General features: G+C 58.5%; 53 protein-coding genes (1 of these 53 only partly in view). 34 read left to right on the forward strand and 19 right to left on the reverse strand.

Annotation, left to right across the window (positions count from 1 at the left end; all coding sequences use genetic code 11):
- Window positions 1-479: 479 nt before the first annotated feature.
- The 4 genes from ACSQ9D_RS10305 (at window position 480) to ACSQ9D_RS10320 (ending at window position 5,159) form a co-directional block, all read left to right on the forward strand.
- Complete coding sequence (locus tag ACSQ9D_RS10305; RefSeq protein ID WP_436283811.1) at window positions 480-1,502, forward strand: sugar ABC transporter substrate-binding protein; 1,023 nt, start codon at window positions 480-482, stop codon at window positions 1,500-1,502.
- A gap of 31 nt (window positions 1,503-1,533) precedes the next feature.
- Window positions 1,534-3,057: a sugar ABC transporter ATP-binding protein gene (locus ACSQ9D_RS10310; protein WP_436282151.1), complete on the forward strand. Its 1,524-nt coding sequence runs from the start codon at window positions 1,534-1,536 to the stop codon at window positions 3,055-3,057.
- Between the two features lie 30 nt (window positions 3,058-3,087).
- Window positions 3,088-4,305, forward strand: coding sequence for an ABC transporter permease (locus ACSQ9D_RS10315; protein WP_436282152.1), 1,218 nt, complete (start codon window positions 3,088-3,090; stop codon window positions 4,303-4,305).
- A 68-nt stretch (window positions 4,306-4,373) separates the two neighbouring features.
- Window positions 4,374-5,159 (forward strand): glucose 1-dehydrogenase, encoded by a 786-nt coding sequence (locus tag ACSQ9D_RS10320; RefSeq protein ID WP_436282153.1) that lies wholly within the window; start codon window positions 4,374-4,376, stop codon window positions 5,157-5,159.
- Between the two features lie 13 nt (window positions 5,160-5,172).
- On the opposite strand, the gene ACSQ9D_RS10325 is transcribed toward ACSQ9D_RS10320, so the two are convergent.
- Complete coding sequence (locus ACSQ9D_RS10325) at window positions 5,173-6,558, reverse strand: MmgE/PrpD family protein (RefSeq protein ID WP_436282154.1); 1,386 nt, start codon at window positions 6,556-6,558, stop codon at window positions 5,173-5,175.
- A 199-nt stretch (window positions 6,559-6,757) separates the two neighbouring features.
- On the opposite strand from ACSQ9D_RS10325, the gene ACSQ9D_RS10330 reads away from it, so the two are divergent.
- The 5 genes from ACSQ9D_RS10330 to ACSQ9D_RS10350 all read left to right on the forward strand — a co-directional run bounded on the left by ACSQ9D_RS10330 (window position 6,758) and on the right by ACSQ9D_RS10350 (window position 11,913).
- Window positions 6,758-7,501, forward strand: coding sequence for an SDR family oxidoreductase (locus ACSQ9D_RS10330; RefSeq protein ID WP_436282155.1), 744 nt, complete (start codon window positions 6,758-6,760; stop codon window positions 7,499-7,501).
- 24 nt (window positions 7,502-7,525) lie between these two features.
- Window positions 7,526-8,350: an SMP-30/gluconolactonase/LRE family protein gene (locus tag ACSQ9D_RS10335; protein ID WP_436282156.1), complete on the forward strand. Its 825-nt coding sequence runs from the start codon at window positions 7,526-7,528 to the stop codon at window positions 8,348-8,350.
- A gap of 120 nt (window positions 8,351-8,470) precedes the next feature.
- Window positions 8,471-9,394, forward strand: coding sequence for an NAD(P)-dependent oxidoreductase (locus ACSQ9D_RS10340; RefSeq protein WP_436282157.1), 924 nt, complete (start codon window positions 8,471-8,473; stop codon window positions 9,392-9,394).
- A 69-nt stretch (window positions 9,395-9,463) separates the two neighbouring features.
- Complete coding sequence (locus tag ACSQ9D_RS10345; protein WP_436282158.1) at window positions 9,464-10,918, forward strand: NAD-dependent succinate-semialdehyde dehydrogenase; 1,455 nt, start codon at window positions 9,464-9,466, stop codon at window positions 10,916-10,918.
- 56 nt (window positions 10,919-10,974) lie between these two features.
- Window positions 10,975-11,913 carry a LysR family transcriptional regulator gene (locus tag ACSQ9D_RS10350; protein ID WP_436282159.1) on the forward strand — a complete coding sequence of 313 codons (939 nt, stop codon included), beginning with the start codon at window positions 10,975-10,977 and terminating at the stop codon, window positions 11,911-11,913.
- Between the two features lie 62 nt (window positions 11,914-11,975).
- Here ACSQ9D_RS10350 and ACSQ9D_RS10355 read toward each other — a convergent pair whose 3' ends face one another.
- Together ACSQ9D_RS10355 and ACSQ9D_RS10360 are read right to left on the reverse strand one after the other, a co-directional pair.
- Window positions 11,976-12,659, reverse strand: a complete 684-nt coding sequence (locus ACSQ9D_RS10355) for a hypothetical protein (RefSeq protein ID WP_436282160.1) — start codon at window positions 12,657-12,659, stop codon at window positions 11,976-11,978.
- A gap of 52 nt (window positions 12,660-12,711) precedes the next feature.
- Window positions 12,712-13,095, reverse strand: coding sequence for a winged helix-turn-helix transcriptional regulator (locus ACSQ9D_RS10360; protein WP_436282161.1), 384 nt, complete (start codon window positions 13,093-13,095; stop codon window positions 12,712-12,714).
- Window positions 13,096-13,245: 150 nt separating this feature from the next.
- Between ACSQ9D_RS10360 and ACSQ9D_RS10365 the strand changes: the two genes are divergently transcribed.
- Window positions 13,246-13,635 carry a DoxX family protein gene (locus tag ACSQ9D_RS10365; protein ID WP_436282162.1) on the forward strand — a complete coding sequence of 130 codons (390 nt, stop codon included), beginning with the start codon at window positions 13,246-13,248 and terminating at the stop codon, window positions 13,633-13,635.
- 22 nt (window positions 13,636-13,657) lie between these two features.
- Entirely contained in the window at window positions 13,658-14,401 is a 744-nt protein-coding gene (locus tag ACSQ9D_RS10370) for an SDR family NAD(P)-dependent oxidoreductase (RefSeq protein WP_436282163.1), read from the forward strand.
- Window positions 14,402-14,436: 35 nt separating this feature from the next.
- Here the strand turns inward: ACSQ9D_RS10370 and ACSQ9D_RS10375 are convergent, their stop codons facing one another.
- From ACSQ9D_RS10375 to ACSQ9D_RS10385, 3 genes are all read right to left on the reverse strand, one after another.
- The gene (locus ACSQ9D_RS10375) at window positions 14,437-14,889 is read right to left on the reverse strand and encodes a cyclophilin-like fold protein (RefSeq protein ID WP_436282164.1); all 453 of its coding nucleotides are present in this window, start codon (window positions 14,887-14,889) and stop codon (window positions 14,437-14,439) included.
- A 5-nt stretch (window positions 14,890-14,894) separates the two neighbouring features.
- A complete protein-coding gene (locus ACSQ9D_RS10380) occupies window positions 14,895-16,106 on the reverse strand; it encodes an MFS transporter (RefSeq protein WP_436282165.1) in 1,212 nt (403 codons plus the stop codon).
- Window positions 16,107-16,543: 437 nt separating this feature from the next.
- Window positions 16,544-17,611, reverse strand: a complete 1,068-nt coding sequence (locus tag ACSQ9D_RS10385) for an alpha/beta hydrolase (protein ID WP_436282166.1) — start codon at window positions 17,609-17,611, stop codon at window positions 16,544-16,546.
- Between the two features lie 174 nt (window positions 17,612-17,785).
- Between ACSQ9D_RS10385 and ACSQ9D_RS10390 the strand changes: the two genes are divergently transcribed.
- On the forward strand, window positions 17,786-18,673 hold the full coding sequence (locus ACSQ9D_RS10390; protein ID WP_436282167.1) for a LysR family transcriptional regulator: 888 nt from the start codon (window positions 17,786-17,788) through the stop codon (window positions 18,671-18,673).
- Window positions 18,674-18,748: 75 nt separating this feature from the next.
- Here the strand turns inward: ACSQ9D_RS10390 and ACSQ9D_RS10395 are convergent, their stop codons facing one another.
- Window positions 18,749-19,588 carry a hypothetical protein gene (locus ACSQ9D_RS10395; RefSeq protein ID WP_436282168.1) on the reverse strand — a complete coding sequence of 280 codons (840 nt, stop codon included), beginning with the start codon at window positions 19,586-19,588 and terminating at the stop codon, window positions 18,749-18,751.
- 235 nt (window positions 19,589-19,823) lie between these two features.
- On the opposite strand from ACSQ9D_RS10395, the gene ACSQ9D_RS10400 reads away from it, so the two are divergent.
- The 9 genes from ACSQ9D_RS10400 to ACSQ9D_RS10440 all read left to right on the forward strand — a co-directional run bounded on the left by ACSQ9D_RS10400 (window position 19,824) and on the right by ACSQ9D_RS10440 (window position 28,664).
- A complete protein-coding gene (locus ACSQ9D_RS10400; RefSeq protein WP_436282169.1) occupies window positions 19,824-20,612 on the forward strand; it encodes an HpcH/HpaI aldolase family protein in 789 nt (262 codons plus the stop codon).
- A 109-nt stretch (window positions 20,613-20,721) separates the two neighbouring features.
- Window positions 20,722-21,534, forward strand: coding sequence for an SDR family NAD(P)-dependent oxidoreductase (locus ACSQ9D_RS10405; protein ID WP_436283812.1), 813 nt, complete (start codon window positions 20,722-20,724; stop codon window positions 21,532-21,534).
- A 25-nt stretch (window positions 21,535-21,559) separates the two neighbouring features.
- A complete protein-coding gene (locus ACSQ9D_RS10410; protein ID WP_436282170.1) occupies window positions 21,560-23,011 on the forward strand; it encodes an aldehyde dehydrogenase family protein in 1,452 nt (483 codons plus the stop codon).
- Window positions 23,008-24,099: a tartrate dehydrogenase gene (locus ACSQ9D_RS10415; protein ID WP_436282171.1), complete on the forward strand. Its 1,092-nt coding sequence runs from the start codon at window positions 23,008-23,010 to the stop codon at window positions 24,097-24,099. The genes ACSQ9D_RS10410 and ACSQ9D_RS10415 overlap by 4 nt, the downstream gene beginning before the upstream one ends.
- Window positions 24,100-24,123: 24 nt before the next feature.
- Window positions 24,124-25,023: an L-threonate dehydrogenase gene (gene ltnD, locus ACSQ9D_RS10420; RefSeq protein WP_436282172.1), complete on the forward strand. Its 900-nt coding sequence runs from the start codon at window positions 24,124-24,126 to the stop codon at window positions 25,021-25,023.
- 24 nt (window positions 25,024-25,047) lie between these two features.
- Window positions 25,048-26,316 (forward strand): 3-oxo-tetronate kinase, encoded by a 1,269-nt coding sequence (gene otnK, locus ACSQ9D_RS10425; protein WP_436282173.1) that lies wholly within the window; start codon window positions 25,048-25,050, stop codon window positions 26,314-26,316.
- Entirely contained in the window at window positions 26,313-26,963 is a 651-nt protein-coding gene (gene otnC / locus ACSQ9D_RS10430) for a 3-oxo-tetronate 4-phosphate decarboxylase (RefSeq protein ID WP_436282174.1), read from the forward strand. Before otnK ends, otnC begins: the two co-directional genes overlap by 4 nt.
- Window positions 26,951-27,721: a hydroxypyruvate isomerase family protein gene (locus tag ACSQ9D_RS10435; protein ID WP_436282175.1), complete on the forward strand. Its 771-nt coding sequence runs from the start codon at window positions 26,951-26,953 to the stop codon at window positions 27,719-27,721. The genes otnC and ACSQ9D_RS10435 overlap by 13 nt, the downstream gene beginning before the upstream one ends.
- Before the next feature lie 28 nt (window positions 27,722-27,749).
- A complete protein-coding gene (locus ACSQ9D_RS10440; RefSeq protein ID WP_436282176.1) occupies window positions 27,750-28,664 on the forward strand; it encodes an NAD(P)-dependent oxidoreductase in 915 nt (304 codons plus the stop codon).
- 452 nt (window positions 28,665-29,116) lie between these two features.
- Here ACSQ9D_RS10440 and ACSQ9D_RS10445 read toward each other — a convergent pair whose 3' ends face one another.
- A complete protein-coding gene (locus tag ACSQ9D_RS10445; protein ID WP_436282177.1) occupies window positions 29,117-29,803 on the reverse strand; it encodes a VOC family protein in 687 nt (228 codons plus the stop codon).
- A 122-nt stretch (window positions 29,804-29,925) separates the two neighbouring features.
- Window positions 29,926-30,906: an AraC family transcriptional regulator gene (locus ACSQ9D_RS10450; RefSeq protein ID WP_436282178.1), complete on the reverse strand. Its 981-nt coding sequence runs from the start codon at window positions 30,904-30,906 to the stop codon at window positions 29,926-29,928.
- A 226-nt stretch (window positions 30,907-31,132) separates the two neighbouring features.
- Between ACSQ9D_RS10450 and ACSQ9D_RS10455 the strand changes: the two genes are divergently transcribed.
- A complete protein-coding gene (locus ACSQ9D_RS10455) occupies window positions 31,133-32,422 on the forward strand; it encodes an epoxide hydrolase family protein (protein WP_436282179.1) in 1,290 nt (429 codons plus the stop codon).
- A 50-nt stretch (window positions 32,423-32,472) separates the two neighbouring features.
- On the opposite strand, the gene ACSQ9D_RS10460 is transcribed toward ACSQ9D_RS10455, so the two are convergent.
- From ACSQ9D_RS10460 to ACSQ9D_RS10470, 3 genes are all read right to left on the reverse strand, one after another.
- Window positions 32,473-33,363, reverse strand: a complete 891-nt coding sequence (locus tag ACSQ9D_RS10460; protein WP_436282180.1) for a DMT family transporter — start codon at window positions 33,361-33,363, stop codon at window positions 32,473-32,475.
- A gap of 83 nt (window positions 33,364-33,446) precedes the next feature.
- On the reverse strand, window positions 33,447-34,478 hold the full coding sequence (locus tag ACSQ9D_RS10465) for a DUF3095 family protein (RefSeq protein ID WP_436282181.1): 1,032 nt from the start codon (window positions 34,476-34,478) through the stop codon (window positions 33,447-33,449).
- Window positions 34,479-34,549: 71 nt separating this feature from the next.
- On the reverse strand, window positions 34,550-34,945 hold the full coding sequence (locus ACSQ9D_RS10470; RefSeq protein WP_436282182.1) for an Ohr family peroxiredoxin: 396 nt from the start codon (window positions 34,943-34,945) through the stop codon (window positions 34,550-34,552).
- Between the two features lie 227 nt (window positions 34,946-35,172).
- Between ACSQ9D_RS10470 and ACSQ9D_RS10475 the strand changes: the two genes are divergently transcribed.
- From ACSQ9D_RS10475 to ACSQ9D_RS10485, 3 genes are all read left to right on the forward strand, one after another.
- A complete protein-coding gene (locus tag ACSQ9D_RS10475) occupies window positions 35,173-36,480 on the forward strand; it encodes an epoxide hydrolase family protein (RefSeq protein ID WP_436282183.1) in 1,308 nt (435 codons plus the stop codon).
- A 56-nt stretch (window positions 36,481-36,536) separates the two neighbouring features.
- Complete coding sequence (locus ACSQ9D_RS10480) at window positions 36,537-36,944, forward strand: Ohr family peroxiredoxin (protein ID WP_436282184.1); 408 nt, start codon at window positions 36,537-36,539, stop codon at window positions 36,942-36,944.
- 95 nt (window positions 36,945-37,039) lie between these two features.
- Window positions 37,040-39,916: an ATP-binding protein gene (locus tag ACSQ9D_RS10485; RefSeq protein ID WP_436282185.1), complete on the forward strand. Its 2,877-nt coding sequence runs from the start codon at window positions 37,040-37,042 to the stop codon at window positions 39,914-39,916.
- Between the two features lie 50 nt (window positions 39,917-39,966).
- Here ACSQ9D_RS10485 and ACSQ9D_RS10490 read toward each other — a convergent pair whose 3' ends face one another.
- Window positions 39,967-41,127, reverse strand: a complete 1,161-nt coding sequence (locus ACSQ9D_RS10490) for an arabinose transporter (protein ID WP_436282186.1) — start codon at window positions 41,125-41,127, stop codon at window positions 39,967-39,969.
- A gap of 59 nt (window positions 41,128-41,186) precedes the next feature.
- The gene (gene irrA / locus ACSQ9D_RS10495) at window positions 41,187-41,600 is read right to left on the reverse strand and encodes an iron response transcriptional regulator IrrA (protein WP_436282187.1); all 414 of its coding nucleotides are present in this window, start codon (window positions 41,598-41,600) and stop codon (window positions 41,187-41,189) included.
- A gap of 397 nt (window positions 41,601-41,997) precedes the next feature.
- On the opposite strand from irrA, the gene ACSQ9D_RS10500 reads away from it, so the two are divergent.
- The 3 genes from ACSQ9D_RS10500 to ACSQ9D_RS10510 all read left to right on the forward strand — a co-directional run bounded on the left by ACSQ9D_RS10500 (window position 41,998) and on the right by ACSQ9D_RS10510 (window position 45,019).
- A complete protein-coding gene (locus ACSQ9D_RS10500; protein ID WP_436282188.1) occupies window positions 41,998-43,083 on the forward strand; it encodes an alpha/beta hydrolase in 1,086 nt (361 codons plus the stop codon).
- A 392-nt stretch (window positions 43,084-43,475) separates the two neighbouring features.
- The gene (gene panD, locus ACSQ9D_RS10505) at window positions 43,476-43,931 is read left to right on the forward strand and encodes an aspartate 1-decarboxylase (RefSeq protein WP_436282189.1); all 456 of its coding nucleotides are present in this window, start codon (window positions 43,476-43,478) and stop codon (window positions 43,929-43,931) included.
- 434 nt (window positions 43,932-44,365) lie between these two features.
- On the forward strand, window positions 44,366-45,019 hold the full coding sequence (locus tag ACSQ9D_RS10510) for an adenylate/guanylate cyclase domain-containing protein (protein ID WP_436283813.1): 654 nt from the start codon (window positions 44,366-44,368) through the stop codon (window positions 45,017-45,019).
- On the opposite strand, the gene ACSQ9D_RS10515 is transcribed toward ACSQ9D_RS10510, so the two are convergent.
- From ACSQ9D_RS10515 to ACSQ9D_RS10530, 4 genes are all read right to left on the reverse strand, one after another.
- Window positions 44,952-49,463: a hypothetical protein gene (locus tag ACSQ9D_RS10515; RefSeq protein ID WP_436282190.1), complete on the reverse strand. Its 4,512-nt coding sequence runs from the start codon at window positions 49,461-49,463 to the stop codon at window positions 44,952-44,954. The genes ACSQ9D_RS10510 and ACSQ9D_RS10515 overlap by 68 nt on opposite strands.
- Before the next feature lie 374 nt (window positions 49,464-49,837).
- Window positions 49,838-50,176, reverse strand: a complete 339-nt coding sequence (locus tag ACSQ9D_RS10520) for a DUF2442 domain-containing protein (RefSeq protein WP_436282191.1) — start codon at window positions 50,174-50,176, stop codon at window positions 49,838-49,840.
- A 27-nt stretch (window positions 50,177-50,203) separates the two neighbouring features.
- A complete protein-coding gene (locus ACSQ9D_RS10525) occupies window positions 50,204-50,866 on the reverse strand; it encodes a DUF6602 domain-containing protein (RefSeq protein ID WP_436282192.1) in 663 nt (220 codons plus the stop codon).
- Window positions 50,867-50,919: 53 nt separating this feature from the next.
- Entirely contained in the window at window positions 50,920-51,669 is a 750-nt protein-coding gene (locus ACSQ9D_RS10530) for a nucleotidyltransferase domain-containing protein (RefSeq protein ID WP_436282193.1), read from the reverse strand.
- Window positions 51,670-52,164: 495 nt separating this feature from the next.
- Between ACSQ9D_RS10530 and ACSQ9D_RS10535 the strand changes: the two genes are divergently transcribed.
- The 5 genes from ACSQ9D_RS10535 (at window position 52,165) to tnpC (ending at window position 56,622) form a co-directional block, all read left to right on the forward strand.
- A complete protein-coding gene (locus ACSQ9D_RS10535; RefSeq protein WP_436282194.1) occupies window positions 52,165-53,148 on the forward strand; it encodes a helix-turn-helix transcriptional regulator in 984 nt (327 codons plus the stop codon).
- A gap of 318 nt (window positions 53,149-53,466) precedes the next feature.
- Window positions 53,467-54,240: an SIR2 family protein gene (locus tag ACSQ9D_RS10540; protein ID WP_436282195.1), complete on the forward strand. Its 774-nt coding sequence runs from the start codon at window positions 53,467-53,469 to the stop codon at window positions 54,238-54,240.
- Window positions 54,241-54,275: 35 nt separating this feature from the next.
- Window positions 54,276-54,662 (forward strand): transposase, encoded by a 387-nt coding sequence (locus ACSQ9D_RS10545; protein WP_436282196.1) that lies wholly within the window; start codon window positions 54,276-54,278, stop codon window positions 54,660-54,662.
- A complete protein-coding gene (gene tnpB, locus ACSQ9D_RS10550; protein WP_436282197.1) occupies window positions 54,659-55,012 on the forward strand; it encodes an IS66 family insertion sequence element accessory protein TnpB in 354 nt (117 codons plus the stop codon). Before ACSQ9D_RS10545 ends, tnpB begins: the two co-directional genes overlap by 4 nt.
- A 68-nt stretch (window positions 55,013-55,080) precedes the next feature.
- Complete coding sequence (tnpC, locus tag ACSQ9D_RS10555; RefSeq protein ID WP_436282198.1) at window positions 55,081-56,622, forward strand: IS66 family transposase; 1,542 nt, start codon at window positions 55,081-55,083, stop codon at window positions 56,620-56,622.
- A 2-nt stretch (window positions 56,623-56,624) separates the two neighbouring features.
- Here the strand turns inward: tnpC and ACSQ9D_RS10560 are convergent, their stop codons facing one another.
- Window positions 56,625-57,068 carry a hypothetical protein gene (locus ACSQ9D_RS10560; protein ID WP_436282199.1) on the reverse strand — a complete coding sequence of 148 codons (444 nt, stop codon included), beginning with the start codon at window positions 57,066-57,068 and terminating at the stop codon, window positions 56,625-56,627.
- A gap of 170 nt (window positions 57,069-57,238) precedes the next feature.
- Between ACSQ9D_RS10560 and ACSQ9D_RS10565 the strand changes: the two genes are divergently transcribed.
- On the forward strand, window positions 57,239-57,268 hold the start of the coding sequence (locus ACSQ9D_RS10565) for a hypothetical protein (RefSeq protein ID WP_436282200.1). 243 nt of this gene lie beyond the right edge of the window; 30 of the gene's 273 nt are visible here — the first part of the coding sequence; the start codon lies at window positions 57,239-57,241; the stop codon falls past the right edge of the window.

The raw sequence follows: 57,268 nt of genomic DNA on the forward strand, positions 1-57,268 counted from the left end.
CGGGGATCCTCCACATGCCGTTTTGAGCTGATCGGGCACGCTCAAGCGAAAGCCCTCTCTGAACTATCCACGCTGGTTACAAATCTGGATGTCCAGCACAATAGGAGGAGGGTCACAAACCGGCTGGGCACTCAGCTGGCTATAGTGTTTTGTTATATCGCGATAGCGACCGTTTCGGCACTTCAGAAGCGCATCCCTTTGGGATCATTACGCCTGCGGCTGGGGCACCCAGAACGCATATAATTCCGCATTATACCCCTTCTGCCGCGCCACTGTTTTGAGCGGTTCTAGCATGTTACCGAATTGATAACGGGACAGCTGTGCAAGGTGGCACACCGGGGGAAAACGCCGCTCTTTCAAGGCTACGGATCATTTGGTCCCTAGCGACTTTGGTTTCAAGCGACCAGGCACAGAATACCGGAATTACAGGTACCGGAAGCTCAGTCTCAACGCACTCGGCGACCGAACGGCAACACTGCATTTGGGAGGATTCCATGCACGCTACACAGAACAGATATCGCACGCACTCCAAGTCCGTATCGGGATCGATCTTTCGGTCGTCGGCTATCGCACTGACAGCTCTTCTCTTTGCCGGCTCTGCCATGGCAAAGGACCTGACGTTCGGGTACGTCCCGGCCAGTCTTGAGTATCCCTACAACGTCATGACGGCAAAAGGCTTCGAAGAAGCCGCTAAAGAAAAGGGCGTAAAGACGGTCGTTCTCGATCCCCGCGGAAGCGTCGAAAAGCAGGGTAACTCCCTCGACGATCTGCTGTCTCAAAAGGTCGACGCCATCGGCTTTCTCCCGCTCGACTCCGTCGTGGCGGAAGGGTTCGTAGACAAGGTCAACGATGCAAAGGTGCCGATTGTCGCCATTGCACTCCAAGTCGGCGACTCCGCAAAACGCAAGCTTCAGGACCCCTATCCGGGTCTTTCGGCCCTTGTTGCCACGGACAATTATCAATCCGGTGTTGTTGCCGGCGAGATGGCGGCTGGCCTGTTGCCTAAGGACAAGACGGCTAAAATCGGCATCGTTATGGGCGATCCTGCCTATACGATCGTCAAGCTCGACACGGATGGCTTCAAAGCTGCCCTGGATAAGGCTGGTGCAAAATACCAAATCGTCGCCGAGCAGCCTACCAACTGGACACCGGACGAGGGTGAGGCGGTTTGCCAAAACTTCCTGACAGCTCACCCCGACATCGACTTGATCTTCAGCCACGCCGACGACATGGCGATCGGGTGCGCCCGCGCAATCGACGCATCCAACTCCAAGCCTAAGCTCATCGCCACGGGCGGTGGGTCGAAGCTCGGCCATGACGCGATCCTCGCAGGCGAAATGTATGGTTCGGTCTGCACGCGGCCCAAACTCCTCGGCAAGCTGATGTTCGATGCCATGTACGAGGCGGCGACAAAGCCCGAAACCGCCAAAGGTCGCTTCGTGTCTTACGACATGCCGCCGATCACGAAGGAAACCATCGACTCCTGCCCTGAGCAGTGGTGAGATCTTTCGATTGATGAATGGGAGGTGTCCTATGCAACACGATAACCCTATCATGCAATTACGTGGTGTTGTTAAGGGATTTCCCAATGGCACTCTTGCCCTGCGCGGTGTCGATCTCGACATCGAGCAGGGTAAGGTCCACGGCCTGCTCGGCGCAAACGGAGCTGGCAAATCCACGCTGATCAAAATCCTGTCGGGCGCTTATTGGGCCACCCTGGGAGAGATCATCTGGCGCGGCAAGCCCATCAAGTGGGATAGCCCCAAGGCTGCCAACGACATGGGCGTTGCGACTGTCCACCAGCACATTCCGTTGGTCCCCACTCTTTCGGTTCTCGAGAACATTTATCTCGGGAACCGGGGGCTATGGCGGCTCGCGTCGAGTAGCCGCCGCGACTACGAAGAACTGTGCCAGCGTATCGGTTATCGGCTCGATCCCGATGCCCTGGTCGGAAACCTATCCATCGGCGAGCGCCAGATGGTCTCGATCATGACTGCCGTTGGCACGGGTGCCGATCTGATTGTCATGGACGAGCCAACAGCCTCGCTTGCAGCCGAAGAACGCGAACTCGTTTACGCGACCGTGCGTCGGCTGTCGAAAGGCGAGAACAAGGCGATCCTGTTCGTCAGCCACTTCCTTGATGAAGTAATGGCCCTCACCGACCAAGTGACGGTTTTGCGCGACGGGACCGCTGTGCTCCGTGCCAATACAGCCGATCTGGACGAAGACCGCATCGCCGAAGCGATCGTTGGCAAACAGATCGTAGCACTCGAGCGCCAAGCCCAGGGGCGGGAGCCAACAACAGGCAAGGCTCGCCTGCAACTGCAGAACCTTGCCTCCAAGGGGCGGTTTGGCCCGATTTCGCTCGACGTCGCCCGTGGCGAGGTCATCGGCGTTGCCGGCCTTCTCGGTTCGGGTCGAAGTGAGCTTCTGCACGCAATCTACGGGTCCGATCACGAAGCGACGGGAACTGTGCTCTTGGACGGGGAGACTGTCCCGAGAAACACTGGTGCGGCCGTGAAAGCCGGTATGGGCATGGTCCCTGAAGACCGCATGGCCCAAGGCCTCGTGCCGGATTTCGAGATTTGGCGCAACACCACCCTGCCCGCGCTCGGCGGCGTCTCCGTGATGAACTCAATGCCGATCGAGGATCGTGAGCGCGAGCGCGGTTGGGAAGCTATCCGCATGCTTTCGATCAAAGCAAGTTCCCCGGATATTCTGGTCAAGGAACTCAGCGGCGGCAACGCACAGAAGGTGACGATCGCCAAGTGGCTTTTCAGTGATGTGAAACTGTTCCTGCTCGACGAGCCTACGGCCGGTATCGACATCGGAGCAAAGACGGACATTCTGCGGCTCGTCCGCAAATTGGCAAGCCAAGGTCAATCCGTCATCATCGTCTCGTCCGAGTTCGAGGAACTTCTGGCAGTGTCGGACCGCATCATCGTGCTGAGGGACGGCCAATGCGTAGCAGTACGCGACACCCATAAAACATCTGAACACGAATTGCTTCTGCTTGCCGGCGGGCAGGCCGCTTCCGTTGAAGCTGCCGTCCACTAACCGGCATCGTTGAGAAAGCGAGAAAATATCATGAACACGATCACACATAGTCCAGCCGAGAAGGTGCCGGAGGTTTCCCAGGTGCAGACTGTATCGCCAACCACCAACTGGCGTCGCATGTTCGGCCTGCGCGAGCGCGGTGTCTACTACGCCTTGCTCTTGTTGATCACGGTGCTGACGCTGCTCACCACCTACCTCGGCCAGGCAAACTACCTGAGCGTTCTGAACCTCTCGAACGTGGTCTATCAGTCTTCGCTCATGGCTATCATGGCAGTCGCGATGACGGTGGTGCTGATCAGCGGCAATTTCGACCTCTCGGTTGCATCGGTCGCCGCACTGGCGGCTGTGATCCTAATCGGGAACGCCGACGCCATCGGGTTTATTCCGGCCGCGGCCTTAGCGATGGCGGTCGCGATGGCTATCGGCCTCATCAACGGTTCGATCGTCCAGTTTCTCGGCATCAATGCGTTCATTGTCACGCTCGGCACGATGACAGCAGTGCGAGGCCTTGTCCTCATCTATACCGACGGACGTTCATTGTCCGCGTCCGAGCCGAATGTCATCGAAACGATGAAGGCTTTCGAGGGCGGTCGCCACGACGGCTTCTGGCTGATCTTGGCCGGTGGTGTCGTTCTGTTGGCCCTGGGCATCATTGGCTTGATCAAGTCAGTGAATGGTAAGACGCCGCTGCGCCCGTCCGCGGTCGGGATGACGATTGGCGGAGCTGGCTTCCTTCTGCTTGCCTGGGCATCCGGCGGCGAACTGACACTTCGCAACCCCGTCATTTATCTGGCGATCTTCACGACGATCGTCTGGTTCACCCTCAGCTTCACGATGGTTGGGCGGCGACTCTATGCTGTCGGCGGTAACTCCGAAGCAGCGCGCCTCTCCGGCATCAATGTCCTTCTGTACAAGCTCATGGCATTCGTCTTTTGCAGCGGGACGGCCGGCTTCGCAGGCATCCTGTTTGCAAGCCGCCTTCGTTCGATCAACCCTGCGGGACTTTCGGGCGCGGAGCTGACGGTCATCGCCGCGGCCATTCTCGGTGGCACTTCCTTGTTCGGCGGTGCAGGCAGCGTGATCAAGACGCTTGCTGGCGCTCTCCTCCTCTTCTCGCTGACCAACGGCTTCAACATGCTGAACCTCGGCGCGAACTGGCAGGGATTGATCGAAGGGATCGTCGTGGTGGTAGCTGCGGCCATCTACACGGTCGGTGGCAATAAGTCGAAATCAAAGACCGGCGGCTGACCTGACAACCATCCCGCGGCCGCCTGTCACCTGACGGCGGCCGTTTTTCTTTACGTTTAAACACTGGAGTGAAATTCGTGACCGATATTCCGCGGGTAGACTACAATGGCAAAGTTGCCTTCGTGACCGGGGCTGGGAGCGGTGTTGGACGGGCAACTGCCCTCGCGTTTGCCAAGGCAGGCGCATCGGTTGCCGCCGTCGACATCAGCGAAAAGGGCCTCAACGAGACCGTAGCGATAATTAAGGATGCAGGCGGCAAAGTCCTTCCCCTTATCTGCGATGTTACCAAGGGCAATCAGGTGAAAGCAGCGCTCGATAAGACCGTCGAAGCGTTCGGCCGGGTGGATGCCGCCCACAACAACGCCGGTATCGAACAGCCGGCACAGCCGATTGGAGATATTTCGGAAGAGCTTTGGGACCGCATCATTTCGGTCAACCTCAAGAGCGTATTCCTCTGCATGAAGTACCAGATCGAGATCATGCTCAAGCAGGGTGGCGGTGCGATCGTGAACACGGCTTCCGGCGCTGGTGTCTTGGCGATCCGCAATCAGTCAAGCTACTGCGCATCGAAATTCGGCGTCGTCGCAGCGAGCAAGGTTGCCGCGCTCGAGTATGCCGACAAGGGTATCCGGGTTAATGCCATTTGCCCCGGCATCATCGATACTCCGATGATATCGCGCTACACCAATGACACTGACGAAGGCCGCGCATTCATGATTGCCCAGGAGCCGATCGGCCGCATGGGTCGTCCCGAGGAGATTGCTGGCACTGTGTTGTGGCTTTGCTCGGACGCGGCCGGCTTCGTTACCGGCCATGCCATGATCGTGGATGGCGGTCAGACCGCGGGGATCTGACAGACTTTACTGGTCAGGCGAGGCACCTGACCAGTTCCGTTACGTCTTCGAGGGTTTCCAGATTTTCAGCGAGGGCTGCGGCTCTCGCCGAAACTGTTTCAGAGACTGGGTTAGCAGCGACGGAAGCACACTCGAAGAATTTCACGCAGACATCCTCCCAGTTCATCGGGTTATCGGCGTTACCCGGAACACGATGGCCCTCCTCTATCCACCGTCCGCCGTCGCGCGTGGTGATTTCCACACGGCCAGGGGGCAACTCGAGCTTCCAGTCGAGCGCGGCGTCCCGGGCTAAAGTCATCTTCTTGCCAACAGCGAGCACCTGCTTGTCTTTGAGGGCGGCTTCGGTGAAGTCGGTAACGCTCATTCCCCTGCGAACCACGGCGACCGACACGAGGTACGGAAGACTGAATTTGGCGTCCGCAAGCGTCGCAGGTGCCCGTCGCTCCTCCAGGGGCTGGCACATAAGGTCATGGTAGTCGCCCACGTGAAGCCGTATCTCGGCGATTTCGTCTGGCTGGATGTTATTGCGGGTGACGATATCGATCGCAGCTTTCATGTGGCTGTGGGCGGTACCGACACATGGCCAACGTTTATAGAGCGTCCCGCTTCCGAGGAACTCACTGCCAAGCCCCGCCACGATCTTGTCGCGATCATAGCGTCCACCGAAGTAAGTGTTCATGAAGCCGTACTGGCCCTCGAATGCCTTGTCGATGCCAGTCACGCCCTTCTCGGCCATCATGGTTGCGAGCACAGCTCCCTTCGCCGAGAATCCCGCGTACATCCCTCGCAAGTCGCTTCCTCTGCCCGCGATCATTTCCATGATACCTGACGACTGCATCGTCGCGATCCCCATAGCAGCGGAGGTGCGCGCCGGCGAAAGACCCAAGACCCGACTTGCGGATGCAGTAGCGGCGAAGACCGCAAGCACCGTCGACAGGTTCCAGTCCTTCTGCCAACCTACGTTGCACCTGAGACGCGCGAAGATGTCCTGGCCGGCAGCGACCGCCGCAATCAGGTCCTTTCCACTCACCCCGCCCCGGCGCTCGGCGAGCGCAAATACGGCCGGCACAATCGAACTGGCCGTATGTTGTCCCCATGGCGTTTGGTCATCGTAATCGAGGCAATGAGCGAGCGCGCCGTTCGCCATCGCGGCCATCAGGGCCGGAGCCCGGCCTCCGAACCCCAGAACGGTGCAATCGGGACGACCGCCTGTTTCGGCGACGATCTCCGCGACGGCCCGGACGGCCGGCTCCATACCACTAGCCGCGAGAATGACGCCGAGGGTGTCGAGAATGCTCTTCTTCGCAGCCCAACGCGCGTCGTCACTCAGGCGGTCGTACGTCACCTCGGCAGCATGGGTGCCGAAAAGATGGACGAGATCGCGCTTATCATCAGTCATTGTCGAAAACCTTGTTCTTCACCGAATGCAATGATGTCGCACGAACCAGCGCCGATCTCATCCCCAACCTGCACACGATCGGGCGCACTAAGAGACGGGATATAACTTTTACTTATATCAAAACCGAGCCTCGCGAGATTGGTGGTTCTCAAGTGAACTCCGAAATGGAAAGTTCAAGGGACACACATGGAGGAGAATCATGCCCACATTGGCTGGCAAAACCGTACTCATCACTGGCGCTTTGGGCACGATCGGCAAATCACTGGTCTCACGCTTTGCCCAAGAGGGCGCGAAGGTAATCGCATCGGACCGTCCGGATGCGCCGAACGTCGACGAGGTCCTCAAGGAACTGGCGAAAGACGTCCGCTATTTCGGCGCGGACCTAAACCAACTTGCTGATCTCGAGAAGGCTGTGACCCGCCTTGCTGACGAAGTCGGCGGTATCGACATCCTCGTGAACAACGCGGCGTTCGTGGTCAACAAGCCACACGAGGAATTCTCCATCGAGGAGTACGAGGAAGAAGTCCGCGTGAACTCGTCTGCGGCATTCGTGCTCTCGAGAGCCTGCAGCACCCTGATGAAGCAGAAGAAGTACGGGAAGATCATCAATCTGACCTCCCTCACCCTCAATGGCAACTGGGAAGGCTTTGTCCCCTACGTAGCTTCGAAGGGCGCGATGTACGGCTTGGTCAAGTCGATGGCCCGCGAACTCGGCAAGTACAACATCACCGTGAATGGCATTTCTCCTGGCGCGGTCCTGTCGGATGCCGAATGGCGGCACTTTGGCGAAAAGCGGGAAGCCTACCATCAATGGATTCTTGAGCGTCAAAGCATCAAGCGCAGGATCGAGCCGGTCGATATCGCCAACCTTGCCGTTTTCCTATCTAGTCCGCAAGCGGACCTTATAAGCGGACAGGACATCCACTGCGACGGTGGGTGGTAACGACCGGCAATGGGAGGAATGCTGATGAACGAGATCAAGCCAAAACGGTTTGCGGACGGTTTTCTGTTCCTCGAAGCACCAAAATGGCGGGATGGTCAGCTCTGGGTCTCGGATGTCTTCGATCACAAGGTCTATTCGCTGACGGCGAGCGGTGGGCGGTCGAAGTGTCTCGAAATTCCGAACAGACCGTCGGGATTGGGATTCCTTTCCGACGGGTCGCTCGTGATCGTGTCGGCCAAGGATCGGAAGCTCCTTCGATACGACGGCAATTCAGTCTCCGAATACGCCGATCTTTCCTCCCATACCCAGTGGTGGCTCAACGACTTCGCGGTCGATTCACTGGACACGATATATGTCGGCGATTTTGGGTACGACTTCGTTGCGGGACAGCCTCCTCAGGCCACAAATCTTCACCGCGTCGATCCTGACGGCTCGGTGGCCGTTGCAGCCCGCGATGTAGATTTCCCGAACGGCTCCGTAGTCATCAACGGGGGCCGCACCTTGGTCGTTGCCGAGACGTGGAAGGAACGGATCAGCGCGTTCGATATCGATTCCGCCGGCAATCTCAGCAACAAACGCCTCTTTGCTGACCTTTCAGGCAGGCAGCCTGACGGAATCTGCGCGGACGAGACCGGTGCGATCTGGGCCGGGATTTATAACACGGGCGAGTTCGTCCGCGTGCTGGATGGTGGGCAGATCACGGACAGCATCAAATTCCAAGGGTCCGGAATCTCGTGCACTCTGGGCGGGGAGAACGGCCGTCGTTTGTTTATGACGGCATTCATTGGAACGGAAGCCGACATGGCGGCTGGCCTACCCAAGAGCGCGGTCTTCTACGTGGACCTATAAGGCCGCCGCCTTGGATCCTAAGGATATAATATAAAGCTATAACGTCCATGGCCGCACCATTGTCGCCCGACGCCTCCGTGATAGCGTGATGCCAACTCAATCTCACAACAGTCTGGAACGATGAAACCGATCCTTTCCTTCCCGCCACTCGCCGGCATGACCTATCCGAAACTCGAGGAAGCTGACTGGGTTCGGATTGTGCCCGCACCTGAACAGGTCGCCTCCCTCCCCGAGAGCGAGCGAGAGACCGTACGCGTTCTTATGACCAGCGCGACACGCGGCTGCAGTGCCGAGCTTGCCGCGGCTCTTCCCAATTTGGGCTTCGTGGTTTCCCAGGGGGCTGGAAGCGACAAGATCGATATACCTGTTCTCGAGAAGCGCGGAGTTCGCGTCCGCTGTGTCGGCGAAGCGCTGACTGATGATGTCGCCGACCTTGCGATGACGCTGACGATCATGCTTTGCCGCGACCTGGTCCGCGCAGACGCGTTCGCGCGCAACGGCGACTGGCAGAACGGCCGCTTCGAGGTAGGCGACAGCCCGGTAGGAATGACTATCGGCATTGGAGGTCTCAGCGGCCGGATTGGCCAGGCGATCGCCGCCCGCGCGTCCGCCTCGAAGATGAAGATCGCAGGACTCAAGCGTAGTTCGAATGAGGGCCTCGGCGCGACGCTCTACGAGGGATGGGAAGCACTCGCCGCGGCAAGTGACATCCTTGTGCTGGCTGTCCCCGGAACGCCGGACCTCAAGAACATCATTGGTTCGAAGGAACTTGCTGCGCTTGGACCAAAGGGCCGTCTCATCAACGTAGGACGTGGCAATCTCGTCGACACTGAAGCTCTCATTACAGCGCTGGAAAACAAGACGATCGCGGGCGCAGCATTGGACGTCCTCGATAGTGAACCGGTGATACCGCCCCGTCTGGCGGCTCTACCCAACGTAATTCTGACCCCGCATATCGGCGGTCAGACCTGGGGTCAACGCTCCAGAGGAGCACGGATCGCGGAGGACGAGGTTCTCGCATTCCTGGCGACCGCAACGCATTGACGGGCGGCACGCGCCGGCGAGAACATTACAGCGGGATCGACTTCGATCGATCTCCAAAGGACAGATGACATGACCGACAAGCAGCAATACACCTATCCCAAGATCGGCCTCCTGATTGACGGAGAATGGATCTACGATCGCGAGCCCCTCTGTGAGGTGGAGAACCCGAGCGACGAGACGATCCTCGGCCAGGTGCCCGAAGCCACCGCCCAAGACCTTCAGAACGCGCTGGCCTCGTCTGCCCGCGGTTTCGAGGTGTGGCGTAAGACCCCTCCGACTCAACGGGCGGCCGTGATGCGGCGCGCCGCGGCTCTTGTTCGTCAGCGCGCAAAAGAGATCGCGCCTATCTTCACGGCCGAGTCAGGACGTACCTACGCTGAGGTGCTGGCCGAAATCGAGCGCTCCGCGACCTTCCTGGATTGGGACTCGGAGGAAATCCGTCGCCTGTATGGCCGTATCGTGCCGACCGATCCTCCGATCCAACAGTTCGTAGTCCGCGAACCCGTTGGCCCCGTGGCCGCCTTCACGCCGTGGAACGTTCCGATGAGCGCTCCCTCCCGCAAGATCAGCGCCTCGCTCGCGGCAGGCTGCTCGGTCATCCTCAAGCCGGCCGAAGAGACCCCCGCGACCGCATGCCTGTTCGCGCAGTGCTTCCTCGACGCCGGCCTTCCCAAGGGCGTTCTGAACGTTGTCTTCGGCAACCCGGACGAGGTGTCTCGCACGCTGGTCCTGTCGCCGATCACTCGTCTCGTGACGCTTACCGGCTCGATCAACGTAGGCAAGCACCTCACCAGGCTTGCAGTAGAAACCATGAAGCCGGTCCTCATGGAGCTTGGCGGCCATGCGCCTGTGCTGATTGACGAGAACACCAATGCGGACGAGATCGCTCAGTTGGCGGTAAACTGGAAGTTCCGAATGGCGGGGCAGTTCTGTTCGGCTCCTTCCCGCTTCCTCATTCATCGCTCGCGGTATGATGATTTCGTCGGCAGCCTCACTGAAAAGGCCAGCAAGCTCAAAGTCGGTGATGGCTTCTCCGAAGGCGTGCAGATGGGTCCCCTCGCCAACCGTCGGCGCTTGGCCGCGATGGCCGACCTTGTCGACGACGCGGTTTCTCATGGAGCGAAGGTCACGACCGGCGGCAAGCGTGTCGGCAACCGGGGCTGGTTCTACGCACCGACTGTGCTCGCGGACGTCCCCCTCGACGCCCGGGTGATGAGCGAGGAACCGTTCGGACCGATCGCTCCGTGCATGGCAGTGGATTCCATGGACGAAGCGCTCCAGATCAGCAACAGCCTCAACATGGGCCTTGCTGCGTTCGTGTTCACCAATGACATGGAGCGCGCCAACCATCTGTCGAGCGAGCTTCAAGTCGGGTCGGTGGCGCTCAACGTGTTCACCAGCCCTGGAGGCGATGCACCGTTTGGCGGTTACCGAGAAAGCGGCATCGGCCGCGAAGGCGGGACTGAAATGTACAACAGCTACACAGTTGCCAAGACAATCGCAGAACGCCGCGTACGAGTTTGATTTTTAAGCTCAAAGCTTTAGACTCATCTTGGAACGAATGGAGGTGAGTTCTGGCGATGGTGCTCGAAATTGATCCCAAGAAGCTGCTCTACTTCGCCGCGGTGATTGAGCAGGGTAGCTTGAACCGCGCAGCACGTCAGCTGAGCGTGTCGCAGCCTGCCCTGTCGACCTCAATGGATCGATTGGAAGCTGAGCTTGGGATGCAGCTTCTCGAGCGCGGCCCGAAAGGCATTGTCGCGACAAGGAAGGGCGACATCCTTTACTGTCATGCGCGTCTCATCAGGGAAGAGATTCAGCTCGCTGAACGTGACCTGTTGAACGCGGACGATTGTCGCAGCGAGTCGATCCGCATCGGCAGTCTACCAAGCCTAGCAAGCAAAATCGTGCCGATGGCACTCAGCAAATGGCGAGAGACCCACGAAGGTGGCCACCTAGAGGTTGTCGAAAACGCTCAGGTCGATCTTCTAACAGGCCTGCTGCGGCGGGACTTCGATTTCGTAATCGGCTTCACCAAGGTCTTCGACATGCTGGACGGTCTCCGTCAGCGGGTGCTTTTCCGCGACACTCTGCGGGTGATCGCGGGCATCAATCATCCTTTGCGGAAGCTGGAAAAGCTTACATGGACCGACCTGGTGAAGTACCCTTGGATCAGTCCTACCTCTCGACGAACGCACACAGTGCTAGATCACATCATGCAGACCATGGATGCGCCCCTACCCCAGATAACTGTCTGCGGATCGGTATCCCTGCTCAAGTCGTTGGTCGCCGAGACCGAGCACCTCGCCCTGTTGCCCGCCCATGCTGTTCGAGAGGAAGTTGCCGAGCAGAGGCTTTTCGAGTTGCCCTTCTGGGACCCTACCCTCAATCGGGATATCGCAGTCTTCTTCCGCGAAGGCTATGTGATGGATCAACCACGTAAGGATTTGGTCGCTTGCGTCACGGAAGTCGGGATGGAGCTTTGCAGGGACAAGGAAATGGACGACGTATCGGCCTAGATTTCAGCCCGCAGTATTCGTCCTCCTTCTCAAACGGCGGCATGTGGAGCGGAACGTTGAGGTTACTTCACCCTAATTGTCCGAGGTGCTCCGGATCGTTCCATGAGATAAATCTCTGCAAATGGTAGCATTTCCGCGGATTGCAGGAGCATCTCGCGCCATTCGGCGTCGCTGCGCCCTGGACGACGCCTGAGCGGGGCAACGACTAGCAGTGCGAACCCGGCGTACTTTTCGTCGTCCTTGTCGGCGAGGGCCCTCTTAACGCCATCAATCAAAACGCTGTCGACATGGCTAGCTGAATGCCACATCCTGCCTTTCTGACGAGCCGTTGTGAATTCACGTTGCGGAGCCGCATCTGGCAAACCAATCAACGCGGCCACAGGCACTCCCGACGCCAGTTCTTTTCCGACTTCAACGTCACTGCGAACCAACGCTCCGGTCACCTCAACGCCCAGCTTGCTTCCGTCTTCAAAACGAAGCCACGCGTCCGGAAAGCTACTATCCAGCGGAAACCTCACAGACACCACGCCAGAATATTGGGCGGATATCAGGTCCCGAACCGGTAGGATCTCCTCTTTGAGTCGCTTCCACGGCCTGGCCCCGCGACGAAATCGATCGAGGTTCTCGCCTGAAATTGTTCCTTCAACCAGGAGAGAAGTCATTTCGCGAAGTCGCTGAGGTGACACTCCGTCGGGATGCGAAACTTCCTCGTATAAATCGGCTAGTTCGCCTGTTCCAAATTCCATTTAATGACGCTCCACTTCACCTCAATAAAGAAATGGTAGTCGCTGCGGTCACTCACTTTTGTCCAGACCCCTTCCGCCCTCGTGTCGTCGTCCTTGTGGGGATACTGCTTCCAAACTCCGCCCACCATGCGGCCAACGCGTTCATGGTTGGCTCCAGGCCCCTTGCCTTCTCGGTCATCTCGTATTCGACGCGAGGAGGAACCTCCGCATAGACCGTGCGCGACACCAAACCATCAGCTTCCAGGTCACGCAACTGCGCGGTCAGCATATGCTGCGTTATCCCCGGGATCGCTTTGCGTAGCTCGTTGAACCGATAGACCCGCTGATTGAGAAGCCACATGATTTCGAGCTTCCATTTTCCCGACAGCATCGCAAACGCCCGCCGCATTTCTTCGTGCATGTCGACGTCTTGAGCCCCAACAGTCTGCTTTTCCATACTAACCACTTCGAATTCATCCTACTTGCGCTGTTCGATCTAATACCACACTTTCGATGCGAACACCGGAGCGATTAGAGAAAACGCTGCGGGCAGCGCAAATCTGAAATGGAGCAAGCTGTCGGGCCAACCGACCGCAATGGAGAACTCATGGCTGGATTCTACATTTATTGGACCGCAACGACCCTACTCGTTGCGCTCTACCTATCCTCTGCTGTCATCTATTTGGTCAAAACCGAATGGGTGCGCCGGACAATCGTCGGGTTCGGATATCCGGCCTATCTGGTCCCCGTTCTGGTCGCAGTGAAGGTTGCGGCAGTGGTGGCAATCCTCCTTCGCTTCAACGTAGCGATCAGTGATCTGGCCTACGCGGGAATGTTCTTTCACCTCCTCCTATCGGGCCTCGCCCATGCGGGCGTCCGCAAGCTTGGTGGCGCGGTCCCCGCGGTGATCGGATTGGCGCTGCTTGCCGCCTCGTTCTCCACTCAAAACATCGGCCGGCAAGTCTCGTCGCCGTACGCATTCCATCAGTCGCTCTAGACCGCAGAAGCAGGACAACCAAATGAAGAAGCTATCCGACAAAGTTGCCATCATCGCTGGTGCTGGCAGGGGAATTGGGCGAGCTACGGCAGAGCTATTCGCCGCCGAGGGCGCGAAAGTCGCCGTCTTGTCTGTTACCCCAGTGAACATCACTACGGTCGTCGAACATATTCAATCCCAGGGCGGCACCGCGCTTGGTATTGCATGCGATCTCAGCGACGGAGATCAGATCACCAATGCCGTTGCTCGGGTCGTGGAAGCCTTCGGCGGCATCGACATCCTGGTGAATGTCGCATTTGACCCCTCAGTGGTTCACTCGTCGATCGTCGATCTCTCTGTTGATCAGCTGCAACGCAACTTCGACATTGGGCCGATTGCATATCTGCGAACGATGCAGGCTTGCTATCCGCACCTCAAAGCGAGTGGCGAAGGTCGCGTGATCAACTTCGCGTCCCTCGCCGGAATCCTCGGTTTACCGCCTTACGCACCGTACAATCTCGCGAAGGAGGCGGTGCGCGCACTAACCCGCTCGGCAGCCCGAGAGTGGGGTCCAGACAACATCACCGTCAATAATCTGCTCCCCGTTGCAGACACCTGGGGAGCCGGGCCGAACACTCCGCCGCCCACGAACGCCCTTTGCCGGCACGGCTCTCCCGAACTCGATATCGCGCCGGTCGCCCTTTTCCTCGCAAGCAGTGATTCACGGTTTATCACAGGTTCGAGTCTCACCCCGGACGGCGGTCAGATCATCGACGGCGCTAGGTGAGGGCTTCAGATGCATTTGTGGTGAGTTCCCGGTTCCTACTCACGCTCGATGCGGACCGGGAACTCACCGCGAACCTTCAATGGATCATAGCCCTCGTCAAAGCGTCCGAGACGAATAAGGCCATCCCACTTGTAGTCCCCGTAGAATAGCGCAAGGTTCCCCCACGGCTTGAAATAGCAGAGGTCTCCGGGCTGTTCGTTGTCGAATGGTCCGCTCCCCTCCTCAGTCAACTTGCGCGGCAACCGCACGATTTTCTCATTGTGACTGTAGTCCTCGATCATAAGGTCCAAGGGCAACATCGAGGCGAAGTCCCGGGCGGATGGACTGTCGTAGAGCGTCGCGGTCATTCCAGTGTCCGCAAACGTAAATTTGACGCGTACCGGGGCAGAACCCTGGTCGTCAGCGCTAGCGGCCTGAAGGCCGAACCCGACACTCGGTACAATCATCGCGGCACCCATCCCAAGAAGGCTTCTTCGGCTTGTGATCATTGACTTTATCGCCTTGGCCTCTCCGATGAACTCCATGCGAGGACGGCAAAAAGTGACGACCCAGCAAGCGCGACCGCCGCGAATAGGAACGTGGTTTGCCAACCCGCGTGGTCGAAAAGTAGCCCGCCGATCGACGCACCGCCGGTAATTGCCAACTGGATGACCGCCACCTGGAGACCCCCGCCAGCTTCCGCATCACTAGGCATTGTCCTGCTCAGCCAAGTTCCCCATCCAACGGGAACTGCGGTTCCAAGAAACCCCCACCCCGCAAGAAGCAATGCTGTGATGGTGACAGAAGACCCGTACGCCACAAGTCCGACAGCTACCACGGCCATCGCAAGGGGCACGACTCCGAGGATACTGAACAGGCGGGTCCGCAGCAGCCCGCTGATGACGTAAGTACCCAGAACGCCCGCGAGGCCCATCACAAGAAGGAGAAGCGACAGTGTCGACACGGACACCAGCGTCACCGTCTCGAGGAAAGGGCGGAGATAAGTGAACAGATCGAACTGTCCCGCGAACAGTAGCGTGATGGAGGCCATCCCAAGCGAAACCCGCTTCCGCAGTAGCAACCTGAAAACGTGCGGCGGTCGATCTGTTTTCTGAGGCGGCAACGACGGCAGACTTACACACTGCCAAACCAGCGATATCAGCGCGAGCGGAACGACGGCGAAGAACGCTCCCCGCCACCCAATGTAGCTACCGAGCAAACTTCCCAAAGGCGCAGAAACCGTCGCGGCGATCGCATTGCCTGCGTTTAGCGCGGCCAGGGCTTTTGGAACAGAGTGGGCAGGCACCAGTCGCATGATGATGGCCGTCGACAACGACCAGAACCCGCCGATGGCGACCCCGAGAAGCGCCCGACCGATCATCAGCACAGGGTAGTATGGCGCGCAGGTTACGATTATCCCGGAGATGACGAGAAGCAGCGAGAATGATGCGAGCACGAGTCGGCGGTCAACTCCCCCTGTCAGCCTCGATACGAAGAGACTGGTGAGGACGGCAAAAATCCCGGAAACCGAAATGGCTTGTCCCGCTCGACCTTCCGTGACGCCAAGATCGCTGGCGATCGGTGAGAGAAGGCTCACGGGCATAAACTCGGAAGAGATGAGCACAGCTACGCAGAGAGACATAGCGAAAACCGCGGCCCAAGCGCCAGACCGGGTGGTGTCGGAGGCAGGAAGATTGTCGGATTGGACGAGAGCTTGTTGAGTCATGCCCCAAAAGTAAGACGGGTCGACTTCGATGATTACCCGGCGCAATTCGCTTGTAGTTATCGATTGGGCTCATCAATCCGACACGACGCCGCGTGGCACTCGATCAATAATCGCCTGCAGGAAGCAATTCGGGGCGGCCGAGATAGAACCGTCCATCTCATAACCGCCCCTCACCTCAAGGCATTCCAGGTTCGACAAATGCTTTGCTTACCTACGACGCCTTGGATCTCCGCTTTGATCCAGTTCCGTGGGGTCCCATGAAACGGTGGCAATCAGGCACAAGGACGCCCATTCCAACGCGGCGACAAGGCCTCCCCCAACTGCCCGGCACCACGCGGCGGCGCGAACATCGGCAAAACGCCAACGGTCGAAGTATTTCATCACGAGTATCCCATTTTCGCTGCACTCAGGGCCATCCAAGTGCAGCGTGCCTGCGCTTATGCGAGGTTCTGTTCGAAGAAGGACTGGAGCTTGGTCCATGGAATCAGGTTCGTGCGATCGTACAGGTCGACGTGCCCTGCCCCTTCGACGACGTGCAACTCCTTGGGTTCGGAAGCGGCGGCATAAGCCTGTTCGCTGAAGAATCGCGAGTGGGCGTGGTCGCCGGTGATAAAGAGAACCGGCCGCGGGGAAATCCAGCTGAGCCGAAGGAAGGACCAGAACAAGGTCATCGGGGCGTTGCTTGTTCGCGCCATCGTGGTCGTCGATCTCGGATGCTGGCCACGCGGCGTACGATAATAATCGTAAAACTCGCGCTCGATCGGGTTGGAGTTCTCGGTCAGCACCTCGGGTGTGCCGACAGCCATCAATCGAGGTGCGCCATCGACCTCGGCCCAACGCTGGTCAGAAATCTCCTTGAGCTGCTTCTTTACGGCATCGTTTTCGAGTTCGGCAGCGAGACCCTGCCGTTGACCCTGCCCGATATCGTACATGCTGACCGTTGCGACCGCCTTGATCCGAGGGTCGATTTCCGCCGCTGCCAATCCAAACCCACCGCTCCCGCATACGCCGAGCAGTCCGATGCGCTCTCGGTCCACGAAGGCGTTCGAGCCGAGATAGTCGACGGCGGCGTTGAAATCCTCGACGAAAGCTTCCGCGGAAGCCGTGAAGTGAGGTTGGCCCCCGCTCTCCCCGTTATATGAAGCATCGTGGGCAACGGTCACGAATCCGCGCTCAGCCAACGTCTGCGCATAGAGACCTGACGTTTGCTCCTTGACGCCACCGTAGGGGTGACCGACCACGATCGCGGGATGACGCTTGGAACTGTCCAGGTTCTTGGGGACGTAAAGGTCCGCTACAAGCATGATCCCAAGCTTATTGTAGAAAGTCACCTTCCGGTGATCGACTTTATCGCTCTTGGGGAACGTCTTATCCCAGGTTTCCGAAGTGGCTGCTTCGGCAACAGCACTGCGCATTGCGAGTACTCCAGCCGTAGCGGCGGTCAGTCCGCCGATTTTGAGCAAACTGCGCCTGTCGAGAGTCATGCGTCCGGCATCGTTTTCCATGCTTCATCCCTTGTCCTATTGCGTCAGCACAAAAGGTAATTGATGAAGCAGCTATCGATTAGGTGGACAAATCCGCTAAGAGCTATCGCGTAACGCATTAATGGTGGCAGCATTGGATATTGCAAAGCCACGTCGTTGCGGATCATTTTGCGGGCAAGACGCGGAGATCAGGTAGTGCAAGAAGACTACAACGAACTGTTTTGGTTCACCGTCGTTGCCAGGGAACGCAGCTTCACCCGCGCAGCCGCGCTGTTGGGTGTGTCGCAGTCGACGATTAGCAATGCGGTCAAACGCCTTGAAGAACGGCTGGGGCTCCGCTTGCTGATCAGAACGACCCGAAGTGTCTCAACCACGGAGGTTGGCGAGAAGTTCTTGAGTGCCATTCGGCCTCGGCTCGACGACATCAACGATGATATCGCCGATCTTATGCGCTATCGCGACCGTCCATTCGGCACCGTCCGGATCAATCTCTCCGATTACGCTCTGGAGAGCGTGGTGTGGCCAAAGTTGCGCGGTGTTCTTCGGGAGTATCCGGACGTCAACGTTGAACTCCATTGTGACAACGGCATCAGCGACATCATCGAAGAGCGCTTCGACGCAGGCATTAGGTTGGGCGAGCGCCTAGACAAGGACATGATCGCCGTAAAAATCGGTGAGAATTGGCGTCTAGTGGTGGTCGGATCACCCCAGTACTTCGAACAGAACCCAATTCCATCCACCCCTCAGGATCTCGCGACGCATAACTGCATCAACACGCGGCAGCACTCGGCAGGTGGGCTTTACGCGTGGGAATTCGAGAAGGATGGCAGGGATGTCCGTGTGCGGGTCAATGGCCAACTGACGATAAACCACCCGGCGAGTATGATCGACGCAGTCATGCTGGGCTATGGCCTAGCATACCTTCCGGAAAGCTTCGTTTCTGATCGCATCAAAAACGGCGACCTAATTCAGGTGCTCGATGACTGGTGCCCGCTGTTCGAGGGATACTGCCTGTATTATCCCAACCGCAGACAGAATAATCCGGCCCTTTCGCTCATCGTCGACGCCCTACGGATCAAGTAGTCGTTCATCAAAAACGGCAATGCCGACGTGAGATGATCACGCCGGCATCGGCTTTGTCCAGGACGATCGGACGTTTTAGAACTTAGGTAGCGTGACCGTGAAGAACAGGGATTCTTCGTTGGCCTTGATGTCGATCGGGCCATCCGACGGCAGAAGCTCGATAGCGGTCTTGTCGCCGTAGGTCTTGGCGTCAACCGTGATGTTGCCCTTGCTCATGAAGAGCACGTCGATCTGGTCGCGCGAGCCAGTGTTGAACGTCGCACCAGCATCGACCTTGATGAACCCGATCTTCGTGTTGCGCTCGGTGAAGGTGCCGAGAAGCTTGGTCGATACACCCGGAGTGCCGGTTGCGATCCAATCGTACGATTCCGGGTCCATCATGACGACATCGTCGTAGCGCGCCGGCGCGAGAACGAGCTTCTTTCCGGTCGCCTCTTCATAGCACGCCGTCGCACCGTCTTTGTTGTGCTTCTGGCCGTTTTCATCGACCCAGGTGAAGATGCCTTCCTTGAACTCGCCCTTCGCCTTGAGAGCTTCGTTGGCAGCTTCGCGGCGTGGTGTGCTGAGGAACCCGGAGCCGCTCGCGCCACCGAACTGGATGACCATCATTTCGAGGCCTTCCGGACGGTCCTGCGGACCGTAATGGACGCTTTCCGGGAAGTAGGCGACCGAGCCTTCGCCCATGATCTTGTGCGGGGACGCCGGATACTTGCCCTTGAGGACGTAACGGATCTGGTCGAAGTTGTGGCGGTGACGCGGGGTACCCCAGCCACCCGAGCCGGTCAGGCCGACGTTGAGCAGGTAGTTGTTGGGAGAGTCGTCATCCCCCTGAAGCAAGAACTTCTGATCGAGCTTCCCGGTTCGCATTGAACCAACTGCGCCACCCTCGGCACTAGCTACGTCTGAAATACGCATCTTTCACTCCTCTTATCTTCGGTGGGAACAATTCTGTTGCCTCCAGATAATAGGAAAGTAGGGCACTCCGAAATCCTCCCCAAAACCGAGTTATAACATCTTGTTATTGCTCCGCGCCCTCACCCCGCCAGCGCTCTTGATCGCGACCATGGTTGCCTGCACAAACTTTAGCACAGCCAGACGGCACGAATGAATGAAGTCGGAACGCGAACAAATCGCGAGTTTGGAATCCCATATGCATACGCTCGAAACGCCTACTAAGAACCTGATGAAGACGCGCATGAACTCCGGCCAAGTTGCCGTTGGAATGATCGTCCGCATCGTCCGCGGCGTCGAGATCGCGGCGATCGCCCGGAGCGCGGGCTTCGACTGCCTTTACATCGACCTCGAACACAACAGTTTCTCGCTGGAGACCGTCAGTCAGATTAGCATCACGGCTGCGGCGCTCGGCGTGACGCCGCTTGTTCGCGTAGCTGGCCACAACAAGGCAGACATCAGCCGGACCCTCGAAACCGGTGCACAGGGCGTGATCGTCCCTCATGTGGAAACGCGCGCTCAGGCGGAAGACATCGTCGAGGCAGCCTTGTTCGCACCGAAAGGTGACCGATCGCTTCTGGCAACGAACGCTCACACGCTCTTCCGCGGGGGTCCTGCCTCAGAAACCATGGCGAAGATGAACGAAGCGACATTGGTTGTCGGCATGATCGAGTCCGTGAGCGCGGTGGAGAACGCCGCCGATATCGCATCGGTCGACGGAATGGACATGCTCCTTGTCGGCACCAACGACCTCTGCAACTCCCTTGGCATTCCAGGCCAGCTCGATAGCCCCAAGGTCATCGAGGCCTACAAGCACGTCCTCGATGTCTGCAACGCTAAGGGCAAGCATCTCGGCGTCGGCGGGCTCAATACCCGCCCGGAGATTGCCAAGGAAATTCTCCGGATGGGTGCCCGCTACGTCTCGACGGGAAGCGACACCGGGTTCCTGACAAATACAGCGATAGCGACAGCCGCGTCGTTCCGCTGAGCCAGACAAGACATAGCCGCCGGCAGGCGGCCTGAGGAAACACATCTCGATCCATTGGACCGCAAAGCGAGAGTCCAAGTGGGCAGTCTATCGGAGGACTATCGTGAACATGGGTACGAACAACATCGATTCAGCGGTCCCGGCTGAGGCGCGGGATTTCAGTGTAAGAGACCGGGTCGTGCTCGTAACAGGGTCCGGCCAGGGCATCGGCCGTGAACTCGCTCGCCAATTCGGGGCCGCCGGCGCAATCGCCGTAGTCGCCGACCTGAGCCTCGCTAACTCCGAAAGTGTTGCCAAGGAGATCGCGGATGCTGGCGGCAGGTCGCTAGCCTTGTCTGTCGACGTATCCAAAAAGGAGTCTGTGGACACTATGGTCGCGGCCATTGAGAGGGAATTCGGCCGCGTAGACGTACTCGTCAACAACGCCTCCATCTTCTCGGCACTTGTAAAGCGTCCATTCGATGAGATCCCGGCCAACGAGTGGCAGAAGGTAATGGACGTCAATGTGAACGGCGTCTTCTTCTGTGCCGCCGCAGTCGCGCCGGGCATGAGGAACCGAGGTTTCGGCCGCATCATCAACATTTCGTCCGCATCAGTTCACCGCGGGACGAAGAACTATCTCCATTATGTGACGTCCAAGTCGGCGCTGATTGGGATGACCAATTCGCTCGCTCGCGAACTGGGTCCTCACGGCGTCACCGCGAACTGCATCCGCCCAGGCACTGTGGCGACCGAGGTCGCGGAACGGGTCGCCAACCTCACTGCGGAAATTCGCCAACGGAATATCGATCTGCAGTGCATTCCACGGACGATCGTTCCGTCTGATCTCGTCGGCATAACCATGTTCCTCGCCACCCCGGCTGCGTCGTTCATCACCGGGCAGACGATCGCCTGTGACGGCGGCTACACCCACAGCTTCTGATCGGTCGATCAAGCGGAGTAATGCGATGAAACACTACGGAAAACTGTACATTGATGGCCGCTGGCAGGAGCCTACGAACGTTGGCCAGAAGCTGCTTACGGACCCGTATACGGAGACGCCGTTCGCTTCAGTCACGACCGGAGGAACCGCAGCTGACGTAGACAAGGCCGCTTTGGCGGCAAGGCGCGCTTTCAATACTTATTCGAAGACCTCTCTTGAAGAGCGGATCGCCCTAATCGACCGCATCATTGCATCCTACGAAGAGCGCGTAGACGAAATCGCCGACGTAATGGCGCAGGAAGTCGGCATCCCCGTCAGCGCCCGCGCCCAAGCGACCGGCCCGATTGGCCATATGAAGGTCGCTCGCGATCTTCTCAAAACCTACCATTTCGAAAGCCGACTCGGGGACACGATCATTCGCCGTGAGCCAATTGGGGTTTGCGCTCTGATCTCCCCCTGGAACTGGCCCGTCCAGACGCCTGTCATCAAGGCAATCTACGGCATCGCCGCAGGTTGCACAGTCCTTCTCAAGCCCTCTGACGCCTCCCCGATCAGCTCGGTCATTCTCACCGAAGTATTCGAGAAGGCCGGCGTTCCCGCTGGTGTCTTCAACCTGATCATCGGTCGAGGCAGCCAGGTCGGCGCGGCTATGTCCACCCACCCCGAGGTGGACATGATCTCGTTTACGGGCTCGACCTCCGCGGGGGCACGTGTCGGCGAGGCCGCGGCTCAGACCATCAAGCGCGTTTCGTTGGAGCTTGGTGGGAAATCCGCGAACATCGTTCTCCGGGACGCCGATCTGGAGAAGGCTGCGCGTTGGAATATCCAGCGGTGCTTTTTCAATGCTGGCCAATCCTGCCATGCACCTAGTCGCATGCTCGTGCATGAAAGCCAGATGGAGCAGGTCGCAGCGCATCTGGTCGACGAGGTGTCGAAGTATAAGCTCGGCGATCCCCGCGATCCCGCTACAACGATGGGTCCGGTCGTCAACCAGGCCCAGTATGACAGCATCCAACGTTACATCCAGATCGGCATCGACGAAGGTGCCCGTCTTGCCTGTGGTGGGACCGGGAAGCCTGAGGGCCGTAACCAGGGCTATTTCGTGAAGCCGACGGTCTTCACGCACGTCTCCCCCGAGATGACCATCGCCAAGGAAGAAATCTTCGGCCCCGTGCTTGCAGTCATCCCCTACCGCTCCGAAGAAGAAGCGTTGGAGATCGCAAACGACAGCCCCTATGGCCTGGGCGGCTACGTTTTCGCCGGCGACCGAAGGAAAGGATACGAGTTCTCCGCCGGCCTGCAAGCTGGTCGTATTTGCTTCAATGGGGCGGCGACGAATTCGGTCACCCCGATGGGCGGATACAAGCAGTCGGGTATCGGTCGCTCAATGGGCAGCATCGGCCTTGAAGAATATCTCGAGACCAAATCCGTCTACGGTTTCGAGGAGGAGGCAAGCAGCTTGCCCGAGTTCGCATGACATCCTCGTCAGGACAGCGCACGCATAAGATCGCCGCCATTCCAGCAGATGGCATCGGCCCGGAAGTCATTGGGGCCGGCCTGGAAGTACTCGAGGCTCTGCAGCGCCGTTCTGATGACTTTCGGCTTGAGGTGAAGCAATTCGACTGGGGTTCCGACTACTTCCGTAAGCACGGTCGTATGATGCCGGAGGACGGTCTAGATCAGCTCCGCGATCATGATGCGATCTACTTCGGAGCGGTCGGCGCGCCGGACATTCCGGATCATGTCACCCTATGGGGACTTAGACTGCCGATCTGTCAGGGATTTGACCAGTACGCGAATGTCCGCCCAACGCGGATCCTCCCGGGGATACCGACTCCTCTGCGCGACAGGGGGGTCGGTGACCTCGACTGGGTGATCGTGCGCGAAAACTCCGAGGGTGAATATTCTGGCCACGGCGGCCGCGCTCACCGGGGACTGCCCGAGGAGGTCGCCACCGAAGTGGCAATCTTCACGCGCGTTGGGGTCACCCGGATCATGCGGTTCGCGTTTCAAATCGCCCAGTCCCGTTCGCGTAAGCAGCTTACCGTCGTCACGAAATCAAACGCACAGCGCCATGGGATGGTGATGTGGGACGAGATCGCGGCCGAGGTTTCGAGGGAGTTTCCGGACGTCAGATGGGACAAGGTTCTCGTCGACGCCATGACTGTCCGGATGACGCTTCACCCGGAAACCCTGGATACCGTCGTAGCAACCAACCTGCACGCAGACATTCTGTCAGATCTGGCGGGCGCGCTCGCCGGAAGCCTTGGCGTAGCACCGACGGCGAATATCGACCCCGAACGACGGTTTCCTTCGATGTTCGAACCCATCCACGGATCGGCATTCGACATTACGGGCAAAGGCATCGCCAATCCCGTCGCGGCCTTTTGGACAGCATGCCAGATGCTCGACCACCTCGGTGAAACGGATGCCTCGATCCGGTTGATGAAGGCGATCGAGACCGTGTGTTCGGCAGGAATTTCCACGCCCGACGTCGGGGGTACCGCGACAACGCGGGAAGTTACCGACGCGGTGATCAACGCAATCTTTGGATCCAACACCTGATCGTTGGAACGTACGGAGAGTAAAATGAAAGTTGGCGTTTTTGGACTGGGATCGATGGGGTTCGGAATGGCTTCCTCCCTCGTTCGCGCTGGCCATGAGGTCTTCGGCGCGGACGTGAACCCTGAGGCGGTGAAGCGACTTCACGCCAATGGCGGCTCGACGACCGAGCTTGGAGCTGCAGCACGCGAACTCGATGCTGTCGTCGTCGTGGTCCTGAACTCAGCGCAGACCGAGGAAGTGCTCTTCGGCAAAGACGGGGTCGTTTCGAAGCTCTCCCCGGGTGCAGTCGTTATCATGTGTGTCACGGTCGCTCCCGAGTATGCGCGCAAGGCAGCCGAGCGCTGTTCTGCCCTGGGCATCAACTTCCTTGACGCCCCAATCTCCGGTGGATCGGTGAAGGCCGCCAACGGCAAGCTTTCAATCATGGCTTCCGGCACACCCGAGGCGTTCTCTCGCGCCCGGCCGGCCCTGGACGCCATGGCCGAGAAGGTTTTTGAGCTTGGTGACGCTGCCGGCGCGGGCTCGGCTATGAAGGCCGTTAACCAGATGCTTGCCGGGACACATATCGCGGCAATGGCTGAGGCCATTACCTTCGGCATCACCCAGGGCATCGATCCCGAGACCTTCCTCAAGGTTATCCCTCAGTGCGCTGGGACGAGCTGGATGCTCGAAAATCGCGCACCGCACGTGGCTGCAGGTGACTACACGCCTCACTCAGCCATCGACATTTGGCCCAAGGACCTCGGAATTGTGCTCGACGTGGCTCGCGCCTCGAAGTTCTCCGCGCCTATTACCGCAGCAGCCCTCCAGCAGTTCGTAGCTGCGTCAGGAATGGGCCTCGGCCGAGAAGATGACGCTGCGGTAGCAAAGATTTACGCACGAAACGCGGGGATCGAACTGCCTGGCGTTAAGTCCGGATCGTGATCCAAATCCGGTAGGAATAGACAAATGGCAACGTTCTTTGGCGCAATCGCCGACGACTTCACAGGTGCAACTGATTTGGCTGGGTTGCTCGCTAGATCGGGCGTCCCTGTTTCCCTGCGTATGGGAGTTCCGACGGAGCCGCCGGAGAATACAGCGCCGTTGGAAATTATCGCTCTCAAGTGCCGAACAAGCCCGGTGCAAGAAGCCGTTCACGAAACCCAAGCGGCGCTTGAATGGCTGAAAGCTGCGGGTGCACAGCGGTACTTCTGGAAGTATTGCTCCACCTTCGATTCCACGGCCAAGGGCAATATCGGGCCTGTGGCAGAGAACCTGATGGCTGCACTCGGCGTCGATCAGACCATCTACTGCCCTGCCTTCCCCGAAAACGGCCGCGCGATCTTCATGGGCAATCTCTTTGTCGGTGAACAACCGCTGTCGGAGAGCCCGATGAAGGATCATCCGCTCACGCCGATGCGCGACTCCAATCTCACGCGTCTGCTCGCTCCGCAGGTCACGAAGCCGGTCGGCCTTGCCAACCGTCTGGCTGTTGCGAAAGGCGCTGCAGCGCTTGGAGAACGGTTGGCCGAGCTAGCCGCGAACGGCGTCGCCCATGTCGTAGTCGATGCTGTCGCCAACGACGACCTCTACGCCATTGCGGAAGCCTGCCAGGACATGACACTCCTGACTGGCGGCAGCGCCGTGGCGATGCCCCTACCCGAGCTATGGGCAAACCAAGGACTTCTCGAGAAATCGACGCCTTCAGATGTCCGCTCGTACGATCCCGGCCCAGCCATCGTTCTGTCCGGCAGTTGCTCGTCGATGACCAATAAGCAGGTAGCCGATTTCCTGGAAAAGGGCGGACCAAGCTTCAAGCTTGATCCCTTGGAGATCGCTGAAAGCGGAAACGCGAAGGTGCTGAACTGGCTGGCCTCACAAGATTCGTCAGCCACTCCCCTGATCTACGCAACCGCCGCGCCCGACGCCGTGCGCGCAGCCCAGGAGCGCCTCGGTGTTGAGCGAGCCGGGTCCCTGATTGAAGAGACGTTGGCAGCCTGTGCGACGGGAGCCCGAGACAGCGGTTACCGCCGCTTTGTCGTCGCTGGCGGGGAGACTTCCGGAGCCGTGACGAAGTCACTGGGCGTCACCCGTCTCAACATCGGAGCCGAGATCGCCCCGGGCGTGCCGTGGTGTTTCGCGTCCTCGCACAACGCGAGGATCGCAATCACACTCAAGTCGGGCAACTTTGGAAACGAGCAATTCTTCTCGAAGGCCTTGGAGGACCTCGAGCCATGAGCGAAGAAGCACGCCTGCGTGAACAAATCTGCGACCTCGCGAAGTCCCTGTTCGACCGCGGCCTGACCCACGGGTCGACAGGCAACATTTCCGCCCGGACCGCCGACGGCGGCCTGCTGGTCTCCCCGACAGGAACGAGCTTTGGCCGTCTCGACCCTTCGCGGTTGAGCCGGTTCGACAGCGAGGGCCGGCATGTCAGCGGTGACAAGCCGACAAAAGAGATGCCTTTGCATACCGCGTTCTACGACACCAGGAGCCAGGCCGGCGCTGTCGTTCACCTGCACTCGTGCCATGCGGTCGCCTGGTCGATGATGCCGGACGTCAACGAGGACGACTTTCTTCCTCCGTTGACCCCGTACGCGATCATGCAGCTCGGCCGTGTGAAGCTCCTGCCCTTCTTCCGGCCCGGCGATCCGGCGATGGGCGAAGCCGTCCGCGGGCTGGCCGGCAAGCGCACTGCCGTAATGTTGGCCAACCACGGGCCAGTCGTGGCGGGGAAGGACGTAGAGGCGGCCTGCAACGCCATCGAGGAGCTGGAGGCGACAGCCCGCCTCGCCATGCTGACGTGCGGATGCCGTCCGCGCCAACTCAAGGCCGAAGAAATTCTAGACGTCGTAACGACCTTCAATGTGGAGTGGGAAGCGTGAAATTCTCAGCGAACTTAGGCTTCCTCTGGAACGACCGTCCCCTGCCCGCGGCAATCAAGGCCGCGAAGGAAGCAGGTTTTGATGCAGTAGAGTGCCACTGGCCTTACGCCACCCCTGCCGTGGAAACGAAAGCGGCGTTGACCGAAGCCGGCCTCAAGATACTCGGATTGAATACTGTCCGCGGCAACGTCGCGATTGGCGAAAACGGGTTGTCCGCGCTTCCAGGAAGAGAAGAGGAAGCACGCGCGGCTATCGACCAGGCAGTTCAATACGCTACCGAGATTTCGGCCGGTGCAATCCACGTAATGGCAGGCAATTCGAGCGGTCCGCGAGCACGCAAGGTCTTCATCGAGAACCTTGTGTATGCATGCGGGAAGGCCGGATCGAGCATCACGATCTTGATCGAGCCGCTCAACCACTACAACGCGCCCGGGTATTTCCTGAGCACGGTCGAGCAGGCCGCTGACATCATTCGCGAGGTGGCAAAGCCCAACCTCAAGCTGATGTTCGACTTCTACCACGTCCAGATCATGGGTGGTGACGTTACGCGCCGCTTCGAAGCTGCTTTGCCGTATGTCGGCCATGTGCAGATCGCCTCGGTTCCGGATCGCGGAAGCCCGGACCACGGCGAGCTAGACTACTCGTTCGCCCTTCGACGCGTACGCGAACTCGGCTGGGCTCAGCCGATCGGTGCCGAGTATTTGCCCGCGAACGGTGCGGTTCCCGACCTCGCCTGGCTTGCATCATTCAAAGACTGAAAACGGAATTCCAGGAGAGGAGAAATCCATGAGTAACAAACCGGTCATCGGCTTCATCGGCGTCGGCATGATGGGCCACGGCATGGCTAAGAACATTCGCACCAAGGGCTACGAGCTTTGGTTCCTGGACCAACGCCCGATGCCCACCCTCCTGGAGATCGGTGCGAAAAGCGCTGCGAGCCCCAAGGACATCGCAGAGAGGTGCGACATCATCCACATCTGCCTCCAAAATTCGGGACAGGTCGAGAAGGTCGTAAAGGGGAACGACGGCATTATCGCTGGGCTTCGTCCCGGACTTGTCGTGATCGACACGTCGACCTCTGATCCGTCATCCACCCTACTGCTCGCACAGGAGATTGAGACAGCGGGCGGGAAATTGATCGACGCCTCACTGGGGCGGACGCCTAAGGAAGCCGAGGAAGGCACGCTTGATGCCATGGTTGCTGGCGACGACGAGGTGTTCGAGCGCGTGAAGCCTGTGATCGAATGCTGGGCCGGCCGTGTCATCCGAGTAGGCGCTGTTGGAAACGGACACAAAATGAAACTGCTGATGAACTTCATCGGCATGAGCTACGGCGCACTGTACGCCGAAGCCGTGGTCCTCGGAGCAAAGATCGGCATTACGCCCCAAGCGATACGGGACGTCATCACGGGTAGCAGAATGGACAGTGGGTTCTTCGGCACGTTCATGAAGTACGTCGTCGAGCGTGATCGTGACGCCCACAAGTTCATGATTTCCTACGCAGCCAAAGACCTCCGCTACGTCAACAACATGGCGGCCGACTCCAAGGTGACAAGCATCATGGCTTCGGCCGCGGTGCAGTATTACACGCATGCCGAGGCGATTGGGCACGGTGACGACTTCGTGCCGATGCTGAGCGACCTCGTCGGCAAGCTTAATGGTGTCGATATGGAAGACGAGGTTCGCAAGGGCGCGCGTTGATGCTATAGCGCCAGCGACAGCTCAATAGCGACTGGCTAGGATGCTCCTGGCCAGTCAATCAATCGATCCCCGCTCCCCGGCCACTTGAGAGGCTCACAAGCCAGTCAGCAATACGCCGGTGGTCAACTTCTTCTGATCGCTGGGTGGGCCTCTTCCCACGCTTCCGGCTCCGTAGCCTGGTACGGCCTCAAACCTGCACTCCGCCACCCTTTGGGGATGGTCCACCGTTTTGTTTGACGGGTCGTAATGAGAAGTACCTCGATACCCCGTAGAGATTTCCGATAGCAAAGCGCCCCTACCTGCTCTACCGAACCGTCTTGGAAAACCCTGTGCACGTAAGGGGCGTCAGCTTCGAAAAATATCTATCCGGCTGGTCCATCGCACAAACATGGAGCGATGGTCGATTCGCGGCAAGGTTTTCGCGTAAAGTGGCCTCCCCCTTGCGGGGATGGTTAGGTGGGCAACGGCTCCCCTGTTTGCTCCTGTACCATGTATTCCGCATACCAGCTCGGCCAACCTTCATCGTGTTGCCCGGTCAGCTTCTCGTGTTCGCCATGGGCCTCGGACGCGCGCCGCAGCGCTGCCTCGAGTTCAGCCGATGAGACGAAGGCTGCCCCGCCCGTGTCGATACGACCCTGCAAGCGACTGGTAACCTCCTGTAACAACCAGCCGTTCCCATCGGGATCACTGAAGGAAGCATAGGTTCTATAGGTGCGGCGCTCCGGGTCGTGGCCACTCACTCTCCGGCTCCCGAATAGGTACGGTTCGTCGGTACCCATGTTTACTTCTCCTGGATGAAACACTTCGCTGACGCTCACACCGCGCCCCAGCAGTTCCTCGCGCGCCGCGGTGATGTCGGAGACAATTAGGTACAGACCCCGCGCGGAGCCGGGCGCAGCCGAAGTGACATTCCTTCCGAAGATCACCGAGCACCCCGATCCGGGCGGCGTGAACTGAATTACGCGCCAGTCGTCACCAGTGGTGTAGTCTCCGTCTAGCCGCCAGCCAAGGCTGGCGTAAAAGCTCTTGGCCCGATCGACGTCGGCAACCGGGATAACAACTACTTCCAGTTTCATGTCGACGCCGCGCAGGCCCGTAGGCTGGGGTGAAGTTTCGCTGCGAACCTCGGTGTTACTCATGTGGAGTCTCCTTGGTTGGATGAGCTGCAATGTGGTGTATATCTCCCGAGAGGCCCGGGGCCGTCGGCCGGCGGCCTACATTTTGTGCGAACGGACGACTGCCATCTAAGGACGCTTTCTCCTCAGTGAGAGAGCCCACTCCCCTCACCTTGCGCGAGCGTAGCCGAGGGAGTTTCCCCGAAATGCCGCCTGTAACGCGTAGCAAATCGGCCTAGCTCGAAAAACCCGAGGTCCATCGCGATCTCAGTTACGGTTGATCCCGGTGATGCCGCTAAGAGCTTCCGCCGTGCCTCCTCGAGTCGACGTCTAGCGAGGAATTCGTGAGGCGAGCATCCATGAACCCGCTTGAAGCTGAGCTGCAATGAACGGACGCCCACCCCACTTGCGGCTGCGATTTCTTCGATGGCTATGGGGTCTGTCAGATGAGCGTCGATCCACTCCTCGGCGCTTCGCACCTGACTCTGGCTGACATCCCGCACTGGTTCTGAGGTTTCGGGTGATGCTTCGCTTATGCAGTCAACAATGAGGCTTACAAGGAGGCGCTCGGCGTAAAGGCGTGATTTCCCCGCTTCCGCTACCGGAGAACCCGGGCGTTCAACTTCGCCAGCCATCCATTTCGCCATGGAACGCAGGGCTTGTACGCGCGCGCTGTCCGGCAACACATTCAGCCAATTGGCAAACTCCGGCAGCTTGCGGAACCGCTGTTCGACGGAGGATTTCACTAGATCACCGTCGACCGTCAGGAGAAGGAGTTTGAAGGGACTGATGTCGAGATGGAGGTCAGACCCAGGAGCGTGGATGACTGCGTTGCCCGGATGCGAGTGAAATATATTCCCAGCTACCCGGTGACGAATGGAGCCATCCTCGTGCAGGAAAAGGCGAAAGTGATCGGAAAGTGGCCCTTCTGCCGTTAAATCCACGGCGCAGTCATGCTCGATGTAGGAAAAGCCGACCTTCCCCATATCCAGTTGGTTCCACCGGATGCCGTAGCGGAGATGGTCGACCTTGACGCTCCGGTTTCTCTCCCAGACCTGACCCGCGAATTCCGCGCCTTCGTCGAGATCGCCGCTCGCAAAAATCCGGTGTGTGCCCAGGAATTCCATGATCACGCCCCATACCCTTGAAGCATAATGCTACGGGATTTTAGTCGGCGAGCTTCGTCAATACAACGATCCGTGAGTTGCGGATGTCCTATGCCTCTTCGTCGGTGAAAGGGTGTGCCTTCGTCACTATGCGAAAAACGAAAACAAGGGTTTTTCGCATATCGCATAGCGACCCGATTGATTGTGTGACCTCCTATCCGGGTAATCGAGAAAAGGAGGAAGTGTCATGTCATCGATATCATCTATGATCACGCGCCGCACCGTTCTCGCCAGCGCAGCGGCCGCAGGTGCTGTCGGTCTTTTTGCAGGAAAAACGGCCGTCTCCGCCGGGGACAGCGAGGCCATCAGACCGTTCCAATTCAAAGCATCGGACGAGCAATTGACCGATCTCCACAACCGCCTTCTCGCCACCCGGCTACCCGAAAAGGAAACGGTCAACGACTTTTCGCAAGGGGTGCCGCTCAAGACGATCAAGCAGGTCCTCCAGCATTGGCAGACGAACTATGACTGGCGGAAGGTGGAAGCGCGGATCAACAGCTATCCGAACTTCATCACCGAAATCGATGGGCTGGATATCCATTTCATTCATGCCCGTTCGAAGCACGAGGATGCTATGCCGATCATCATCACTCATGGCTGGCCTGGCTCGATCGTGGAGCAACTGAAGATCATCGGGCCGTTGACCGACCCGACCGCGCACGGCGGCGACGCTTCGGACGCGTTCCACGTCGTCATTCCGTCGATGCCAGGCTTCGGGTTTTCGGGAAAACCGGAAACGACCGGCTGGGGTCCAGAGCGTATTGCCAGTGCGTGGATCACCTTGATGCGGCGGCTCGGCTATGATCGGTTTGCCGCCCAGGGAGGTGATTGGGGTGGAATTGTCACCAACCAGATCGCCGTGCAGGCCCCGCCGGAGTTGCTCGGCATCCACACCAACTTCCCCGAAACAGTTCCTCCGGAGATTGACCAAGCGGCTTTCGCTGGCCGACCAGCTCCCGCAAGTCTGTCTGACGAGGAGAAGGCGACATACGAACAGCTCTCGTTCTTCTATAAGCATGTCTACTACGCCTTCGAAATGGGAACTCGACCACAAACCCTGGTCGCGTTGACGGACTCGCCTATGGGTCTCGCAACCTTCATGCTTGACCACGACGCACGAAGCCTGGAGATGATCTCCCGCTCGTTTGATGGCAAACCGGAAGGGTTGACGCCCGACGACGTGCTCGACAATGTAACGTTGTTCTGGCTGACGAACACAGGCGTTTCGGCTGCTCGTCTCTATTGGGAGAACAAGATTGCATTCTTTTCGCCTAAGGGCATCAAGTTGCCTGTCGCGTTGAGTGTTTTCCCGGACGAGCTATTTGTAACACCGCGGACATGGGCCGAGAGGGCGTATCCCAACCTCATCCACTATAACAAACTCCCCAAGGGCGGGCATTTCGCAGCTTGGGAACAGCCGAAGCTCTTCACAGACGAGGTTCGGACAGGTTTGCGAAGCCTGCGGAAAGCTAGCTGAATATTCTCTGCTCGCAGCGGCCCATAGCCGCTGCGAGCAGATGGAATAGCTCATGCCTTCGCGGCTCGGGGTGCCTTCCGATTGGTAAGGTAAACCCCAGCGGCGACAATCACCGTGCCAACGATCAGTGGAGGGGTAAGTGGCTCGCCGAACGCGATGAGAGCCTGGACCGCTACCGTAGGCGGGCAGAGATAGATCAGGGACGCAGCGCGCGAGACCTGACCTCGGCGGATCAAATAGAGAAGCAGCGCAATACCCCCCACCGATATCCCGAATACCGACCAGGCGAGAGCGGCGTAGGTCTGGAGGGTGCCATCGAAGCGGAACGTCTCGAAGGCGAGCGCGAAGGGAGCGGTTAAGGCCAACGCACCAAGATATTGCAACGTCGCAATTGCGGTCAGGTCACCATCTTGAAGGTGCTTCTTCTGATAAATCGTCCCGTAGGTGACAGCGAACATAGCTACCAGATTAACGGCGAGCGGAATGCCAGCATGAAGGAGATCGGACGCACCGGGTTGCACGAGCTTCGGTGAAATGGCGACCGCGATGCCGATGAAGCCGAGTGCCAGGCCCGCCGTCTGTGAAGGGCGCAGCCGTTCGCCAATCAGGACGCTGGCCGCCAGTGCCGTGAGAAGTGGCTGCATGGCGGCAATGATGCCGGAGATGCCGGCCGGCACCCCGTGCGCCACCGCCCACCAGACACCGCCAAGATAGAAGCCGTGCAGGAAAACGCCCGAATGGACCGCCCGCCACGCCAAAGCCCCACTGGGCCATTTCGCCCTGATGGCAAGGCAGATAGCGCAAAAGGCAACGGCCGAGAGCGCGTAGCGGATCATGAGGAACGAGAATGGCTCGGAGTGAAGCGCCGCATACTTCGCAATGATCCAGCCCGTTGACCAGAGAAATACAAAAATAGCGGGAGCGAAACGGTCAAGGGTCATGAAATGCCTCTAGTGTTTGAGAAACGTTAGCGGTCGTAAATCTTCGGATTTTCGGCGTCCGAAGCCAGCTTCTGATCGTCGCGTCAACGCGGCTGATGAGCGTGCTTTTGTGCCTCGAGCAGTGAGGCCGCGGCCGTGTAGCCACCCCCCATCCCGTCCAGGAAGTGCAGATGGGACCCTCGAGCACCGACTGGGACGAGGCAGGTCATCAGCGCATGAGATTGGCGATGCATGCCGAAGTAGACTTCGCCCCGATCGTACGCCGACGTCAGGAGTGCTTCGACGTTCTTGATCTGCTCCGGCGTACAGTCCAGGGTCAGGCGAAGGACATCGTCGTATCGTCTGTAGTCGGAATTGAGAACGACGTCTGTCCACCCCTTGCCGCCGAGGTAGTCCGCAACGGAGTTGGTGATCACGACATCCTCGGGAACGGGACGTGATGAGCCATCCTCTACACCGAGCAAGGTAAGCAATCGCCTTGCCAGCAAGGTGAAGGCCTCGGGGCTGCTGTTGTCCTGGGACTCCACAAGAAGGGAGAGGATATCGCCACGCCGACTGGGAATGGGTGCCCACTCGCAAGTCAGCCCCTTCAGATCGGGCGTTGCGTATTCCTGACACGGCAGGAGCGCGTGATTTCCAGCTTTGATCTCACGGTCGGCCCAGTTCAGCCCGCCGCCGGCGAACATAGCGTACGTGGCCGTCGGCGAGGCGGCGTAGCGCGCTACTTTCACGTCGCTTCCGGACGCTCGTATGTCTTTCACGGCCACTAGGCCGATCCTGAGGCTGAGCTGCAGTTGATCGCGCGCATAGCCCGCGACGCGCCGCAGGACGCCGATCGCGGCTTCTTTTGCATCGGGATCGAAGGCAAAAGCCGCGCCGTCGCCGCGAAACACGAATGGAAAGTCGAAATTGCCGAAAGCATTGCCCAGCGCCGCGATCGCCGAAGCGCCCGCGTAATTGACATCCTTGAACTGCCCTCGGGCGATAGCCGAGGTTGAATCGACGACGTCGGTGATTCCAATCAGCCAGTCGTCGGGCAACGGCGAGTAGCTTGTCGTGTCCAGCAGTTCGCCGAAATCGCTGCTGGCTTCGAGTTGTCGGAATGCCTTGTCCATTGAAGCCTCCTACATCAAAGATTTGCTTGCCTGACCTGCCATCGTGGCAGGCCAGGCCAGGCGGGCTTCCGTTAGATGAGGGTTGTCACAACATCGACGTTGCCGTGCGTTGCCTTCGAGTACGGGCAAATGTTGTGGGCGTCGTGCAGCAGCTCGGTTGCCACTGCGGGGTCGATGCCAGGAACGCTGACGTTGAGGCGAGCGCTGAGGAAGTACGAGCCCTCCTCCAGGTTCAGATCGATCTCGGCGTCGACGGCCACTCCGGCCGGAAGTTTGATGTGCTTCTGCGAGGCAGCATACTCGATAGCGCCCATGTAGCAGGCCGACCAAGCAGCGCCGAACAGGTTTTCCGCTGCCGGATGTGGCTGCTTCATCTTGATGTCCAGATGGCCATCGCTGCTGCGTGCGCCGCCATCGCGGCCGTTTGTGTTGTGCGTCTTACCCGTGAACAGAACCTTGTGTGTCATGGCGAAACTCCTCTGTGTTGGTTGAGTGTCTGCACCGTTGTGCTGCCAACAGAGGTACTGCCGCACAGCCGAAATCGCACGTTAGTCGTTGTTAGACGTTGATTGCCGCGGCCCTCCAACAAACAAGGATTAACAACGCCTAACGTGAGCACGGAACCTCGTGGGCGTAGCTTTCTGAGCAGCACAACGGTGCCGACGTTCAACCTTAGTTCTCGAGGAGAGAGACCATGAGCATCACCGAAACCGACGCTATCAACCAGGACCGTCGTCGCCTCTTTGGTGCCGCCGCTTTGGGTATCGCAGCGCTGGGCGTTGAAAGCCTGCTTCCGGGACCCTCGCACGCATCCGGTGATCCGGAAGCCATCCGTCCATTTCAGGTCAACATTCCAGAAGTGGACCTCGTCGATCTACGACGGAGGCTCGCCAGTACCCGCTTGCCGGAGAAGGAAACGGTAAGCGATTTCTCGCAGGGCGTGCCGCTCAAGACAGTGCGGCAGGTCTTGCGCCATTGGCAGACAAAGTATGATTGGCGCAAGGTCGAGGCCCGGATCAATAGCTATCCGAACTTCATCACGCAGATCGACGGACTCGATATTCACTTCATTCACGTTCGTTCAAAGCATGAAAACGCGCTGCCGCTCATCGTGACGCATGGTTGGCCGGGCTCGATCGTCGAGCAACTGAAGATCATCGGTCCGTTGACCGACCCGACTGCATATGGCGGTGAAGCTTCCGATGCCTTCCATGTGGTCATCCCATCCATGCCCGGATACGGCTTCTCGGGCAAGCCCGACGCCACAGGCTGGGGGCCGGAACGGATTTCAACGGCATGGGTCACCCTGATGCGGCGGCTTGGATACAAGAACTTCGTCGCCCAGGGTGGCGACTGGGGAGCCGTTGTCACCGACATGATCGGCGTTCAGGCCCCGCCAGAGCTGCTGGGCATTCATACGAATATGCCGGGGGCCATTCCGGAGAAGATCAATAACGCCTCCTTTGCCGGCGCTCCTGTTCCGGATGGCTTGTCGGACGAGGAGCGTAGTTCCTATGACCAGCTCGTCTCCTTCTACAAGAACGTCTATTACGCCTTCCTGATGGGAACGCGGCCGCAGACGCTGACCGGATTGGCCGATTCACCGATCGCGCTTGCGACCTACATGCTCGACCACGATGCCCGAAGCCTTGAATTGATCGCCCGTTCCTTCGACGGTCAGAAGGAAGGTCTCAGCCCGGACGACGTGCTCGACAACGTCACGCTTTTCTGGCTCACCAACACGGGCGTTTCCGCTGCCCGTCTCTATTGGGAAAACAAGCTCGCGTTCTTTGCGCCCAAGGGCGTCAAGGTTCCGGTCGCGGTGAGTGTCTTCCCAGATGAGCTTTACCAGACTCCGCGCACGTGGGCTGAAGCCGCCTACCCCAAGCTCATCCACTACAACAAAGTGGCGAAGGGGGGCCATTTCGCGGCCTGGGAGCAGCCCAAGCTGTTCGTCGATGAGGTGCGGGCCGGGTTCCGTAGTCTGCGGAAGTCTGGCTGACCTTTGTCCGGCGCGCGCATATGCGCGCGCCTCCCTCCTTCACCCGGGGTACGATCATGCAACATGTGCATACTGCCAGGACAGAGACGATTGGCAGCCGAGAGAACGGGTTCGCGCGCAGTTCGGACGGGGCTCTCGACATCAGGCTTTCAAACCCTGGCGGCAATCGGCTAGGCACGAACCCGGAGCAGCTCGTCGCAATCGCTTGGTCGGCGAGTTTCGCAAGTTCATTGAAACATGTCGCCGACATCAGGCGGATCAAGCTCCACGCGGATGTCAGGATATACGCCAATGTGGAGTTATCCTCGGACGACCAGGGATACGTCGTCGGCGTTCGCCTGGATATCTACCTGCCCGGCTTGGATCGGGAAATTGCATCTGCTTTGGTTGAAGCTGCTCGACTTGAGTGCCCATACTGCCGAGCAACACGCGGCAACATCCATGCCTTTTACAATCTTGTCTGAGTCCCGAAGTGCGCAAACCGAATGTTGAGCCACCATGGCTCCGAAAAAGAGGTTGGAGTATAAACAGCACGGTGGAGGTGGTTAGGGGGAATGAAATGACGCGGGCGACAGGCGATGCGGCAGGTGACCTGTCCTTCGGCCCTTTTTGTCTGAATGTGGGTCAGCGCCTCCTTGCGAAGGAAGGGGTTCCTGTCGAGCTTGGCGCACGCGCCCTCGACCTTTTGATCGCGCTCGTATCCGCTCCGAACACTCTTCTGAGCAAGCACGATCTCATGTCGCAGATTTGGCCGGACGTTGTCGTTGAAGAAGGTAACCTGCGCTTTCACATGACCGGGCTGCGTAAAGCCCTTGGCGATGGGCAGGACGGTGCACGCTACATCACCACGATCCCCGGCCGCGGCTACTGCTTCGTTGCCCCGATCTCAGGCTCGTCCCCTGCGCTGGTCCCCGATGATGACGCGGTGAAATTCAGGCATGCCAATCTTCCCAACCGCTTGGAACGTATGGTCGGACGTGAGAGTGATATCCTTGACCTTTCCGAGAGGCTGTCGAGATTTCCTGTCGTTTCCATCGTGGGAGGTGGAGGCGTCGGGAAGACTACCGTCGCAATAGCATTGGCCAATCAACTGGCGGGAGCGTTCGATGGAGCTGCAGTGCTTGCTGATTTCGGGACGCTAAGCGATCCATCGCTCGTTTCGCCCGCCCTCGCGTCCATGCTCGGAATACCCGTCGGCTCTGACGACGTGCGCCCCAGCCTGCTCGCCTACCTCCGTGACAAGCGTATCCTTTTAGTGTTCGATACCTGCGAGCATCTGGTCGATACCGTCGCAGACCTTGCGGCCAGCATCATCGACGCCGCGCCGCAGGTCCGCATCCTGGTCACGAGCCGTGAAGCTCTCAGGATTGAAGGCGAAAGCATCTACAAGCTGGACACGCTGCCCTGCGCTCCGGACGATCCTGAAATGACTGCCGAAAACATTCTCTCCTATCCGGCGTCCCAATTGTTCGTCGAACGCATCGCCGCGACCGGAGCGCCCTTGTCCCTAACCTACGACGATGCTCGCATCATTGCGGCGATTTGCCGAAAGCTCGATGGTATGGCACTGGCGCTGGAACTGGCCGCGAGACGGGTTCAGGCCTACGGCCTCTCCCAGACGGCTGCCCTGCTCGACCAGCATCTTGCCTTGGCATGGGTGGGATCGCGCAACGCGCCTCCTCGTCAGAAAACCTTGCAGGCGACCCTCGACTGGAGTTTTGGACTGCTTTCGGAACTGGATCGCACCGTTCTTCGGAGACTGGCGATCTTCGTTGGTGATTTCACGCTTGATGCCGCTTGGGAAGTGATCGCGACACCTCATCTTGATCGACCTGCGCTCTTCGGTGCCATCGATGGTCTGGTGGCTAAATCCCTGCTCAGCGCGAACTCGTTCGGCGCGATGATGCGCTATCGGTTGCTCGACACCACGCGCGCCTACGCGCTTCACGAGCAAACCGAAGAAGATCGCGCGGAACTAGCGGAAAGCCATGCATCGTACTACAGACGATGGTTAGAGCAGTTCGGGCCGGATTGGCCAACTCTCTCGAGCGGGCCCGAGCGACTGCCCTATTTCCTTGGCATCAACAACGTCCGGGCGGCCTTGGAATGGGCGTTCGGCGACAACGGCAACGCCGACGCCGGCATCAGTCTGGCCGCTGCGGCAGTTCCTGTATTTCAGGCTATGTCGCTCTTCCCGGAATGCCAGCGCTGGTCCGAACGCGCACTTTCTGCAATGAGAGACCACCTTCGGGGAAGCCCTGAAGAGATGCATCTTCAGGCTGGCCTTGGAATCTCGCGCATGTATCTCCACGGTGGCCGTGACACGCTTCCCGCGCTGACCAGGAGCTTGGAGATTGCCGAAGGTCGAGGAGATGCGGTGGATCAGCTCAAAGTCCTCGGTCCGTTGAACATGTTTCATCTCCGAACGGGAGATTTCAAATCCGCGCTCCAGTGTGCCTATCGCTGTTCTTCCGTCGCTGAGGCGACCGGAGAGTCGTCCGCGATTTCGCTTGGTCACTTCTTTCTGGGCAATTCATTGCACTTCAGCGGCGAACTTAGCCGCGCCAGGGTCGAATTGGAGGCCGCGTTGTCGAGCGATCCGCGCCCCAGCCGCGCGCCGGGAAGCTATGTCGGTTTCCAGGGTCGCGGGTTAGCAGGCGGAATACTTGCGAGGAACCTCTGGCTGCAAGGCCTTCCCGACCAAGCTGAATACAGGGCACGGCAGACGATCAAGGAAGCGGCTGAAGCGGATCATTCGTTGACGCTTTGCATCGCGCTGCTCGGTGGCATCGCCGTTTTCCTTTGGCGCGGCGACCTGGAGGGTGCTCAAGAGCACATTGATTGGCTGATTTCGCGTGCGGGGCTGCACTCCTTGTCGCCATACGTGTCAGTAGCGAGAGGCTTCGAGGCGGAAATCGCTATCCGCCGGGGAAATCCCAGCGCAGGGGTCGACAGCCTCCGTGGATGCATTGAACGGCTGCATGCCTCCACCTACGAGGTCTTCACCACTATGCTGGAAATCTCGCTGATAAAAGGGTTAGCGGCGCTCGGCAAAGTCGACGAAGGGTTGGAGCGTGTCGAGAAAGCCATCCAATCGGTCGAAAACAAGGGGGACTTCTGCTACGGCCCGGAACTTCTGCGAATAAAGGGGAGCCTTTTGGGATCGATTTCCGCTTCGGATGAGGCACGCCGTTGCATTGCAGGTTCCATCGCCGCCAGTCAAAAGATGTGCGCACGCAGTTGGGAACTGCGCGCCTCGTGCGATCTCGCCACTCTTGAAAGCAACCTCGGAAAACGCGAGAAAGCCGCAGCGATCCTTCGGTCAGTCCTTGATGGGTTCGATGAGGGCCACGACACCGACGATTTGCGGGCAGCCAAAGACATATCGATGCACGAGGGTGATGTGCCGATCGGTATCGAGGCATCAAGGGCGTAGCGATGTCTTTGGACGCTCCGGTAAAGCGCCGGGGCCTTCGGCGAGTCCGGCTATGCTCTTCTCATTATAGACACTGCCACAATCGTCGACAGCGATACGAGAAGCGCCGTGGTCACGAATATTGCCGGCAGCCCGGCGACATCGCCTACGAAGCCGAGTGTGGGTCCGCTCAGCGCAAGGGCGACGTCCAGACAAGCAGAGTACAGGCCCATCGCCATTCCGCGGTTTTCGGGCGGGGCAGCTCTTACGACTGCAATTCCGAACCCCGGGAAGACGAGCGAATAGCCGAAGCCGACCAATGCGGCTCCTGCCAGTGCGATCGTCGAATGGGTCGCCAAGCCCATCGTCAGCAGACCGATCGCCTCCACGATCGCGAATACCAGCGCCGTGACGGGGCCTCCGAGCCGATCGGGGATGTGACCAAGCAGGATACGGCTTGCAACCAGCGCGGTGGCAAAGCAGGTCACCGCAAGCCACCCATCGGCCCAATCGCGATGAAGGAACAGGAGGCTAGAAAATGCCAAGATACTTCCGTAGCCGAGGCTAGCGAAGGCGGAACCGAGCCCAGGGAGCCAAACCGCCTTGATGACGCTGAGCCTGGACGCGGAGGCCGTCGACCGGCCTCGTACGGGTGCAAGGGGTGCCACCAGCAATGCCATTACTAGCGGCAGTAGGATCGTCGCCGCGGCGATCGCCGCAAACCCCTCGATGGCAAACAAGGCGCTGCCGACGGGCGCTCCCGCAGCCAAGGCACCGAACATCGCTGTACCGATCCAAGCTATGACTTTCCCAGAGTGCTGAGGCCCCACTGTTGCCAGTCCCCACGCCACCGATCCTGTGATGATCAGGCTTTCGCCTGCTCCGAGGACCCCTCGTCCGGCTACAAGGATCGACGCGGACAACGCGGGATTTCCAATCACTGCCAATGAGGCAAAGTAGAAGGCACCTGCGACGGCAGCCAAAGACAGCCCGACGACCACCGCCTCCTTGGGGCCCTTGCGGTCGGCAAAATCACCTGCCCACAGCCTTGTCATCAGAGAGGAACAGAACTGGCTGCCCGTAATCAGACCGATAACGAATGTCCCAAATCCAAGGTCTCGGCTGACGTGGATCGGCAGGACAGGCATCCCCATGCCTGCGATTAGAAATCCGACAAAAACAACCGCCATCTTGGGAGCAAGCGTGACGAAGACATTTACGCGAACTCTCAAGGTTCGACTCCAAGCGATCTGGGTAGTTGGTGAGTGAAAGTGCGCCGCATGCCCGGTGATTAGCGGCCAACAGGGCGAAGCCTTATGACGACGTCCACGTTCGCGATTTCGAAGCCTGCCGGAGGAACTGCAATATTGCAGAGCGATATGTTGTCGCTGTCGATATCGTGGATCTCACCTTTGCCTTCGACGTAGAAGTGGTGATGGTCAGCGGTGTTGGTATCGAACCAGGTCCGAGCGCCTTCGACCGCAAGGACGCGGATCAATCCAGCGTCCGTGAAATCGTTCAATGCGTTGTAGACTGTGGCAACCGACAGAGCGACGCCGCCCGCGATAGCCTCCGCATGAAGGTCTTCCACGGTCACATGGCGATGTCCGTTTGCGAAAAGAAGCCTGTACAGCGCGATCCGCTGCTCAGTCGGCCGCAAACCTGCCTCTCGCAGGTCTTTGGCGATCGATGATCTTCGTTCCATTGTTATCGTCCAGAATCCACTCGGAATCTTTTCTAACAGAAAATCAGACCACGACACCTGGAACGAGCTGCCTCGACGACGGCCGCTATAACATAACGTTATATGAGTAGCGTCCGCACCGCATGCGCCGACGACCCGCGAGCAGACCTCGTTTGCCGTGCGCCTAAAGCCTGGTGTCCAGATGTGACGGTCCGCTCCTCTCGCGGCAGCATCGGCTTCATCGTTCCTGCACGCAAGAGGACTCCCATCTCGCCTATAGGCTGCGTTTATATCAGTCCAATTCGCTGATCTCGATTGATGAAAATCCCTCATTACAACAAGCGAAACACCGGCTCTAATCCGAGCGGCTGACGTCGATTACATGTCTTCCCGAAGTCAAAACAAACTGGAGATCGAGATGAGCATACCAAACGAGGCCAATCATGACGAGCCGGACGAAGGACGTCGCACCTTGCTGAAGATGACCGGTGTTGGCGTTGCAGCGCTCGGCGTTGCAACGGTCGCTGGTGCCCCGGTATTCGCCCAAGGGGATCCTGAATGGGACAAGGTATTCCCCAAGAGCGACAAGGTTGACCACGAGAAGGTTAGCTTCAAAAACCGCTACGGCATTACGTTGGCAGCTGATCTTTACCTACCCAAGAACCGTGCCGACGTCCGGCTCGCCGCAATTGTTGTAAGCGGCCCCTTCGGAGCTGTGAAGGAACAGTCATCGGGCCTTTACGCACAGACGATGGCGGAACGTGGTTTCGTGACGCTGGCTTTCGACCCGTCCTATACTGGTGAAAGTGGCGGTGAACCGCGGAACGTTGCCTCCCCTGACATCAACACCGAAGATTTCAGTGCCGCGGTGGACTTCATTGGTCTTCGCCCCGAAGTCGATCGCGAGAGGATCGGTGTAATCGGCGTATGCGGCTGGGGCGGGATGGCATTGAATGCCGTAGCCGTGGACAAGCGCGTCAAGGCCGTGTTGGCCAGCACCATGTACGATATGACCCGCGTGATGTCTAAGGGCTATAACGACAGCGTGACGCTTGAACAGCGCACAAAGGCGCTCGAGCAGCTTAGCCAGCAGCGTTGGGCAGATGCGGAGAAAGGGACTCCGGCGTACCAGCCACCCTACAATGTTCTAAAGGGCGGCGAAGCGCAGTTCCTTGTCGACTACCACGACTACTACAGCACACCGCGCGGGTATCATAAGCGCGCCGTGAACTCGGGCAACGCCTGGACGCAGACCACGCCGCTGTCGTTCATGAACATGCCGATCTTGACCTACATCGCGGAAATCTCGCCGCGCCCGGTCCTGTTCGTTCACGGTGAGAAGGCCCATTCGCGCTACTTCAGCGAAACAGCCTATGCCGCTGCAGCAGAACCGAAGGAATTGATGATCATCCCGGGTGCCAACCACACCGATCTCTACGATAAGGTGGACGTGATTCCGTTCGATAAGCTCCAATCGTTCTTCGCACAGCATCTCAGCGTCTAACGGCCAGTCGGGATAGCAAATTGCACGGCCGCTCGATCGACTCAATGTCCATCGGGCGGCTTTGTTTTTACGAGGCTTCCCTCAATCCTATAACTACCTACAGTTGAATAGCAAGTCCGCGCATCGGTGCGCAAGGGGTCTGGATTTTGGCACGTCGAAAGCATCCGTAAAAGATCCCGACATAGGAGCGTATCGTACCAAAACGACAGATTCCGGCCTGTTAACGACAACCCGAATGGGCTAGTACCCCTCTGCTCCAATCTGTTGGAGGCCACTCTTTAGGCCCCGGAAACGGGGCCTTTTTTCAACGGCAGCTCGTCGGTGCGCATGGTGCCGGCATCCCGCTGTCTGAAATACGTACGGTAACGCCGCACGTCGCTCAGGAGGAATCGATGCGCAAGTTGGTGGCAGGCAAGCTTCATGGACTTCATGTTACGGAGGCCAACCTCAACTACCACGGATCAATTACTCTCGATCCCGATCATTGCGAAGAGGCTGGCATCCTCCCGATGGAGTTCGTGGAAATCTGGAACAAGAACTCGGGTGCACGGATCTCAACCTACGTCATTCTCGGGGAACGAGGCTCGAGATGCTGCGTCCTGAACGGTGCGGCTGCTCGGACATGCCAAGCAGGCGATCAGATCATCGTCTGCAACTCCGTGTACCTGGATGAAAGCAAACTCACCTCACTGAAGCCGAAAATCCTTACTTTCGATTCCGACAACAACATCGTCGAAAGATTGAGCTATTCCGTGTCGATCGATGCCGACGATCGATACCGATTTGAGATACTGGACGAGACATCGAAAAGCCTGTCAGTGCCGCTGCTTGTCTCCGGTGCATCCTGATATCCCGCATCTCCGGGCGGTGTTTTTTGCCCCCACGTCTAACATGACGTCCCAGTCCACCGTTGTGCATTATTCGGAAAGCGCTTCTGGGCGACACGTCAGCACCGTCCCAACCCACGCCTATATTGCAAGGAGCCGGCGCTATGCGGAACTCAACGCATCGCGGCTTTCGGGCGTAAAGCCGCCGAGCAGCGTCGCCGCGGCCAGTTATGCTGAAACAACGACCTAGGCTCAGTGGAATTACGCTCAGTAGTTCGCTATCCTCCGTTGTATCATGGAGCGTCATCTAGCGGTCATTCTTGCGGCCGATGTTGTCGGCTACAGCCACCTCATGGAGGTCGATGAGGAGCGCACCCATGAGGCTTTCCGTTCCTGCCATGACCTCATCGCCAACCTGATATCACGACACCGCGGGCGGATATTTGCGGGTGCCGGTGATAGCGTGCTGGCGGAATTCGCCAGCACCCTCGACGCGGTACGGGCGGCGGTCGACATCCACGGGACTGGCCGAGCGTTCCTTCGATCTATCGGAGAGCGGGCAGATGAAGTTTCGCATTGGTATCAACGTCGGTGACGTACTCGCCGAAGACGGCAATCTTTACGGTGATGGCGTCAACATCGCGGCGCGCCTGGAGGCCTTGGCGGAGCCAGGCGGAATATGCCTGTCCGGCAGCGTTCATGAGCATGTTGAGCGAAAACTCCTCTTGCAATACGTGGATGTCGGGTTGCAAACGCTCAAGAACATTGGCAGGCCCATACGCGCCTATCGCATCCCGATCCGACAAGCATCCGGGAAGGCGCTCTCGATCACCGCAGTACATACTTTCGCGACCTACTGGCTGGTGCCACGCCTCGGAACCTTCCAGACGGCACACCCTGACCTAGATCTGACAGTGGAGGCCATGAGGCGCGTGGTCGATTTCACGCGGGAGCCTGTTCACAGTCGTGGGCGGCAGGGTTGGCTCTCAGCAAGAAGCTCCGAGCAAGCAACCAGCCGCCGCACTTATCGCCCTAACTTCATCAGGGTTCCCGGAAGCGGACGAGATTTCCGTGCCATTCACCGTTCATTTCGTAGTAGAAGCCAATGAAGTCGTTCCGGGCGAACAGCCGTTCCTCATAGACATAGCGCTTGTTGCCCTTGCCGCCATCCTTTTCGGCCCACACAATCCATACGGGTTTGAGCCCATTTTGCTCGGCGAAGGCTGCGATAACATCGGCGCGCACGACTGTCACGCCATCGTCTCTGCTGTCCGTGTCGTGCACGAACGCCGGTCTGCCATTTTCGCTGACATAGTACGTCGACCAGGCATCGTTCGGCCTCAACTTCTGAGAGCTGAACAGTGCTGCTGACGGTACATTGAAACCTCTGTCGCTCGGTATGCCGCTGCGGTCGTACTCGCCGAACTTAGGCGAATAGCTATCCACAAACCGGCCGAACTTGATATCTGCGATGTCATTGTAGAGCCCGAACGTGACATGGCCGCTAAGGTGGCGAACGCTACGCTGCCCATACAAGGCCAGTGACTCCCTGCTACCGTCAAAAACGTCACCGTCATCTCCGTCCAAGGATTCGGTAGTCAGGTCGTCAAGCCGCCCAACATCTTCGGATTTGAACATCACCAGCTCGATGCTGAGCTGCGCGCTTTTGAATGGATCGGCCGACTCGATATTGTTCATGTAGCCGAGGCTGCGGGAGAAACTCTTCTGAAGATACCATTCCAGATCGTCGGTATCTTTTTGGACGAGGAATTGCACGGCATCGGGAAGATCAACCGGCGTCTTGGTCCACTCCATGTTTTCGAGCGGCTCGTTTGGCGTAAACACCATCTCCGGAATTTTGATACCCTCCGGGAAGAACGTGCTCGCTGGCCTCGCGAATTCACTTGCCAAGTAGCTCGGATCGATATCGGACCGGTCGAAACGTTCGAGTTCGAGTAAAACCGTGGCAGGACTGTTCCAGTCGAGATACCAGTGGTGGTCGGCAAGGTAGCCGATGAGTTCCTGGTGGGCGATGTGCTGATATTTCTTGCCGATCCGCTCGATCTGGTGGTCATGGCGTCCATGTGAGTAGCGGAGGGTCTGTCTCTCGATGGGCTCGTGCACGCTTTGGTCCCATCCGAGCTTCAACGTGCGATCGACGATCCAATTCCTGGCAGAGAGGATCGAGAACTTTTCGATCTGGCCAGTGCTGCGATATGAAAGCGGCTGAAGAGCCTGATAACGGTCGCGCAGTTCAGGAGTGAGGAGTGCCAGCAGCGAGGTCTCCAGGTCGTCATAGGCTTTATCAAGCTGTCCTTGTTTGTCGACGTCCTCCGCCGTGCTTAGCACGGCGATCCTGGCGGCGAACTTCTCCAGCTTGGTGCTGTCATCGTCGTCGTGCAGCTCGACGAGCAGCGCGTCAATATCGGCGCGTCCCAACAAGCCGGCCATCGAGCCCTCCGCCTTTTGCGAACGGGCGTTTTCCAGCTGGTTTCGGAGTCTCGCCGCCCGCGGATCGAGTTCTTCCGCATCTGCCCAGAATTGCTCGATCTCCATCTCCCTCGATAGAGGTGGGTTCTCACCTCTCGTTTCTGCCGAGAAATGGCTGTCGATGCCGGAAATAGTGTAGCGGCCGAAATCACCCGCCATCATCGGCTGCTTGGAGCCGTCTTTCTCTGAGAGATAGCCAATGACCGAACTGAAGATATCGCGCGCGGTTTCATGTAGCGGCGCGAGATCAGCCAACGTCGGCCACTCCGTGATCGGCGAAGACGCGTAAGGGGGTGTCGCCCGGCGGAGAAGCTCCGCATCAAGCGCAGCGCCACGCAAATTGGCGTGGACGATGATAAGGTGCGCGTAACGGCGGACCCAAGCGTGACGTTCAACCGATTGCTTGGCGAACACCATCCGGTCCGCTGCTTCCGCAGCCAACTTGAGAATTGAAGGATCAATGCAATAGAGGGCTCCCCCGACCGCCGCAGCCAGCACCCGCTCACGGACGTAGGCATCATCCCAATCCTTGAATTCCTCGATTAACTGGGCGATCTCCGCCGGGAACTTCATGAGGAGGCTCGAAAGGGCCTTGGTCGCGCTGTCCCGCACTTCGCGATCCATCGTCGAGGTCATCAACGCGATGGCCGTCGCGATGAGGTGTATCTTTTCGGAGCCGATCTCAGCCGCAGGTGCTGTCCAACTCCAATCGATAAGCTCTTGGACAACGGACCATTTTTCGTCATAGGTCTCCGTTTTACGAACCAGGTAAAGTGACCAGGTCGCGTCGCGATCGCCCAACGTCACGGACCCGAGTTTTTCCTTCAGATAGAGCGCGTTGAGCCGGCATTCGGGAACGGTCGCCAGCCCCAGCAGCACATCGAAATATACATCGTCAGATATTTCGGGCTCTTCGGTCTTACCTGAATGACCCCGAATACCTTCCAGCAATTTCCGTGTCTCCTCGAGGATCGCGTTTCCCTGACGCCACTGGAGCGAGTCGAGGAAGTCTTCTGCGGAAAAGAACACGTGATCGACGATATTATTTTCGATATCGGGCAGCTCCTTACCCAGGCGCAGCGCCGTGAGGGCGAACAAGGCGGTCCGTGGCCCGGCGAACTTCCACGGCGTCTCCTCGTCAAAAAGATAATGGTATTTTCCACCTGGTTTGATTGCGGCGGCGAGAGCCGGTTTGCTGCCTGCGTCCCGAAGCACCGCGTCGGCGATGAAATAATCACTGAACTTCTGGAATGCGAACGAGATCTGCTTCCCGGCTTTCCCGTCCTTGTGATCGGGTGTGTCGAGGAACATGCCTTCATCGATCAGCTTCATCAGCAAACGATCACCGGCCTTCGTAGGGAGGCCCAGATCGACAATCTTTTCACAGATCGTATTCGCGATTTTGAAATCCAGATACTCACTGCCGTCTTCGGCCATCCTCGCGGAAATCGCCTCGGCCACTTCCAAAATCTTCCCGTCGCCGCGCTCCAGTCGGTTGTACCCTTTGGTAGTCAGGTTGATTTCGATCGCTTCCAGCCAGAAATCGATGAGCCTGCTGATGGAATCCAGGCCCCTGGGGAACGAGGTCTGCTTCGTGGCGATCAGGAAATCGACCGCCGTGGTCAGGAACAGCGGGTTGTAGAGTATGTCCCGCAGTTCGAAGATCGGGGCCGAAGGACGCTCGATACCATGGCGATCGAGGTATTGGCGAGCAGCCTCACCGAAGTTTGCCGAAAACCCCACGTGTTGGACGGTGACGACGCCGAGGCCGGGCCGCAAGCACAGCTTCTTGTAGGACGAGCGGATCGAAGCGCAGAATCCGATATCGTCGAAATGTCGGACCTGCGAAATCAGCTTGGGCAAACCAGGTTCCCATCCGGCGGCATCAAGACTTTCATTGATACCGTCGATGGCGAGCAACGCGGGACGACCGCTAGCTTTCGCAGCGGCGTTGAGAGCGCCAAGGAAGGCCTCAAAACGTAAGTCGAGATCCATGTAATGAAGAATTTCGCTTTCCGGCTTGTCGCCGTGATCGAGTACGCGGCCGGGAATGAACACCGCAGGATAGCCCTGCTGAACGTGGCGCTGCACCTCGCGGGCGATAATATGCGACTTCCCGATCCCCGCTTCGCCCTCGATGAGTAGCGCCGGCGTCCGAAACAGCTCGATTTCCTGCAACGAAAACTCGAACGCGGCATCCATGATGTCGCTGTTCACTTCCGAAAGCAGCCTCCGGGTTTTTTCCGGATAGACGTATCGCTCCCGTCCACTCGCTGGGTTCTTGGAGTCTTTGCGCGTCAGGAAGCGCGCCTGCTTCAGGACGAAATCCACCGATCCGCTATTCTCAATGTCCCTCAGCATCTTCAGCAGGCCGGCGATACGTTGATCCGACAACCTGGCCGGATCAGTTTCTTCCGCCGCCTTACCGAGTTCTCCGAGGAGGGAAACTGTCTGTTCAAAGTCCGCGAAATGGCTATCGGTGTTATCAAGCGTTCCGATCACCGCCGCCAGTTTGTCCGTAGATGTATTCACGGCCGTCCAAACAGCGGCCAGTCGTTCCCGAAACCCCTCCCCCTTGGTCATGATTTCTAGAGTGTCGCCGATCTTCACATTGACATGATCAGGCTCTCTATAACGAGTGCCGATGAAGGCCAGCGACTTTCCGAGTTGCCTTTCAAACCAGTCCTGGTCGAGAACTGTCTCGTCGAACCAATACAGCCGCATCCCAGCGTGGGCGGGGTCGCTTCTCTGCAGCCGCGATACGAAGTAGGTGTCATCCCACAGAACGATCTCGACCCTCCGCTTCAAGGCGGTCGCTTCGTCCTTGCACCACTTCACGAAGCTCTTCCAGTTCTTGGTCTGGGTATCGTTCTCTCCCTCGGAATGCCCGCTTAGATTCCGGGGTATCGCGACGTAGTACCGCTCCAATTTCGGATAATTGGTCAGCGCCGCCGAAAACGACTTCTTCAGCTGGCCGACCTCCGATGAGCCGAAGCCATCGGTGAAGTATTTCGACTGCCAACCCCAAACGCGCTCATCGGCGAAACGCGCGATGATCTCCACGCCGCCATCGGCACCCGGTCCCCGGTGTTCAATTTCGATTGCGCCTTCAGGAGGCTCTGCCAAAACCAGTTGACGCGTCAGCTCCTCGAAACCGTCATTCTGAGAGCTGCGGTGTTTTCGAATATTGCGGAAATTAATATCTGGGTTTGACACGGAATTCTCGACTTCGAAAATAGCTGGCATTGAAGGATAGTGGAGATTGCATATTTAAGTTGTGACGTCGGCGTGTTCAACGTTGTCGCGGCGTGGCCTAGCTACATCAACTATGGTAGGTCGGAGGCCGCCGCTGACGTCACTACCGAGGGGGGGATCGAACGGCCTAGGTCTGTCTGCCCCATCCCTCACAAATCCGCTGGCCGATCATCGTCCCCAAGCTACTTTTCCTGCTTCTTTCCTGCCCCGATTTGGTCAGCGTTACCGAAGATACCGCTCATAAGTCCGGCGATGGAATGGTCAACATCAAGCCGCTCCCAATGCAGACCCGTTTCCCCCAGCAGCTCTACCTCCGCTAGATCGTCCTCGCTACCGCCTTCCAACCCTTGCAAAGCTCCGACCGGCACCATGAACGCCGAACCGTTCATGAACTCGATTATGACCTTACCCGAGTCGGCATCGTAGCGGACACTTTCGGAGATAGGTCGAACAGCCCGTTCGGCGCTCCATCGCTCTTTCGCGTAACCAAGGTCTTCATTCGAGGGCGTTCGACTTCCCATGATGTTTGCTCCCGTCGAGGTTGCCCCTTACACTTCGTCCAACCAACGTGCGTACTCTCGCACGTCAAGCATGGGAACGGTAGCAAGTTGCTGAAGGCGACCTATGAGTTCAAGCAGGAATGCGGTCGCGGCTTTGTCACCGTTGTAGACATTCAGCCCACTTTCGGCATCCCAGGTGAAATGGCCCGCCGAAGCAATGCAGCCGATGTCGAGGCGGCTCTCGGCCCCAACATCCAGCGATCTAAGAAGCGGATCCCCCAGCGCCGGAGTCCAGTCGCTGGACAGCGCAAGAATACCGCCCAGGATAGCCGTGGGCTGGCGGGGCTCGTACCTGCCGCCAGCGTGAGGAACAGGAAGGCTTGTCCGCCAGAGCTTCCGGACGCTGGCCACCTTTTCGTGAGCGTAGTTGACCATCGCGGCGTTGATCGATTGCTTTGCCTCGAACACCGCATAGACACTCTCGGCAGGAATGAAGATTTCACCCTCAATCTCGAATATCAGAGGGGAATATTGGCGATCGTATACCACGACGTCCAACTGCTGGCTGAACCCATTGCGACTGTCGCAGACATGCGCCTTGGCAACGGAGTAGCGCTTAGGCAAGTATGTACCGAGGAGTTCACGCCAAATCTTCTCGCTCGCGTCGCCCTTCGTGCCCGGGTGCTGCAAGGCCTCTCGTGCCGCGGACAAACGGCGTTCCACATCTCGATGGAGGTTAGCCATGAGGCTTGGAAGGGACCAATTCATCGGACGATCTGACTCCAATTTGTCGCTCCGCGCGCTGCCACTGCGGCAGCAACGATGCGTGCTCGCTCCTGAGCAGTAAGATCGTCGGAAATGATGTTGTTCGTGTTCGCGGGATCAACTACCCGGGCATTAGGGAAGCTGTCTCGGAGATAGGCTAAGACGTGCCAGACATTTTCACTCAGGCTTCCATGGCGACCGTTCAGGGCAAGGATCGTAGAAAGCTCGAGGTAGAAGGATGGGAAATCAAGCCCCTTCTGATTGCGCCAGAGCTTTAGAAGACGGATCTCTGACGTTCTGCCTGATCTGCCGACCAGTTCGATGTGCTTTTGGACATTGGTTTTTGTCCAGGCGTTTGCCCTTCTCCGGTAAAGGCTGTGATCGTGAGAAAAGTTGTCTTGTCGCTTGGCTGGCACTAGGTCTACGTCGTAGCCATTCACTTTGATGTTGATGGACACGTTTTGTCGCTTGGGCGACAAGCCTCCAACAGCCCGGAACAAGGTCTCGTAAATGTCAGCGAGAGTATTCGTCGTATCGGAATGGAGGGACACAAAAAGATCGATGTCGGTGCCATTTCGGTTTGCTGTGCCCTTTGCGAAGGACCCACTCGGATGAACCCCTGCGAGTTGAGCGCCGGCCCAATGCATCAAAACTGGCATCAGAGCACCTTGAACCATCCGTGCCGGCGAATTGATGCTGACATCCACTGCTTCGCTCGCAAGAATCTGTTGGAGATATGAGTCCGTCAAAATCGTCTTCCCCCGGAACAACACTTCAAGCAAGCGGCCGATACGATCAGCATCAAGCCCATGATCGGAGTGACCGCGGCAGGCGGCCGACTGTCCGATGAAACAATGACGCGATTCCCTTACGTCGCAGTATGCGGTATTCGCGCTCGATGCGAACTCGCACACCTGCCGGGATTGCGTGCCACAGGCCAGTCTCTAACTCATGACCTATCTGTCTGGCCTGGGCTGCCGAAGCGGCTACCCTGAGATCGGAGGTCCGAACGACCCAACCTGCTCCCTTGCCCCGCGGAGTCGCCGACTGGGCATCGCCTTCACAAAACAAGAGACGGTCAATGTTTACGATCCTGGCCATCATTTCACTCCTCTGATCCCGTCGCGGTCGACCTTTGTCGACCTACTCCGGATGTCTTTTTCATCGTTCAGCTGTCGACCAGCTGTGTAACGCGTTGTAGTGACTGTGGGTGTCATTTTCTGTCACCCACACCAGGAGTGAGGATGTCCCTCTCGAAAGCTCAGGACTTGATCCGCCTCGCCCGCCTTGCGGCGACCCGCCGCATCGGAATCAGCCTCGAAGAAATCTGCGAGGAATTCGACGTTGCGCACCGGACCGCACAGCGGATGACCGAAGCGCTAGAGACCGTCTTCACAGGCGTGGAATGGCAGGACGGACCGGATCGTCGTCGTCGCTGGCGGGTCTCCGATCCTATGCTCGATCGCCTAAGGCCCAGAGAAGAGACCGCGATCGAGGCATTAGAGATCGCAGGTCGGTCCGCTCTTGTCGAGGGTCGGGTGCGCCATGCCAAGGCCCTATCTGATTTGCGCGAGGGTTTACTTTCTCGCCTTGCACCAAGGGATGCCCTCAGGACGGAGGCGGATGCCGAGGCAGTCCTAACGGCCATGGGGTCTGTGACGAAGCCCGGACCGCGCGTAAACCTCAAGCCGGCCGTTCTCGATGAAATTATCGAGGCGCTCCGCGGTCCCTTCCGTCTCCGACTGCGGTACGGTGAGCCAGACGCTCCAGAACGAACTATTGAGCCGCACGGGCTGCTCCTCGGTCATCGGAGCTACTTGGTGGCTCGGCAACCATCCCGTGGAGAAACGATCCTTAGCTTCCGAACCGATCGGATACATGCCGCCCAAGTTCTAGACGAAAGCTTCGCCATGGCCGACGGGTTCTCCCTGGGCGAGTATGCTGCCAAGTCATTTGGTGTTTATCAGGACCCCGCGCAGTATGGCGAAGTCGTCTGGCGGTTTACTCCAGACGCGGCCGCGCGCGCCGCGGAATTTCGCTTTCACCCTACGCAAATGTTGGAGCCAATGGATGACGGAAGCCTTGTGGTCCGCTTTCATGCCGCTGGATGGCTGGAAATGGCTTGGCATCTCTACCAGTGGGGCGACAAGGTCGAGGTTGTCGCTCCGGAAGAGTTACGCACGATGGTGGAGGGTTATCGCAGGCAAGACTTCAACGCTCTGCCCTAACAGCCCAATGGGCAGGATGGTTCTTCATTTGCAGACAAATCCCTCTCTGATCCGAAGCTATGGGGTACAGTTGGCCGCCCGCCTAAGTGGAGAATGTGGATGTGCCAATTTGATTACTGCCAAGCAGCTTCCTCGCTCTTGCAACTTTCAGTATTCCGTTGCAAATCCCTGTTAGGGAGGCCAGACATCTCGACAACTGAATCAACCAGTCATCAAGTCTGAAAAGCTGATTCTCGCGCAAGAGGAAAGGTGTCTGAATTAGCCCGTATGTCCTTGGTTCAACGATAGTGTTGGCGATAGAAGTGATGTGGAGCGATCTTGGCCGCTAACATCGAGTTGCTTCCCACGATTCCCGACGGAATTCGCGAAGCGGCGACCCGTGGTGTGCTTGTGCCTTTTGTGGGTGCAGGTGCATCGCTGCTCGCCGGCTGCCCAAGTTGGAACCAGTTCGCAGGGCGTGCCTTGAGAGCACTCCTTAACTCGGGAGGTTTCAGCTATGCTCAGTTGGCTCAGTTGGAACATCTGAGCCCAAGGGTCAAGATATCAATCGCACTCGGAATGCAACGAGACGGAAATCGAACGATCGATTTCAGAGAACTCCTTTCTCCGAGCCAGGGCTACGAAAATCCAATGGGACGCCGCATATACGGGGCTCTGTCGGGAATAGCGCAGACGTTCGTTACCACCAATTATGACGAATGGCTCGATAACGAGTTAGCACCAAGCCAGAATGTCACTAGCAAATCTCCAAAAGGATCTGCTCTGCCGCCCTCACGCGCCCGAAAGGTGTACCATAAGATTGAGGACCTCACGCCAGACCGGTTGAGCGAGCCTGGGGTATTCCATATTCACGGTAGCTTGCTCGACCCCGCCGGCATGATCATGACGACCAGCGACTATCTCCGGCACTATGCAAACGACCACCACGACACACGACCGGGACGTGAGAACCGGCTACTCACGTTCTTGGAGCACCTCTTTCAGCGGAAGACTGTCCTGTTTGTTGGCTACGGCCTGGAAGAACTCGAAATCCTTGAGTACGTCGTAACCGGTGTTCCGTTCCCACGTTGTCCTTCATGCCCTAATCTGTGATCGCCTTTCCATGGATGAGCAACGGGAGTTTCTCGATGGAGAGTACATTGGAGTTTCTCACAACCAGGAAGTCTGGACGTGAGGTTCACCGGCATTGGCCCGATGAGGTCAAGGCGCAGATCGTATCGGAAAGCCTTCGGCCCGGTGCGAAGGTGAATGAGGTCGCCGAACGCTTTGGATTGCGGGCGAACCGCCTTTCGACTTGGCGGACGATGGCGCGGCAGGGCAAGCTGGTATTGCCCGCACCCGTGGACCCGGTGGAGTTTGCAGCGGTTATCGTCGATCCGCCCGTTTCGGAAGCACTGAGCAAACCGGTCAGTCGCCCGGAGGTCATCGTCGGTTCTGTCACCATCCGTCTGGAAGAAGGCGCGTCTGCCGCCCGCATTGCCGCTGTCGCGCGTGCCTGCGCGGTTCCTGCATGATCTTTCCATCGAACCGGGTTCGGATCATGGTGGCGACCAAGCCGGTCGATTTCCGCAAGGGCCACGATGGCTTGGCGGCTCTGGTCAAGAACGAGTTGCACAGGGACCCTTTTACAGGGACGGTCTTCGTATTCCGGTCCCGGAAAGCAGACCGATTGAAGCTGATCTACTGGGATGGCAGCGGATTGGTGATGGCCTATAAGCGGCTGGAAGAACACACCTTCACCTGGCCGGGCATCAAGGATGGCCTGATGTCCTTGGGCCATGCTCAGTTCGAGGCGTTGTTTGCAGGCCTCGACTGGCGTCGGGTCCGATCCGTGGTGGCGAGAGCGCCGGACGCCATCGAATAGATGCGGCACAATGACTCGGGCGGCAAATTCCAACGGCGAAGTGCCGCCGGCTTTGATACTCTTCGACCATGTTGGACGCCGCCGATCTTCCCGACGATATCGCTGCCCTGAAGGCGATGCTGCTTGCGGCACAAGCCCGTGAAGTTCGCAAGGATGATCGGATCGAGCGGTTGGAGAAGTTGGTCGCCGCTTTCAAGCAAGCCGCCTTCGGCCGCAAATCCGAGAAGGCCGATCCCGAGCAATTCGATCTTGCACTGGAGGACCTGGAAACGGCCATCGCCGCTGTCCATGCCGAAGACGAGGCCGATAGCCCTTCTGGTAGACCACACCCCAAACCCCGCGCCACCAATCGTGGTTCTCTGCCTGCCCATTTACCTCGCGTCGAGGAGATCATCGAACCGGAAAGCCTGATCTGTGCTTGCGGCGGAGGCTTGCATTGCATCGGCGAGGACGTATCCGAGCGGCTGGATGTCATCCCGGCGCAATTCCGCGTCATCGTCACCCGACGTCCCAAGTATGCCTGCCGTGCCTGCACCGACGGCGTTGCTCAGGCTCCCGCTCCCACACGATTGATCCAGGCCGGGTTGCCGACAGAGGCGGCCATCGCTCATGTGCTGGTATCCAAATACGCCGATCACCTACCGCTTTACCGACAGGCTCAAATCATGAGCCGACAGGGTATCGATCTGGACCGTTCCACGCTGGCCGATTGGGTTGGCCGCGCGGCATTCGAATTGCGTCCCGTCTTCAACGCTCTGATTGCCGACCTGAAGCGGTCGACAAAACTGTTCATGGACGAGACCCGTGCTCCGGTGCTCGATCCCGGTTCCCGCAAAACCAAGACCGGGTACTTCTGGGCTCTGGCCCGTGATGACCGACCGTGGGGCGGAGGCGCTCCGCCAGGAGTGGCCTTCACCTACGCTCCAGGTCGCGGCGGGCACCATGCCGAGCGGATATTGCAGGGGTTCACGGGCGTCCTTCAGGTGGACGGCTACGCTGGATATAATCGGCTGATCGCACCGGATCGTGCCGGGCCCGACATCCGGCTCGCCTATTGCTGGGCGCATGCCCGTCGTAAGCTGGTCGAGATCACACGCACCGGCTCGGCTCCGATTGCTGAGGATGGTGTGAAGCGGATCGGCGACCTCTATCGCATCGAAACGGAACTGCGCGGTCTCGACGCCGACGCTCGCCTAGCTGGTAGGCAGGCACGGTCAGCGCCTTTGATCGCAGACATGCGGACGTGGCTCACACATCATTGTGCCCGTGTCGCTGGCAAGTCGCCGCTTGGCGAAGCTCTCGCCTATGTCGCCAAATACTGGGATGGGCTCTGCTTCTTCCTGACCGACGGTCGCATCGAGATCGACAACAATTCTGTCGAACGAAGCATCAGGCCGATAGCCCTGAACCGTAAGAATGCTTTATTCGCCGGGCACGACGCCGGAGCTGAGAACTGGGCGACCATCGCCTCGCTGATAGAAACTTGCAAGCTCAATGCCGTCGACCCGCTGGCCTATCTGACCGCGACGCTCACCGCCATCGTTAATGGCCACAAGCAAGCCCGGATCGAGGAACTATTGCCATGGAATTGGGCGAACAAAGCAGCTTAAATTTAGCGGCCTTTTTGGTTTGAAGGACCAAATCTATCGGTTCTCCGCCGCTCAACGCCGGGGTCATGATGCCGAACACTTATGGTGTGTGCGCTCCGGTAAGTCTTACCGAGATCGGAGACAATTTCGATTTCGCACTTCGCTTTGGCCGGTGCAACGATGGAAACCTTGATGGCTCCATCCGCGAGCCACGCTTGCGGCATCGCATTTGCCTCCATCATTCGCAAAACCGCCCCCCGATAATATTCTTCTGACACGGCAAAGGCACGATGGTCAGAAGTCTCAGTCGAGTGTATCAGCTTGAGTTGAAGCTGGCGTTCGCCGAGACGGTCGAGCGCCAAAACGTACTGCCCTACAGCCCAATAACCTTCGAGATCGTTATAGCGGCTAACGAATGATCCGAGAATGTCGTGGCAAATCCCTTGGAACTGCTTTCTCCTGGACATCTGGAATCAAGCTCCTTCGCAACCAATCAGAGAATGTCGATGCACTCCCGATAGCAGCGACTTTCACTTAATGGCAAAGCTTTTCGATCCAGCCGAACGTCAAAGGAAGGCTTGCCCCGGAAACTATAGGCAAAGGCAACGTGGGGCGAAAACATCGGTTACAGTACGTCGTGCAGAAAGCAAAGCGCTCCGAACCCAGC

The sequence above is a fragment of the Rhizobium sp. LjRoot258 genome (assembly GCF_964254185.1).
In the GTDB taxonomy this organism is placed as follows: Bacteria; Pseudomonadota; Alphaproteobacteria; order Rhizobiales; family Rhizobiaceae; genus Rhizobium.

Excerpts from the sequence above, each read along its gene's own strand:
- ACSQ9D_RS10440 (WP_436282176.1), top strand. The coding sequence starts at position 27,750 with ATGAGTAACAAACCGGTCATCGGCTTCATCGGCGTCGGCATGATGGGC.
- ACSQ9D_RS10460 (WP_436282180.1), bottom strand. The coding sequence starts at position 33,363 with ATGACCCTTGACCGTTTCGCTCCCGCTATTTTTGTATTTCTCTGGTCA.
- ACSQ9D_RS10345 (WP_436282158.1), top strand. The coding sequence starts at position 9,464 with ATGACCGACAAGCAGCAATACACCTATCCCAAGATCGGCCTCCTGATT.
- ACSQ9D_RS10485 (WP_436282185.1), top strand. The coding sequence starts at position 37,040 with ATGACGCGGGCGACAGGCGATGCGGCAGGTGACCTGTCCTTCGGCCCT.
- ACSQ9D_RS10400 (WP_436282169.1), top strand. The coding sequence starts at position 19,824 with ATGCATACGCTCGAAACGCCTACTAAGAACCTGATGAAGACGCGCATG.
- ACSQ9D_RS10465 (WP_436282181.1), bottom strand. The coding sequence starts at position 34,478 with ATGGACAAGGCATTCCGACAACTCGAAGCCAGCAGCGATTTCGGCGAA.
- otnK (WP_436282173.1), top strand. The coding sequence starts at position 25,048 with ATGGCAACGTTCTTTGGCGCAATCGCCGACGACTTCACAGGTGCAACT.
- otnC (WP_436282174.1), top strand. The coding sequence starts at position 26,313 with ATGAGCGAAGAAGCACGCCTGCGTGAACAAATCTGCGACCTCGCGAAG.
- ACSQ9D_RS10520 (WP_436282191.1), bottom strand. The coding sequence starts at position 50,176 with ATGGGAAGTCGAACGCCCTCGAATGAAGACCTTGGTTACGCGAAAGAG.
- ACSQ9D_RS10560 (WP_436282199.1), bottom strand. The coding sequence starts at position 57,068 with ATGTCCAGGAGAAAGCAGTTCCAAGGGATTTGCCACGACATTCTCGGA.
- ACSQ9D_RS10370 (WP_436282163.1), top strand. The coding sequence starts at position 13,658 with ATGAAGAAGCTATCCGACAAAGTTGCCATCATCGCTGGTGCTGGCAGG.
- tnpB (WP_436282197.1), top strand. The coding sequence starts at position 54,659 with ATGATCTTTCCATCGAACCGGGTTCGGATCATGGTGGCGACCAAGCCG.
- ACSQ9D_RS10360 (WP_436282161.1), bottom strand. The coding sequence starts at position 13,095 with ATGGAAAAGCAGACTGTTGGGGCTCAAGACGTCGACATGCACGAAGAA.
- ltnD (WP_436282172.1), top strand. The coding sequence starts at position 24,124 with ATGAAAGTTGGCGTTTTTGGACTGGGATCGATGGGGTTCGGAATGGCT.
- ACSQ9D_RS10350 (WP_436282159.1), top strand. The coding sequence starts at position 10,975 with ATGGTGCTCGAAATTGATCCCAAGAAGCTGCTCTACTTCGCCGCGGTG.
- ACSQ9D_RS10480 (WP_436282184.1), top strand. The coding sequence starts at position 36,537 with ATGCAACATGTGCATACTGCCAGGACAGAGACGATTGGCAGCCGAGAG.
- ACSQ9D_RS10325 (WP_436282154.1), bottom strand. The coding sequence starts at position 6,558 with ATGACTGATGATAAGCGCGATCTCGTCCATCTTTTCGGCACCCATGCT.
- irrA (WP_436282187.1), bottom strand. The coding sequence starts at position 41,600 with ATGGAACGAAGATCATCGATCGCCAAAGACCTGCGAGAGGCAGGTTTG.
- ACSQ9D_RS10330 (WP_436282155.1), top strand. The coding sequence starts at position 6,758 with ATGCCCACATTGGCTGGCAAAACCGTACTCATCACTGGCGCTTTGGGC.
- ACSQ9D_RS10475 (WP_436282183.1), top strand. The coding sequence starts at position 35,173 with ATGAGCATCACCGAAACCGACGCTATCAACCAGGACCGTCGTCGCCTC.
- ACSQ9D_RS10445 (WP_436282177.1), bottom strand. The coding sequence starts at position 29,803 with ATGAGTAACACCGAGGTTCGCAGCGAAACTTCACCCCAGCCTACGGGC.
- ACSQ9D_RS10500 (WP_436282188.1), top strand. The coding sequence starts at position 41,998 with ATGAGCATACCAAACGAGGCCAATCATGACGAGCCGGACGAAGGACGT.
- ACSQ9D_RS10335 (WP_436282156.1), top strand. The coding sequence starts at position 7,526 with ATGAACGAGATCAAGCCAAAACGGTTTGCGGACGGTTTTCTGTTCCTC.
- ACSQ9D_RS10365 (WP_436282162.1), top strand. The coding sequence starts at position 13,246 with ATGGCTGGATTCTACATTTATTGGACCGCAACGACCCTACTCGTTGCG.
- ACSQ9D_RS10340 (WP_436282157.1), top strand. The coding sequence starts at position 8,471 with ATGAAACCGATCCTTTCCTTCCCGCCACTCGCCGGCATGACCTATCCG.
- ACSQ9D_RS10450 (WP_436282178.1), bottom strand. The coding sequence starts at position 30,906 with ATGGAATTCCTGGGCACACACCGGATTTTTGCGAGCGGCGATCTCGAC.
- ACSQ9D_RS10310 (WP_436282151.1), top strand. The coding sequence starts at position 1,534 with ATGCAACACGATAACCCTATCATGCAATTACGTGGTGTTGTTAAGGGA.
- ACSQ9D_RS10405 (WP_436283812.1), top strand. The coding sequence starts at position 20,722 with ATGGGTACGAACAACATCGATTCAGCGGTCCCGGCTGAGGCGCGGGAT.
- ACSQ9D_RS10380 (WP_436282165.1), bottom strand. The coding sequence starts at position 16,106 with ATGACTCAACAAGCTCTCGTCCAATCCGACAATCTTCCTGCCTCCGAC.
- ACSQ9D_RS10385 (WP_436282166.1), bottom strand. The coding sequence starts at position 17,611 with ATGGAAAACGATGCCGGACGCATGACTCTCGACAGGCGCAGTTTGCTC.
- ACSQ9D_RS10410 (WP_436282170.1), top strand. The coding sequence starts at position 21,560 with ATGAAACACTACGGAAAACTGTACATTGATGGCCGCTGGCAGGAGCCT.
- ACSQ9D_RS10455 (WP_436282179.1), top strand. The coding sequence starts at position 31,133 with ATGTCATCGATATCATCTATGATCACGCGCCGCACCGTTCTCGCCAGC.
- ACSQ9D_RS10395 (WP_436282168.1), bottom strand. The coding sequence starts at position 19,588 with ATGCGTATTTCAGACGTAGCTAGTGCCGAGGGTGGCGCAGTTGGTTCA.
- ACSQ9D_RS10545 (WP_436282196.1), top strand. The coding sequence starts at position 54,276 with ATGGAGAGTACATTGGAGTTTCTCACAACCAGGAAGTCTGGACGTGAG.
- ACSQ9D_RS10315 (WP_436282152.1), top strand. The coding sequence starts at position 3,088 with ATGAACACGATCACACATAGTCCAGCCGAGAAGGTGCCGGAGGTTTCC.
- ACSQ9D_RS10355 (WP_436282160.1), bottom strand. The coding sequence starts at position 12,659 with ATGGAATTTGGAACAGGCGAACTAGCCGATTTATACGAGGAAGTTTCG.
- ACSQ9D_RS10415 (WP_436282171.1), top strand. The coding sequence starts at position 23,008 with ATGACATCCTCGTCAGGACAGCGCACGCATAAGATCGCCGCCATTCCA.
- ACSQ9D_RS10470 (WP_436282182.1), bottom strand. The coding sequence starts at position 34,945 with ATGACACACAAGGTTCTGTTCACGGGTAAGACGCACAACACAAACGGC.
- ACSQ9D_RS10535 (WP_436282194.1), top strand. The coding sequence starts at position 52,165 with ATGTCCCTCTCGAAAGCTCAGGACTTGATCCGCCTCGCCCGCCTTGCG.
- panD (WP_436282189.1), top strand. The coding sequence starts at position 43,476 with ATGCGCAAGTTGGTGGCAGGCAAGCTTCATGGACTTCATGTTACGGAG.
- ACSQ9D_RS10375 (WP_436282164.1), bottom strand. The coding sequence starts at position 14,889 with ATGATCACAAGCCGAAGAAGCCTTCTTGGGATGGGTGCCGCGATGATT.
- tnpC (WP_436282198.1), top strand. The coding sequence starts at position 55,081 with ATGTTGGACGCCGCCGATCTTCCCGACGATATCGCTGCCCTGAAGGCG.